Below are 54,694 nucleotides of genomic sequence, written 5' to 3' on the forward strand. Positions count from 1 at the left end.
AGCGAATGGCGCCGCTGATGGCGGACATGCACGCCTGGTTGGAAACGACCTGCAGCCGCATCTCCGGCCGCAGCGACATGGCCGCGGCGATCCGCTACAGCCTGAAACGCTGGGACGCGTTGATGCTGGTCCTGCGCGATGGCCGCGCCTGCATCGACAACTCGGCTGCCGAGCGTGCCATGCGCCCGATCGCCCTCGGCAGGCGCAATTGGAGCTTTGCCGGATCGGGCGCCGGCGGCGAGCGCGCAGCGGCGATTTACAGCCTGCTCGTGACTGCCAAGGTGAACGGCCTCGATCCCGAAGCCTATCTGCGCCATGTCATCGAGCGCGTCGCCGATCATCCCGTCAACCGCATCGCAGAACGGCTGCCCTGGAACGTCGACGGGATCCGCGCAAGGCTGGACCAGCGGCTCGCTGCCTAGCTGACGTCATGCAATATGCCCGCGCCTTAGGCGGACGCTTACCAACAATCTCCGACCTCAAGGGAACAGCCAACAGGAGCGCAGCCATGAAGCAATATGTCGGCTTGGACGTGTCGCAGAAGGAGACCTCGGTGTGCGTCGTGGACCAGAACGGGAAGGTCCTGTTCGAGGGCAAGGTCGCATCGGACCCGGGTGCGCTGGCCGGGGTGATGCACAAGCGGGCGCCCGCTGCGGAGCGCATCGGCTTTGAGACGGGCGCGATGGCGAGTTGGCTCTGGCACGAGCTGAAGCGCATCGGCCTGCCTGTCGTCTGCGTCGACGCACGCCATGCCCATGCTGCGCTATCGGTGCGGATGAACAAGAGTGACCCCAACGACGCCCGCGGACTGGCAGAGCTGATCCGGGCCGGCTGGTATCGTGAGGCCCGAGTGAAGAGCGACGACAGCCAGGCGACGCGCTCGCTGCTCATTGCCCGCTCCCGACTGGTCTGCATCCGCCGCGACCTGGAAAACCAGGTCCGCAGCCTGCTCAAGGAGATCGGCTTGCTGTTCCCGCGAGCGATCGGCGGACCGTTCCGCACCCACGTGCTCCGGCTCCTCGACGACAAGCACGTGCTGCGCTCGATCGTCGAAGGGCTGCTGGCCGTGCACCAGCAGGTCGAGGAGCAGCAAGCCGTGCTCGACAAGCGTGTTCGCATGGAGGCCAAGTCCGACGAGACAATACAGCGGCTGATGAGCGTGCCGGGCGTCGGCGTTGTGACCGCCTTGGCCTTCCGCCACACCATCGACGATCCCACGCGTTTTCGATCGGCGCAGACGGTGGGCGCCTATCTTGGTCTTACGCCACGGCGAAAGCAGTCGGGCGAGCAGGACTATAATGGCCGCATCTCGAAATGGGGCGACCGGCTGCTGCGGACCTACCTGTTCGAGGCCGCCAGCGTCTTGCTGCACCGAACCCAGCGCTGGTCGATCCTGAAAGCCTGGGGCACCCGGCTGATGAAGCGTGTCGGCGCCAAAAAGGCCAAGGTCGCGGTCGCCCGCAAGATTGCCGTCATCCTGCACTGCATCTGGACCGACGGCACCAGCTTCGAGTGGGGGACAGAGACGAAGATGGCGTAACCCACACTCAGCATTCCGGCCCTGCGGTTTAGGCAGCGCCGGTTGCTGTCCCTGCCGGGACGGTGGTGTCGGTGACCTCGTTGTTTCGGCTGAAGGCAGCTTGCTTGCACTTCGGTCCACACGTTGAGGCACCCGCCCCGGACACAATCATGAGGCTCAGACCTCGGAAAGGACCCTGACCCCGGCATGGCCATTAACATCGGAGTTGACAAACACCCGCGATTAAAGGGCCGAAACACAGTGAAGACCACGGAGAGCGGCGGTCCTCATGGATACGACGCCGGCAAGAAGGTCAAAGGCCGCAAGCGCCATATCGTCACCGACACTGCGGGGCATCTGGTCGGACTGATCGTGCATATCGCCAGCATCCAGGATCGTGATGGTGCGGTTGCCGTGTTGGCGTCCATTCGCCGGCTCTATCCCTGGCTGCGACATATCTTCGCTGACGCTGGCTATGCCGGCGACAAGCTGCGCAATGCCCTGGCCGCGCTGGGACGCTGGACGGTGCAGATCATCAAACGCTCCGACACCGCGCAGGGCTTCGAGGTTTTGCCCCGACGCTGGGTCGTGGAGCGAACCTTCGCCTGACTCGGCAGATGCCGCAGGCTCGCAAAGGACTTCGAGACGACAATCGAAAGTTCAACGGCATGGACGCTCGTCGCCCACGTCCGACGGCTCACGCGCGCACTCGCAAGAGCTTGATACTCAATGCGCCATTCTGAGTCGGACACTCAAGGTTCAGAGCCTCCGGCAAACCCGGCGCGGTTCAGCAAGCTGTCGCGCCACAACGACGTGACCAAGGCGATGGACTACATGCTCAAGCGCTGGCACGCGTTCAGCCGCTTCCTTGCCGATGGACGCATCTGCCTCAGCAATAACACCGCCGAGCGGGCGCTGCGTGGCGTCGCCCTGGACAGAAAGTCATGGCTGTTCGCCGGGTCCGATCGCGGGGGCGAACGCGCCGCAGCGATGTATTCGCCGATCGTCACTGCCAGGCTCAACGACGTCGACCCGCGCGCATGGCTGGCCGACGTGCTCGCCCGGATCGGCGATCAGCCTGCCTCCAGATTGAACGACCTGCTACCGTGGCATTGGAAACTTCGCGAAAGGTTCGCGGCATGATCCCACAAAACCTGCTGGACCTCGCACCCGAACTCGTGTCGGAGCTTCAGCAGCTGCTTTCTCGCGAAGGCGAGCAAGTCCTAGCAAACCAGGTCGCTCGCCTCGCTATCGCTGACCGCTGCCGGTGCGGCGACGACTTTTGTGCCACATTCTATACGGCGCCGCGACCTGCGGGCTCCTACGGACCAAACCATCGTACAATCGCCCTTGTACCAGCCCAAGGCATGCTCAGCGTTGACGTCGTCGGCAACGATATAGTGGCCATCGAGGCTCTCTACCGGGACGACCTGAAGGCTAAAATCCACGTCGCAATGCCGTAGCCCGTCACGCCATGCTTGGCGCGAATTCTGAAAGTCACGGCCACGGTCTTCGCCGGACGGATACGCGCTTACCCGGATGTGGCGCGATGATACAGATTTCCGCTGGTCGGCCGCCGCCTAATCGCGGCAGGCGCAAGTAACGCGCTGGCGACCTGAGCCCCTCCTTGCGGAGGAGGTCCCTGTGGGGACGATGGGAGCGGGCGAGACCGGGGAAACTCAAGCGACGGCGTCAGACGATCGCGCGGCTTAGATGGCTCCGCCCACTCCTTCTGATCCCATCATGAGGCGGCCCTGATCCCGACCTCGGAGAGAAGCAAGAGCTCCGCAGGACCATTCCTTCCGCATCGACGACACATACGAACGGGAGTTGACCTATGAGCCCCGAATAGAGAAGAAGTTTCCCCGCGCAGCCTCTTTCAGGATCAGCTTTTCAACCGTCAGGTCCGGCGCCGCGCGCCAGAGACGAGCGTTCTCCGCCTCCGATTCCTTCAAGCGGCGCACCTGCTCGCCCTTCAAGCCACCATATTCCTGACGCCAGCGGTAATACGTCGCCTCGGTCACGCCGATCACACGGACCGCGTCAGCAGCAGACTTACCCTGCGACTGAAGCATCTCTACCTGCCGCGGCTTCGCAACAATCTCGTCCGCGGCGTGGTGCTTCCTGGCCATCTTCACGTCCTCCATTCGTCTTTTCGCCTTACATCAGGGAGGACCACTTCTCAGGGGGCAGGCCACTATGGTCGCCTGAGTCAAATCAAACAGCCTCCGGCAAGCCCGGCGCGGTTCAGAGTTCACCATGCCGCAGATCGGACGATAAACCCCCCAGAAACTCAATCTCGATGGCCTGCAATTTGCTTGACTCATTCCCGGCTGCACGACCACCGTACCCACTCATCGCTGCACACAGGAGCAACCCGATGCGCATCCGTCTGCCATCCGCCGGTCAGTTCCTCAGCGCGGTCCTCCTCTGCGCTGCCATCGGTCTCACCCCCGCAGCCCGCGCTGAAAGCCTCCTCAACAAGGTCAAGGACAAGGGCGTGATCGTTATCGGCACGTCTAACGACCCCCCGCTCAGCCACATCGATCCCGCCACCAAGCAGGCCGCCGGCGTGCTGCCCGACGTCCTGCGCGAATTCCTTTCCCGTCAGGGCATCAAGGCGCGCATCGAGGTCGTCGCCATGCCCTTTGCCAGCCTCATTCCCGCCGTCCAGAGCAACCGCATCGACCTCATGGGCGACGCGATGTACATCCGCCCGGAACGCCAGAAGGTCATGGACTTCACCGACGTGATCTTCTTCAATCCCGAATCGCTCGACGTTGCGAAGGGTAACCCCCTCAAGCTGCACGCTTTGTCCGATCTCTGCGGCCATTCCGGCGGCAGCTACCAGGGGACTGTCTATATCGACATGCTGAAGAAGGCGAGCGCAGCCTGCCCTGCCGGCAAGCCCATCGACGTCAAGCAGTACCCCACCATCCAGAACGTCTTCGCCGACCTCTCCGCCGGCCGGCTTGACGCCGGCGTCGTCGACGGCACCCTGTCCGCCTACGCGGTGCGGCAGAACCCCTCCCTGAGCTTCGAACTCGTCGCTGACTACAAGCCCGAAGACAAGCTCGACACGGCCTGCGCCTTCGCCGTCAACAAGGAAGACACAAGCTTTATTGCCGCCTTCAACAAAGTCTACGCCCAGATGAGATCCGATGGCACCGCCGCCAAGCTCTTCGAGAAATGGGGCCTATCGCCAAGCGCCTTCTTCCTCAACCCCTAAGCGGTCGAAACCAGCTCACAGGCAGGTCCACGCAGCTTGTTCGAAGACATCCGCGCCTGGACGCCGGACCTCCTGGACGGGCTCCGACTGACGGTAACCCTCACCATCGTCAGCATGGCGCTGGCGATGGTGCTCGGCCTCATTCTCGCACTCGGACGCATCCGCCCCCGGCGCGGCGTGGCCTACTGGGCATCCACAATCTTCGTCGAGCTCATCCGCGGCTCGCCGTTACTTCTGCAACTGTTCTACATTTACTACGTGTTTCCCTTCATCGGCATCCGCATGACACCGATTGCGGCCGGCGTCCTCGGCCTCACCATCAACTACAGCGCCTATCTCAGCGAAGTGTTCCGCGCCGGCATCATTGCCGTCGACAAGGGCCAGTGGGAAGCAGCCGACGCCATCGGCCTGCGCCCATGGCTTATCATGCGCCTCGTCGTGCTGCCCCAGGCCATCCGGATCGTCGTCCCGCCGGTCGGCAACTACTTCGTCTCCTTGTTCAAGGACACCGCCCTGGTCTCGACGATCTCTATCGGCGAACTGATCTTCCGCGGTCAGCTCATCGCCGCCGACACATTCAAATACCTGGAGGTCTACACGATCATCTTCGTCATCTACGTTGCCATCAGCCTCCCCGCGAGCCTGGGCGTGAAGGCGATCGAACGGCGTCTGCAAAGCTCCGCCCCAATGCCGCGCGCGCTGCGCGGCTGAAAGAGAGACGCGACCATGCCCACCCTCATCCCGGCCCGCTACGGCAAAGCGGTCAGACTCAAGGCCGGTGAAGCGCTCAAAATCATCAATACCCACGGCAACCAGGTGCTGGACACCTGGGCGTTCAACGCCAACGATCCGTCCGAATACATGTCCATGGCTCACACCCGCTCGCGCAACAGCCGCATCTTCGTCTCGCGCGATGACGCGCTGGCCAGCAACCACCGACGCACTATCCTGACCATAGAGCAAGACACCTCACCCGGCCGCCACGACATCCTGCTCTGCGCCTGCAACGCATGGATCTACCGCGAACTCGGCATCACCGCCTACCATCGCAGCTGCTCCGACAACCTGCACGAAGCGCTGTCCGAATTCGGCCTGCAGATTCCCTGGACGCCATCGCCGCTCAACCTCTTCATGAACGTCCCTGTCGACCCCGAAGGCCGCCTCGACCGCCTGCCGCCCGAAAGCCGGCCAGGTGACTACGTGGTGCTGCGCACGGCCTGCGACGTGATCGTTGCGATCTCCTCCTGCCCCCAGGACATCACCGCCGTCAATGCTGGCCGGCCGAGCGACGCCGAGTTCGAGGTGATCGCGGCAGGATGATGAAAAGACCAGGGCTCTGCCCCGTAAGGGGTTCTCGTTATGGCTGTGCAGAAAGTGACGCTAAGCAATCGCTCGATATCGCTGGGAGACTTGCCGCTCCTCTAATTTAACTTATTGATTTTGTTTAAGTTGAGGTGGACCCGTTCCGTGGGACAGTTTGGCGACCATCGCGCGCCGCGTGATGTCGTGCTTCTTGGCCAGCCGCGCCGTCCACCAGTCCCGCTCACCCGCCAGCTTGAAGGGCCGGCGGCCGCCAACCGGCGAGGCAGCCGGGCTACCCGCTGCGCGCAAGCGCTGTGACGACCGCACCACTATTGCCACACCGACCGCGAACCGTGGCGGGCTTCACCCGCTTTCGCGGATACTGTTGCGGCCTACACGGCCCCCCACGGACCGCCCGCGGCCGCCTCCAGATTGAACCCATCGGCTATGAACCGGCGCCTCTTGCGGCTCTGCACCATCGACACCTCCCAGGCCTTTCAGCCTATCACGGGTGTCCACCGAAGCGACCTGAGCCCGAACGTGACTGCGCCGATACTCGGTGGGGCTGGTGCCATGACATTGGCACCAGCCTGGAACCGTACTTCGCGATTCATAGCGGTCGGATTTTCTCCGCCGCCGCCCGATGCCGGCGGCGTTCTGGCCAACCGGCCATCTCGTCCTTCAGCCAGAACAGCACCGGGATCAGCGCGAATGTGCCGGCAGCGTAGCCGTAGTAGCCGAGGGCCGTCATCGCGGCGTGAGGGGTGCGCGTGTGCAGCCACCAGGCGGACTCGGTCAAGGCGATGACCAGGAACACCGCAGAGACACACCCGATCAGCCATGCGAGGATCGCGCCGGCCGCCAGCAGTAGCATGGCGAAGAGCCCCAGCACGCCGAACAGAAACACGCCAACCGACTTGACCACGAGGCGCCCAAGCAGACGCATGACCGCCCTGCAGCCCGAAGGCTCCTCCCTCCCTTGGCACTTCATCGGTCGATGCCGATGGAACCTTGGCCCGCTTCACCCTACCGTTCCAGCTCGATCTCCGCGGTCCGTCCTTGGTCAGGGGCCAATGCGATCACTCGGGATTGCCCATGGTCCTGTTCGCGGGCCTGGCCCGCGGCCATCTCGCGGGTCTGCTGCTCCCGCTCGGCGATGGCGATCGCCACCAGGAGCTGCCGGCGCGCGCCGTCCTGGCCCTGGCTCCGGGCCAGGTCATTCCAGTCCGAGCCGGGGTCATTCTCGGCAAAGCTCGGCAGCAGAGTGAAACCCCCGATCGCCGCGGCGGCCTGCTCGGCCTTCTCGCGACCGACATTCGGTTTCCCCTGCGCCGCGCGCCCGTGGTCGTTGTCGCCGGCGATGTAGATGACGCGGTCCGGATACAGCGCCCGATATGTCCTTGCGACATGCACGAGGTTGCCCGCGTTGAACGCGGCGATCGCCGGCATGCCGGACAGCTTGTGCAACGTTGCGGTGGTGGCGTAGCCCTCGGCGATCAGCACCGGCCCCGGCGGCCGCAGGTCGCCGATCACGTAGTGCCCGCCCTCGGCCCGGCCGCCTTCGTAGAACTTCTTGACACCGTCCGGACCGATGCGCTGGACGCTCCACAGCCTGCCGTCGGCGTCCTGCACCGGCACCAGTAGCCTGCCGACCGCATCCTGGCGCAGCCCGTGCGCGGCAACCCCCTTGTCGGCGAGATATGGATGCGCCTGTGCCGGCGTCGCGGTGGTCCAGATCGCCTCCACCTCCTGGGCCGTGCGCTCGTATATCCGCTCCCGCTCAGCCGCCCTCTCCTGGCGCTTCTGGGCGACCTCGGCCGCCATCCGGGCGCGGTCCTGCGCGTCCAGTGCCGCGGCTCGGCTCGGAGCCTTCCAGGTGGTCCTCTGGCCGGTCCGGAAATTCTGGATGTAGCCGGCCGGCCGGCCGTCGAGATGCGCGACATAGACGCCGCTGCGCTCGCGCCCCTTGTCGCCGTCGACAGGAACGCGGTGCATCCGACCGTCCATCTCCGGCGGCCCATCGATGCACAGGCCGCTCTCCCGCAGCGCCAGCGCGAACGCCTCGCGTGGATCGCCGTCCACGGCGATGTGCACCTGGCCGCGCGCCGGCAGCCACGGGGAGAAGGCCTCCAGGTCGACGCCGGCGGGCACGTACCACGCCTTCGCCTGCGGATCCCATTTCGCGCCGAGCGCCTTGGCATCGTCCTTTTCGTCATAGGGCACGGCAAGGTAGGTGCGATCCTCACTGGTCTGCATGGCAGGGTGGTCCTCCCGGATCCGGGTCGGCGCACGCATCTCGGCGACAGCCGGCGCCGCCGTGGCGATGTCGTTGGGACCGGACAGCAAGGCGGATCCGCCTTGCGACGGGAGAGCATTCGGCTCCTGGACCCGGTCGCCCGGCCGTTCCTGTTCGATCTCGAAGGCCCGGATGTGCCGCATGATCCGTTCGGCGTCGGCCGCGGCGCGGAACAGCTCCCGCGGGTCGCTCCCCAGCACGCGAATCCAGCTTGCGACATAGGCGGCGTGCTGGCCCGGGTCGTGACCGATGCCGAGCCGCTCGCCGAGCATGAGCGAGGCGATCTCGGCGCGCAGTTCCTCGCGGGCATAGCCTTCCGAGCCGAACGGATGTGCCATGTCGCGGTTCAGCCGCGACGGGTGGCCGGTCCAGTGGCCGAGCTCGTGCAGGGCCGTCGCGTAGTAGCGGTCGCCGGACCGGAACTGACTGCGCTCCGGCAGGGTGATCGCGTCCTCGGCCAGCCGGTAGAAGGCGCGGTCACCCGGCACGTGGCGGATCGTGGCGCCCGAACGGGTCAGGATCGCATCCGCACGTTTGTGACGTTCCCACTCCGCCGGCACGGGCCGCGCCGGTTCCGGCGGCAGGCCATCGATCTGCGCGGCATTGAACACCACGGCGGCCCAGACGCATGGCCGCTCGTACCGCACCACCCGGCGCACCGGCTCGCCGCTCTCGTCCAGCACCGGCTTGCCGTCCGCGTCGCTGACCGACTCCAGGCCCTGCCATTTCCAGAACTGGATCGCGGTGCCCTTCTCGCCCTTGCGCACCTGGGCGTTCTGATCCTGCGCCTGGCGGTAGGTCATCCAGCGCGCATCGGCGTAACCGTGCGGCTCAGCACGGCTCATCAGCCAGACCGCGTTCATGCCATGGTATTCGTTGCCGGTCGTCGGATTGTAGGGCATGAAGCGCTCGCCCGGCGCCCACGGCTTCTGCCAGGGCGCGGTGCCCTGCTTCAGTTGCTCGACGAGCGCGCCCGCCACCTGCTCGACGTAATCATTGGCCATGGCGGGCCTCGCCCGGCTCGATGTCCGCATTCGCGTCCCACGCATCGGCTTCGCCGAGCGCGGTCTCCTCGAAAGCGCCGAGCGCCTCGGCCTCGCTGGCGTCAAGTTCCACCACCACACCGGCGACCAGCAGGTCGGTGAGGCTGTCGGACAGGACGGCGCCCGACGGCATGGGCGCAACAGTCGGCGCCGTCCCGTGTGGGTCGTTACTCGATCTCGACATGGGCTGTCTCCCGCACAAAGACCCTGGTATCGGCCGTGTAGGGGTTGGGAGGCGGCGGGGTGGGCACGCGCCACGCCGCCGTCACCGATGCGACGCCCCCGTGCTCGCCGCCCGCCAGTGCCGGTATGCCGCCCGGGCGGTAGTACTGGGCCACGTAGCCGTTCGCGAAACCCCGATGGAAATCGCCGGTGTTGTAAGCGCTGAGCGCCGCCTGGAGCGCGGGCTGCCCCGCGCCGCGAGCACGCGCCGCCTCGGCGTAGTCGGTGGTCAGGATTGCGGCGCCGCTACGGATGTTGGTGCAGGGGTCCAAGACCTCCTGCACCGTCAGGCCGAGTGCGGCCAGATTGCGGCTGTTCACCTGCATCAAGCCGAGATCGACGCTGTAGCCTCGCGCGATGTAGCGCGCCGCAAGCTGTGCCGCCTCTCGCGCATCATGCGCCGGCGGCGGCTGCACGCGCAGGCCATTGACGTTGACCGCGAACGGATTGCCGCCACTCTCCACGCTGACAATGGCTTCCAGCGTCGTGGGCGCGACGTTGGACGCGCAGGCGAGCAGTGGGGCGGGGATCATCGCCACACCCAGAGCGGGCGGGCGACGTCCCGCACGTTCGCGATCGGAATGGTGCCGAAATATCGGCTGTCGAAGCTCCGCGGATCGTGCCTGGACAGCAGCCACACCGTGTCTCGCGCGACCCGGTAAAGCCCGGCCGGCACGGGCCGCAGCGCCCGGCCTGCCTCGTCCTGGGCAAGCGGCACACTGCTCGGGACGGGCGCGCCGTTGACGGTGATCCCGTGCGTGGAGACAACGACCAGGTCGCCGCCGATCGCCGCGACCGGCTTCACGAGAGGCTCGCTGCCGCCCGGGCAAGCTCCGGCCGAGACGTAGCCGCGCCGTATCGCCTCACGCACCGCGTCGCCTTCGGGCAGACACACGGTGACCACCTCGCCGCGCGCGGGGAACGGCAGGGACGATTCTATCTTCCAAAGCCCGACCGGCATGGAGGGCGTGACATTCACCCGCACACCGCCCGCGTCCGCGGCTGCGAGCGTTCCCAGCACCGCCGCCACGACGGCGCAGACTGCGACCTCCCCACGCCGCATCATGGGCGGAACACCATCGTCGGCTTCGTCGTCGAACCGCTTGCCGGGGGTTTCACTTTCGCGCGCTCGGAGAACACCGGGTCCTTGAAGTAGAGGATCTGCGTGCCGCGGATCGGTGCCTCGCCGGCGACGAACACCACCATCTCCCCCGGCGCGGTGATCTGGCCCGCCTCGTTCTTTTCCGGCTTACGCAGTTGCATGATCTCGTTCGGCGTCAGCAGCGGCCGGCTGACCTCGTGGTAGGTCCGGCTGACATGCTTCATCGGGCCGTAGCGTGTGCCGCTCTCGGTCACGTCCTCCTTCACGATCGTGGTGTTGCCGACCATCTGCGACACCCACTCCCCGGTCTTCCATTCATTCGGGGCGTAGATGATGCGGATGTGGCAGTTGCCGGTGATCGACTGGTGCTCGCCGTACGAGCGGAACATCTGCTCACGGTCCTGCGTCGCGAGGTAGGCCTTGATGCCGTAACCGGCGCATTTCGGCAGCGCGTCCTCGATCAGGTGCAGCCGGTTCAGCGAAGGGAACTCGTCCAGCATCAGCAGCAGCCGATGGCGGTGCGGCATGAGGGGCTGGCCATCCCTGAAGCGCAGCTCGACGCCCATCAGGCGGCAGGTGATCATGGTCAGCATCAGCCGGACCAGAGGCCGCAGCCTCTCCTTGTCGTCGCCGCGCGTGACCACGTAGAGCGACACCGGCCTCGCGTGGTTCATCAGATCGCGCACGCGAAAGTCACTATGCCCGGTATTGCCCGCAACGAGCGGGTCCTGAAACAGCATCAGGTAGGTCTTGGCGGTGGACAGCACGCTGCCGCGCTCGCGGGCCTCGCGCTCGAGCATGTCGCGGCCGGCCGCCGCCACCACAGGATGCAGCGCATTCCTGACGTGGCGGTTCGCCACCATCTCCGCCCAAAGCTCCTCGGACTTCCGCTTCGGGTTGGACAATGCGTTCGCCACATCCGCCAGGCTGGCGGCGGCACCCCTGGCCTTCGCCAGATAGAGAACGTGCAGGATCAGGCCCGTGAGCAGCGCAAAGCTGGTCCGCTGCCAGTGATCCGCGAGGCCCCTGCCCTCCGGATCACACAACGTGTGGGCGATGTTCTGGGCGTCCGCGACTTCGTGCGGCGTGCCGAGCCGGACCTCATCGAGGAAATTGAACCCGGAACTCCCATTGGCGGCGCCGGAGGACCCTTGGCCGACTCCGCCCGGCTCCCAGCGGATCACCACGTTGTCGGCGCCGGTCGCGCGCCAGCCGGCGGTCAGCGCCCAGAGCTCGCCCTTCTCGTCGTAGACGACACAGCTCGCCGGCCAGGACAGCAATGTCGGCAGCACATTGCCGACGCCCTTGCCGCTGCGGGTGGGCGCGATGACGATGCAATGCTCCGGCCCGTCGTGGCGAAGGTAGTGCGTCGTCCCCTTCGCGTCGGTCCAGCCGCCGATATAGACGCCGGCGTGGGCGGCGCCGTCCCGGCGGGGAAGCAGGCCGCTCCGGCGGATCTCCTGCTCGGTCTGGAAGCGGGCGGTGCCGTGCACCCCTTCGTGTCGCACTGGCCTTCGCCGCCGTGCGGTCGAGGCCGCAACGACACCGAACATGCTCAGCGCGGTGGTGGCAAGCAGGCCCGCATCCACGATCTGGAAGGTCGCCCTGGCATTCGGGGCCCAGGCCGCCTCCTGCCATTCGATCCAGCGCCATGGCGCGTAGAAGTGATCGAACCACGGCGCGCCGATGGCCGGGTGAAAGCCGACACGCCAGGCCACGAACTGCGTGGCGAGGCTGCTCGCCACCATGGCCGCAACCGTGAAGCAGGCCGCGCCCAGCAGCGGGCGACGAGGGTTTGATGCAGCGTTCACCGTGGCATCCACTGCGGGCGGCCTCCGGGCAATACAATATTATCTATGTAATGTATTGCCCGGATCGCGCCCGCGATCAACCACTTTCGACCGCTCGGAGGCAGCAAGCACCCGCAGCACCTCCAGCTTCGGGTCGGCGAAGGTGACGGCAAGGTCCTTCTGTCCGGCGAGCACGGCCACCTGCGCGCGAAACTCGTCCGTGCCCTGCACGGTGAGTGCACGCTGGCCGAAGCGCTCGGATGCCAGCGAGAGCGCGAGGAAGGCGGCGCCGACGGTGACCTGGTTGACGCGCACGACCCGCGCCTCGTCGGACACCACGCCGCCGTCACTCACGCGGTAGATCACGCGGCCATCGCGCCGGATGGTCGGGCGCAGGTGACGACGGATCACGTGACGGGCCTCGTCGGCGTTCTCCGCCGCCAGCAGCTGAGCCTGCACCTGCGCCCGACGGAGCGTCCGGCCGCGGAGCGCAGCCAGTGCCGCCCCATTGCCGCGGGCGGCCTCGGCCTCGAGATAGCCCTGCCAGGTCGGGATCGGGTGACAGACGCGGACTTCCCGGCGCTCCTTGGCCTCCCGCCGGATGCGGGCGGCGCGATCTTCCCGCTGCATGTCGCGCAAATGCCCGAGCGCATCGCGACGGAACGCGCCGCTCAGGCCGCTCGCCCTCTCCTGCCGGAGCCGCTCGCGGTACCAGCGCCGAAGCTCGTCGGCGTAGGCCTGATGTCTGTGGCGCAGTGTGGCCAGCGCCACCGCCCGCGCCTGCATCGCACGCTCCCGCTCGTTGCAGAAGGCGTCGTAGAGGACGCCGGTCCGCTTCGGTGTGCCGGCGTCGTACTGCGTTTCCGCTGCCTCTCGCTGGGCCTGCTCGTCGGGCGCCTGGAACGGGCCAAGGGTCTCGGTCAGCGGCCGTATGGCCAGGACTCGATCCACGTCGCTGGCCTTCACGTGCAGCCGCCGGTCGCCGCGATGGCCGATGACCAGCCCTGCACCACGCGGCTTGATGGCCAGGCCATACCGAGCCGCGGCGCGATGCAGCGCCTGCCAATCCCCTCGTTCGCGCGCCTCCAGCAGTGCCGGCCTGGCCTGCTCGCGAACCCAGCGCAGGAAGGACGCGCCGCCCTGCTGCGCCTCGAAGTCCCCTCCCCTCCCTCCAATGGCCCTGCCGACCGGGTGTCGTCGCTCCGGCGCGGGCGTGTGGCTCGTTCGGGTCAGGCCGTGCCGGATCTCCAGCTCGGCGCAGCATTGCTGGAGCCGATAATGGTCGTACCAGGGCTCGGCATTCCGGAATGTCCGAGGGTGCACCTTGTTGATGGCGACGTGCAGGTGCCAGTTGTCGGTGTTCTGGTGCACCGCCGAGACGCGCTGGTGCTCGGCGAAGCCGATTGCCGCGCAAATCCTGTCCTCGATGTCCTCCAGCTGTGCCCGCGTGGGCTTCTCGCCCTCCGGAAAGCTGACCACCAGATGGTAGTTCTTGTCAGACCGCGACCGGGTGTTCCGGGCCTGGATGGCCAGGATCTCCTTCACCGCCCAGCCCGGATCATCGGACTGGCAGTTGGTGACGCGCGACCAAGCTACCTTCTCGCCGACGTGCCCGGCATCCAGGATGTAGGCATTGAGCCGCGTCCAGCTCGCCGGATCGCCGCCCGTCTTCGCGTTCAGCACGTAGGCGCCGAGCTGGGCGAAGCCGGCGCCGCCCTTCGGGCTCGGGATGCGTTTGGCGATCATACGCGGCCTGCGATCTCGGCCAGGCGCGCCTGCAACTCACCGAGGCGGTCGAGCAGACGGCGGATCTCCGTCTCCGACGCCCCCTGCCCCGCCCGCTCAGCCAGCCACAGCTTCAGCAGCCCGCCAAGCCTGCCTTGGTCCCCGTTCACTGTCGCGAGCTCGCGCACCGCGTCGTGGTCCAGGACGGACCGGAGCGGCTGGTTCAGGCCGGCGGCGCGCAGGAACGCGGAGACGGACAGGCCGGCCATCTCCGCGCGCTGTTCGATCCGCGCACGCTCGGACGCCGAGACAACGACGCGCAGGGTTCGTTGCCGGTCACGCGGTTCACCCTTCATGGCGTTCCAGCCACCTGCCCCGCGTCGAGCCGGAGGCGAGTAAGCCCCGCATTGTTGGCCAACAACGCACATCTTGCCATGAAAGCCCGAGGGAAATTCGTCCCGCCTCGGGCGAACTCATCCCCTGCTGGGTCCAGCACACGAGGGCGGACGTGATCCGACAAGGTCGGACAAGATGGGCTGAGGCGGGACATCATTCTGCTATGCAACCGCGCACACAATATATAATATGTATCTACCATGCCCGACCGCCAATTGCCAGTTTCAGCAGCAGCGCCTGGCGCGCAGAGCAATAAGCCCGCGCCCAAGGAGTGGGGCGTCGGGCGGGTGGCCTTCTTCGCCCGCATCGACGCGATCAGGGCCGAGCTCGCGCAAGGATGGCCGCTGACGGCGATCTATGCCCGTCACCGGGAGTCGCTCGGCATCAGCTACAGCGGCTTCTGCAAGCTCGTGAGCCGGCATGCCGCCGACGCCCGGCCGAGCCGCAGGCAAGCGCCAGAGGCGTCGTCGGGGATTTCGCCGTCGACGTCCGTCCTCACCAGCGGCGGCGGCGGCAACACGTCGATCGCGGCGCTCCCGCCTCACGGCGCTCCCGCCGCGCCATCACCACCCTCCATACTCGAGGAAGGATCAGCCCCGCATGCCAGACAGCAGCCCGCGCGAACCTTCGTCCACGATCCGGTCGAACGGCCCGGCGATTACGAACGACTCTTCGGCGCCCGCAGGCGATGAGACCGCCGGCGCGCGCAAGGTCCATTTCATCCTCCAGGGCAAGGGCGGCGTCGGCAAGACCTTCGTTGCGTCCCTCCTGGCACAGTTCTACCAGGAGAAGGAGGCGCCCCTGGTCTGTCTGGATACCGATCCGGTGAACAGTTCATTCAGCGCCATTCGGACGCTCGGGGCCCGGCACGTCAGCCTGCTCGCCGGCGACGGGATCGACGTGGACGCGCTGGACGAGTTGGTCGAGCGCGTCATGTCGGAGGACGCCCATTTCGTCATCGACAACGGCGCCGCCTCTTTCGTGCCGCTGAGCCGCTACCTGGTCGAGCACGACATCGCCGGCCTGATCGCGGGCGGCGGCAAGCGCGTCGTGGTGCACACGATCCTGACCGGCGGGCCGGCCATGCTGGACACCGGCAAGGCGCTGGCGGCCGTGATGGAGCAATTCCCGCCATCGGTCGAGCTCGTCGTCTGGCTGAATGAGTTCTTCGGGCCGATCGTGACGGATGCCGGCGAGGGTTTCGAACGGACACCCCTCTACCAGCAGAATCGGGCACGTATCTCGGGCCTGGTGCACCTGGAGCAGTTGAACCCGGACACGTTCGGCCGGAACCTCCGGGATATGCTGTCGCGCCAGATCACCTTCGCCGAGGCGGATCAATCACCGGAGTTCCGCATCGTTGCCCGGCAACGGCTGCGCCAGGTGTGGCGGCTGATCCGGGACCAGATCGCGCTCATCGCGTGATGGACCGGGAGCAGCTGGTCGCTGAGCTCGGCAAGGCCTACGGCATCCGCGTTGATCCGGACGATCCCATCCTGGTCGCCGCCCTCCTGAACCGCGGGCTTCTCGATGAAGCCATCGCTGACCTGGCGGTCGCCGTTCGGGCCTCGGCAGATCGCATCACGGCAGCGGCCGCCCAGCAAGTGGACGGCGCCAGGGAGACCGCCGCCTCACTCGTGACGCGCGCCGGTGAATGGTCCGCGGAGCGATTGAAAATGGCCGCCCAGGAGGCGGGCACCGACCTGGTTGACCGCATGCGGGAACAGGCCGATCGGGCCGAGCGCGCCGGGCGAACGGCCCTGTGGGCCGCGTGGATCATCGCCTTGTCCGTGACCCTCGCCGCGGCCGGCGCAATTGGAATCTGGCTGGCAGGGTCTGGGCACGGCTGATCGCGGACAGCCGGGCGCTGCCAGGTCAGCGGTCGAGGTCGCTCAGCAGAACCGGCAGATCACTTGATCCACCGCTTCAATTCCTCGTGCCGCCGTTCGATGCGTTCGAGGTGCAGCATTAGCCTTTGACCTTGGCGAGATTGCCGCCGTCGGTGCGGACCGTAAACACACCTTCCAGATCTCAGGTGCCGTCCTCGTTACGCACGCCAGCGACAATCTGGCCCCCGATCGACTGCATGCTATCGCCACTCTCCAAGGACACGAAGGTCTGGCATTCCGGCTGTCGGGGTGCGATGACGCACGGGCTGAGCGTCGGGATGACGCCCGCGACCTACCGTTGAAGGTCTTGCAGCAGGCCGAGGAACATTCCGGCCGCCAGCCGTGGCGGCCAAGGCTCCCAGGCTTGCATGCCGGGTGGCAGCGGCACCGGGTCCGTCGCCATCGGCTCGATTGTGATTCCGAGGCTGAAGCGGATGTCCGCCGCGGACCATCCGACGACGTGATAGGCCTCGCTCGCCGCGGCCAACCGGTCGGCCCATTTATGGGCGGCATAGCTATCCTGGTCCCAGGGCTGCAGGTCGTACCGGATTTCGATCGCATGTCGCAGCTGGCCGACGACGCAGTGATAGCCTTCGCCGAGATGCGGCTTCAGCGGCGTGATGGCGTCGAAGCCGAGCAGGCCCTCGTCCATGTCGTGCGCGAGTTCGCGCAAACGCTCCGCGGCCGTAAGGACACGACCGGCGTGCAGTTCGCGGATCCGCAGTACGGTGAGGCTGTGCTGGGCGACTGAGAGCGGCAGCTCCCATTTCGAATGGCCGCCCCAGCGGTAGGTGCGGGCCAGACCCGTTGCCAGATCCTCGTCGGTCCAGGCGTACGGGTCGGGTTCCAGGAGGTCGAGACGCTGACCCGATTTGAGCAATACCCAGGCACGATCGGTCATACCCCCCTCCCCTGCTTGATCACGTCGTTCCAATCCACGCCGATCGTGGGCGTTAGACGCGCGAGCGGGATGCCGGCCGCAGCGACGAGTTCGGCGTGGCGCGGCAGTATTGTGGACAGCTCGGCAAACAGGACAACTGCCAGGTCGCGGTCAGCCTGTCGGCGGCGAACGATCACGCCAGCCTACCGATCGCCTATCGCCTGTATCTGCCGCATGAGTGGGCTGATGACCCCGACCGGCGTGCTCAGGCAGGCGTGCCTGACGATGTCGTCTTCCAGACCAAGCCACAGATCGCACTTGACCAGCTTCGGGCCGCGCTTGCGGCCGGGATCGAAGCCGAGGTCGCCTTGACCGACGCGGGATATGGCACCGACACCGCCTTCCGCGACGGCATCACCGAATCCGGCCTGCCCTATGTCGTTGGCATCCAGTCCTCTACGAGCCTGTGGCCGCCCGGCGTGGAACCGCTACCACCGAAGCAATGGAGCGGGCGTGGTCGTCGGACGTCCGCGATCCGTCGCGACATCGAGCATCAGCCGATCTCGGCCAAGCAGCTGGCGCTGGACCTTCCCAAAAAAGCCTGGCGGCGGGTCTCCTGGCGCGAAGGCAGCAACACCAGGCTCGCCTCGCGCTTCGCCGCCGTGCGTGTCCGGCCCGCGCATCGCGATTATCATCGCTCCACGCCCAGACCCGAGGAATGGTGCCTGATCGAATGGCCCGCGGACGAACCCGAGCCGACGAAATACTTTCTGTCCACGCTGCCCGCGAACATCAGCCGCCGTGCCCTGGTAAACACCGCCAAGCTGCGCTGGAGGATCGAGCGGGACTATCAGGATCTCAAGCAGGAACTCGGGCTCGGCCACTACGAGGGGCGAGGGTGGCGCGGCTTTCATCATCACGCCACGCTGTGCATCGCAGCCTACGGATTCCTGATCTCCGAAACGGGAGCGATTCCCCCCTCAGGACAACGCGGCGCCCTTCTCATCGAAGAACATCCCCTTCCCGACGGTTATCGACCCCGCGGATCCCCCGATCCGACCTGAGCGTCACGTCCCAAACTCAATCACATCTGTCCGTGTCGCCATCGCCCGCGCGATCGCGCGCATCATGCCGCGATGCCCATGCTGCCAGCACCAAACACGCCGTCCTACTTTAGGACACAGTAAGATTAGGGCCGCGTCCAATACTCATTCGGGCCGTGCCCCATCGCGTGGTGTAGAAGGCCGCCGACTGACCTGCCGGAGCGACCATCGAAGTCGCACGACCTCGGATCATACGGACTGAAACGGCGTCCTCCGATACTCTATGGCATGAAAGCAGACAGAATCAGGCGCCGAGGTGGGGGATGGGAGGGATTTGGCGATCGTGGGGCTGGTGTCGAGGGGGTGAAGCAGCTTGCCGGAGGCGGTCACGGATCTGCGGAGGACAGCGGTGCCGCGACGTCCTCCAGTGGCCGCCGCTCGGCGCGTTCGCCCAGCCACAAGACCAGTGCGGCCGCCAAGGCCATCAGCACGCAGGCCAGCAGGTAGCCCAGTAGCACGCGGTCGCGCGAGCCGCTCTCGATCAGCACGCCGAACAGCCAGGGTGCGGCGATGCCGCCGAGACCGGTGCCGAGCGCGTAGAACACGGCGATCGCCAGGGCACGCACCTCCAGCGGGAAATTCTCGCCCACCGTGAGGTTGGCGGCGGAGGCGGCGGCGGAGGCGAAGAAGAATGTGGCGCTCCAGCCCATCGTCTGGGTTGTGGCAGTCAGCGCGCCGGCGCGGAACAGCAGCCCGGTTACCAGCAGCAACGCGGCCGAGGCGGCGTAGGTAAAGGCGATCATCGGCCGGCGGCCGATCGTGTCGAACAGCGGACCGAGCAGCAGCGGGCCGAGAACGTTGCCGACCGCGAAGGGCAGCACGTACCAGCCGACATCGCTCGCCTTCACGCCGTAGAAATCGGTCAGCAGTAGCGCATAGGTGAAGAAGATCGCGTTGTAGAAGAATGCCTGCGAAATCATCAGGCCAAGACACAGGACTGTGCGGCGCGGATACAGGCGCAGCAGTGCGTCGATCACGTCCGCGAACGGGGTAAACGCGCGGTCGTGCAGCCGCACGCGGGTGCGTGCGGGCACCAGCGCATGGCCCGCCTGCTTGAACCGTGCCTCGACCTCCTCGACCACCGCCTCGGCCTCGCCGGCGCGGCCATGCAGCATCAGCCAGCGCGGGCTCTCCGGAATGAAACGGCGCAGCGGCAGGATCGGCACGCCGATCGCAGCCCCGATGAAGAACGCCAGCCGCCAGCCAAGCTCCGGATCGATCCGGTGCGGATCGAGCAGCACGAGGGAGCCGGCGCCGGCAATCGCGGCCCCTACCCAGAAGCTGCCGTTGATCGAGATGTCTGTGCGGCCGCGGAAGCGCGGTGGGATCAGCTCCTGGATGGCCGAGTTGATGGCGCTGTATTCGCCGCCGATGCCGGCACCGGTGAGGAAGCGCATCAGGGCGAAGCCCGGCAAGTTCCAGGTGAACGCGGTGCCGGCCGCGGCCAGCAGGTACAGTAGCAGGGTGATGCTGAACAGGCGCTTGCGGCCCAGCCGATCGGTCAGCCAGCCGAAGAGCAATGCCCCCGCCACGGCACCGGTCACATAGGCGCTATTGGCGAGCCCGACATCGGCGGCAGAAAATTGCAGCGTGGGGCTCTGCCGCAGCGTGCCGCCCACCGCTCCCGCCAGCGTCACCTCCAGGCCGTCGAGGATCCAGGTGATGCCGAGGGCAACCACCACGAGCCAGTGGAACCGCCCCCAGGGCAGCCGGTCCAACCGGGCCGGCACGTCGGTCTCGACGGTCGCACCTCGTGCGGCGCTGGCGCGGAACGCTCGCGGCGGAGGTGGCATCCGGCATTTTCCTTTCGGCTCCCTGGGGTGTGGAGTGACTCCCGCGGGGTGGGCAGGCTCAGGATGGATTTTTGATCAGCTGGCGGGCTCAATGTGCCTGCCTGATCGCCAACTGAAAATCTCGGTGGCCGGTACGGGGCGTGTCGGCGTCAGGGGTTTCAACCAACGATCTTCGCCGAGAAGGCGTCGCCTTATGCCGATGCCCCCATCTGATCACCGCTCTGCCCAGAAAGCCGACCTCGATCCTCCGACCGTTTGGTAGCCATCCAGCCTCAGTGTCTCCAGTATCCCTGTCGCTCAGTGGCGTGCAGCCTAAATCCGGATTTGGGTGAGGTCCGGGGCCTGCTCTTGAATAGATATGGCGGCGATCGAGTAGCGTCTTAGTGTCCGACTCAGAATGGCGCATTGAGTATCAAGCTCTTGCGAGTGCGCGCGTGAGCCGTCGGACGTGGGCGACGAGCGTCCCTGCCGTTGAGCTTTCGATTGTCGTCTCGAAGTCCTTTGCGAGCCTGCGGCATCTGCCGAGCCAGGCGAAGGTTCGCTCCACATGCGCTGATCGCGATCCGGCGGTCTAGCCTGCCAAGCTGGATGCGAGGCGAACGGATGACCCGCTCGCAGCAATCCAGGGAGGCGATCATGGCGCACTATGTCGGTCTCGACGTTTCGGACAGGGACACCGCTATTCACGTCATCGACGAGGGCGGCAGGCTGGTCTGGCGCGGCAAGCGGGCCAGCAAGCCGGAGGCGATCGCCGCTGCCCGACGCCGCCACGCTCCGCACCTCGAGCGGGTCGGGCTCGAGACCGGGCAACTGGCACCGTGGCTCTATCATTCGCTCAAGGCGCTTGGTTTTCCGGTTGTCTGCCTCGACGCCCGTCATGCACGTGCGGCGACGGCCCTGCAGCGAAACAAGACCGATGCCCACGACGCCGAGACATTGGCGCAACTGGTCCGAACCGGATGGTATCGGGAGGCGCGGGTCAAGGGATGGGCTGCCCATGCGATGCGGCGTTTGGTCGGTGCCCGATCGCAGCTCGTCGGCATCTCGATCGACTTGTCAAACCAGGTCCGCAGCACGCTCAAGACGTTTGGGCTCCGGGCAACCGGAGGAGGGCATATCTTCGAGGCCAAGGTGCGCGCCGCATTGGAGGGCAGACCAGAAGTTGCCGACGTGATCGAGCCGTTGCTGGCGGCCTGGCGAGCAGTCCGGGACCAGATTGCGGCGCTCGACCGTAGGCTGATGGCCACCGTGAAGGCCGACCCGACGTCCCGCCTGCTGATGACTTGCCCGGGCGTCGGCGTGGTGGTCGCCGCGAGCTTCAGCTCTGCGGTCGAGGCACCGTCGTATTTCCGGCATTCACGCTCGATCGGGGCGTATCTCGGGCTGACCGCAAGACGCAATCAGTCGGCCGAAACTGACCGCAGCGCCGGCGTCTCAAAACGCGGCGACCGACTGTTGCGAAGCTACCTGTTCGAGGCGGCTGCTTCGCTTCTGGTGCGGGTACAGAGCCCATCAGCATTGAAGGCGTGGGGATTGGCCCTTGTGCCGCGCCTCGGCTTCAAACGAGCCGCCGTTGCCGTCGCGCGCAAGATCGGTGCCGTGCTGCACGCCATGTGGAAGGCTGATAAACCATTCGAAGCGTGGCCGAAGGCCGCTACGGTAGCCTGATACTTCTTCGATTGACGGAATCCGCCGAGGCCGGCGGACGCAGGTGTCCTCGCCGGACGCAACGAGGCTACCCCGGGTTGGGTCTTGCGACCGGATCATCCGGACCGCGCGTTCGACATGGTGGGCCTCGCCTTCGAGACGCATGTTGCGGCGACCAGCAAGGTCGACCCCGGAAACAACCACGATCCGGCGATGATGCAACGAGCAGGAAGAAAGGAATTGAAAGGAGCAGTCGCGATCAAACAACCCAGCGTCGGGGCAAAACCCCGAAGCCCTGCGCGGTGTCGGAGCGTTTGATGATCTGCACCGTCCAGCGTCCCAGCGCGGCCAGGGCGTTGCGCAGCTTGTCGCCGGCATAGCCAGCGTCAGCGAAGATATGTCGCAGCCAGGGATAGAGCCGGCGAATGGACGCCAACACGGCAACCGCACCATCACGATCCTGGATGCTGGCGATATGCACGATCAGTCCGACCAGATGCCCCGCAGTGTCGGTGACGATATGGCGCTTGCGGCCTTTGACCTTCTTGCCGGCGTCGTATCCATGAGGGCCGCCGCTCTCCGTGGTCTTCACCGACTGGCTGTCGATCACCCCGGCCGTCGGGCTCGGCTCGCGCCCGGCCTTCTCGCGCGATGCCATTGACAGGTGTCAACTGACGAGCCCAGGACCGCGCCATCAGTGCGGGTGGTGGCGCCTGACAATTCGGCAAAAAGTCGCCGAGCCCCGTATCGCGATGACAGGTCGATGGCACACGTCTCCGCCGGGCGCCACGTTGACAGCTGTCAACGTGGCGCCCGGCAGGGCTGCGCGTTATCCCGATTGTTCGTTGACACGACTCATCGCCGTCGCCAAAGGTTCAACAACGCTCAATCGCCCGATGGACGGAGTTTTCCGTAGATGCCGAGTGCGCCCGTTGCCCCGGAAATAAGAGCTAAATTCGGCTTGGAACGATTGATCGCGCACGACGCACGATTGTTGAGCGGCCAACTGTCCTCGCTCCGCCGGCGTCTGTTCCCGCCCTCTGCGCAAAAGAGCCTCCGCACATTCACCAGCGGAGAAGCCGCCGAGCTGATCGGGATCAGCGACGCCTATCTCCGTCAACTCTCGCTTGCCGGCGAGGCTCCTGAACCCAACAAGACCGCTGGTGGCCGACGTGTCTATACGCTCGAGCAGATCAACGAGTTGCGCCGGTTGCTCTCGCGTTCCCGGGCGAAGACGTATCTTCCCAGCCGCCAGACCGCCGAACACCTCCAGATTATCGCCGTGACCAACTTCAAGGGCGGATCAGGCAAGACGACCACGACCGCGCATCTCGCGCAGTATCTCGTCCTCCACGGCTATCGCGTGCTCGCCATTGATCTTGACCCGCAGGCAAGTCTCTCGGCCCTGTTCGGCTATCAGCCGGAGACCGACGTCGGCGAAAACGAGACGTTGTATGGGGCACTCAGATATGACGGCGAGGCCCGGCCGCTTCGAGAGATCGCCAGGCCCACATACTTCTCTGGCCTCGACCTGGTCCCGGGCAACCTCGAGCTGCAGGAGTTCGAGCACGAGACGCCTCGCGTGCTCGCACACCAGCGCCGCGCCCCCGAAGAGCTGTTCTTCGCCCGTGTCGCCAGCGCCATCAACTCGGTGGAGACGCTGTACGACGTGGTCATCATCGACTGTCCTCCGCAGCTCGGCTTCCTGACCCTGGGCGCCCTTTGCGCGGCCACCAGCGTGCTCATCACCGTGCACCCGCAGATGCTCGATATCGCCTCGATGTCGCAGTTCCTGCTGATGACCTCGGATCTCCTTGACGTCGTGCAGCGGGCTGGCGGGCGGCTGCAACTGGATTTTCTCCGATACCTGATCACGCGCTACGAGCCGCAGGACGGACCGCAAACACAGGTTGTCGGTTTCCTGCGCAACCTGTTCGGCGATCGCGTGCTGACCAATGCCATGCTCAAGAGCACCGCCATTTCCGACGCCGGCCTGACAAAGCAGACGCTATACGAGATCGGCCGACAGGGTATGGGACGCGGCACCTATATCCGCGCACTTGAGGCGCTGAATGGCGTGAACGGTGAGATCGAGGGGTTGATCCGCAGCGCGTGGGGGAGAGCGCCATGAAACGTCGCGACGTCGTCCGGGCTCTGCTGACGCCGGATCACATCGATGAGCCGGATGAAGCCGCCGAGAAGCCTGCCCGTATCGCCTCACCCGCGGTGCGGGCCATGGGGTTGGAAATCGGCCGGCTGACGGACGAGGCGCGTGAGGCGGCGGCGCTGCGTAAGCTGCTGGAGAGCGGTGATGCCGTCGTCGCGCTCGATCCGGCTCTGGTCGATCCGTCCTTCGTCTCGGATCGCCTATCCCGCACCTCCGATGGCGATTATCGGCGGCTGGTCGAAAGCATGCGCGACACCGGCCAGCAAGTGCCGATTCTGGTGCGACCTCACCCGGCTCAAGGCGGGCGGTATCAGATTGCCTATGGCCACCGGCGGCGCGAAGCCGCCGCGGAACTCGGTCTTCAGGTGAAGGCGATCGTTCGCACGCTGTCCGACGCCGAGTTGATCGTGGCGCAGGGGAAGGAAAATGCCGAACGACGCAATCTGTCGTTCATCGAGCGCGCGCTGTTCGCGGCACATCTGCAGGCAAAGGGGTTTGATCGATCCACACTGAATGCGGCGCTCGGCGTCCACACCGCGGAGATGACGCGGTTCCTTGCCGTCGCCGCTGCCGTCCCGGCCGATATTGTCCGCGCTATCGGTCCTGCGCCGAAGGCCGGACGGCCGCGATGGATGCAACTGGCGACTTATCTTGATCGTGCTGAGGTGATCGAGACGGTCGGACGCATGCTTGCGCAACTGTCATTCCGCCAAATGAGCACGGATCGGCGATTTGATGCGGTTATGGCCGCCCTCCGCCAGGCAGCGGAAGGCGGTGATATCGACGTGGTCCGCAACCGCCAGGGGGATCCGGTCATCCACGTGGGACGTTCCAGCAAGACCATCAAGTTCACGGTGGATGAACGGGTGGCGCCGATGCTCGGCCAGTTCATTCTTCAGCATCTTCCTGAACTTGTTCAACGCTTTGAGGACGACGCGGCCCCGTCTTAGCTTGTCTTCATCAGCTATCTGGCAAATCGAGTTCGGAGGCACCGGCATCCGCGGCCTCCGGTGTGCTGCCAATGCCCGTGAGCTGTGGACTCTGGTGAGTGGCGACCCAGTGGCGGCGGCTTGCCAGAGCGGGTGTAATCGGGTGGACTCTGGTGATGCCTTCTTTCCGCGAGCTGCGTTGGAGGTGCTCCTACGCCGAGCGACGACCTTCCCCGTTGTTTCATCCTGATAAGCCTGGTTGCTGACCTGTCGCACGTACTTGATGGGCGGGCATCACGGCTCGACGCGCCCCGATGAGTTGCCTGACATTGCCACCAGCGAGAGCAGGATGCCCTGCGGAAAGCTGAGTCTAGCCGCTGGTACAGGCATTGCCGTGTTCCTAGCGCCCTGGCCGCCAGTCTGAGAGGCTGTCGGCGGCCAAGCTCGGGCCACGGTAATGTGGACTTTGGTGAGCCGCTCGCCAGCGGCGAACAACAATCCGCTGCGCAGGTCCACGCCTAAGTGTGGACTTTGGTGAGCTACAGGACGTGCCCGATCAAAGGCGGCCGTTTGCGGATCAGCGAATCGCGATCACACGTGGTGCGACAGGTGGACGGCTTGGCTTCAAGATGACGCCCGCCTCGACCACTTCGACGTTCGCGGCGGGATACACCGCAAGGGCCAGTTGCAGGGTATCGCGCCATTTGTGCTTGAAGTGGTGCAGTTCCTTGAAGCCCGCCCCGAACTGTCCCTTGAGCGCTTTCCAGGTGATGAGTTTCGGGCTGCTCAATACGTGCAGCCGATAGGCCAGCCACAGATAGGCGTCGAGCGCTGCTGGGTTGTTGTTGATTGCACGGATCGCTGCCTCCTCGAGCGGGACGGGATGGCGTCGGAGCTGCTCAAAGAAGCCTTCGGAGAGTTTGGCTGTTTCGAGTGAGAGGCGACCCTGGGTGTCGTCCGGATCTTCTATGAACAGAGCCCGATCGACGATCGATTGATTGATCAAGCCCGCGGACTTCCCTCCTTGCAAATGGAAGGTGAGACGGCAGCGACTGATCCTTTCGGCCTGCTCTTTCACAAGCTTGCCGGTTCGCCCGCCCACTGATACGCCGATTCGCCGCAGCCAGTCGCGCAGCGAGCGGCCCAGTTCTACCTCGCGCGAGCCCGTCTTGAGGGCTTCGGTCTGCAGATAAAGCAGGATGAGCCTTGCATGGCTGCCAAACGGCACGCCGACCCACTCAAGCGGCCCGTCATCGCTGCTCGGCCGCCTGCCGGGTTCGACGACCAGCCTGACCCGCTCTGCTGCGATTTCCCAAGGTACATCGTCGCCAAGTTTGCGATGGGGCAGCGCGCATTGCGCCCATCCGGAGTAGACGAAATTGAGTGCGCCGTCTTCATCGCCCATATAGAGCGCTGCAGTCTCGACGAGGCTACGGTCATGGCCGGCTTCAAGAGCGCCGCCTTTCCCACGTGCCTCCATGATGTCGTGGATTGTTCCCATCACCGCATTTCCGACTCGTGGCATTGACCACATTCTGTAGTTTGAACTGGTTGCTGTCACCGTGGACTGTGGTGAGGAAGCTATTGGAATAGCTATTTGTGATTCTTTATTAGCTTGTTCACCAGGGTCCACGGGATAAGTCCGGCAAACGCTTGATTTGCCGTCAACGCGCCGCACCAAGGTCCACAGGCGGCGTCACCAGAGTCCACACCGGAGCTCTGGATAAGCGGGCCCTCCGGCTCACCAGAGTCCACGACATCGTTGGCCGACTCGACTCTGGCTGTGAGACGGGTGGAATGCGGTTCGTGGCATGTGTATATTGCACGGGCAAATTGGTGGATACGACCCATGCTTCCCATGCCATTCGACCAGAAGGCGCGCAAACAGACGGTCAGCCTGACGGTGAACAGCGACCTCTACGCCAAGGCCCGAAATGCCGGCATCAACGTGTCTCGCGTCGCCGAGAAGGCGCTGGCCGAGGAGCTCGGGGCCAGGCAGGCCGAAGCGCTGCGCGCCGAGATCAGGCAGGACATGGATGCGCTCGCCCGCTACGTGGCCGAGCATGGTGATCCGGCGGCGGAACTCCGGGAGATGTTTGCCGCTGACCATGCAGCATGACGTGTTCGCGAATCCGGCGCCTCGGAGCCGCGGGCCGTTCCCGTTCATCGCCGTGCTGCAGGCGGACCTGGCCGAGGAAGGCCGGGGACGAATCGTCGCGCCGATGGCGCCGCGTTCGGGCATGCCGACGGCGGCCGGAAGGCTCCTTCCGGTCGTCCAGCACGCGGGAGCGGAGTATCTGCTGGCAGTCGAACTGATGACGTCGATCCCCAAGGCGGAGCTTCGCCGGCCCCTGGGCTCGATCGCCGCGCACCGGGACCAGATTACGCGGGCGCTGGATTGGTTGTTCACCGGGGTTTGAGGCGCTTCGCTTTGGCCGCTCACGGCGCTGCGCGCCCTATGCGTGGGAGCCCGTTCAGCCGTTCTTGTCCCCGTGGGCGCGGAACAGTTTTTCGGTGACGTTGTTGCGCCAGAGCTCGGCGGGACGCAGGTAGCCGAGGGCCACTTCGGTGGATTTGTGCCGGGTCTGGCGCATCAGCTCGGCGAGGCCGGCGCCCTGGTCGGCGGCGGCGGTGGCCAGGCCGGCGCGCAGCGAGTGGCCGGAATACAGGGCCGGGTCGAGCCCGGCGGCTGCGGCGGCCTGCTTGACCAGGCGGGCGACCGCCTTGTCCGAGAGTTTTGCCCCGGTCGGCTTTCCCGCCTTGGTGACGGCGCAGAACAGCGGCCGCTGGGCGCGGGCGGACGGGCTGGCGGTCCAGTCCAGGTCGGCGGCAAGGTGGCGGTGCGCCAGCCAGGCTTCGAGGGCGGCGGAAGGGCAGAATCCCGGCTCGTCCGGGTTGGCGCAGACGGCGACCAGCTGGCCGGCGCCGTGCGGGTCGGTCTTCGAGCGTCGCAGCAGCAGGCGCAGGCCGCGGCCGGGCACGATCTCGACGTCGCCCAGCGCCAGCCCGACCAGTTCCGAGCGCCGCAGCGCCGCGCCGAAGCCGAGCAGCAGCATGGCGCGCTGGCGGGCACCCAGTGCCTCGCGGGCCACGATGGCCTGGCGGGCACCCGGTGCCGCGCCGGCCACGCTGGCCGGACGGGTCAGGCTCGCCTCGCCGGCCACGTTGGCCCCGCCGGAGGCGGCAACGGACAGAAGCATGGGCCGCAACACGGCGGGCACGGCCGGGGCGGCCTGGCGGCGCGGGCGGGTGCCCTTGGCCCGGGTGATGCCGTCGATGACCATGGCCAGCCTGGGGTGGCGCAGGTCGAGCGAGATGCCGGCCAGCAGATGGGCGGTGCGGATCGCCGCCAGGTGCACGCGCAGGGTGCTGACGGCGAGGCCGTCATCGGCGCGGCGGACGGCGTACATGGCGACGGTGTCGGGATCGCCGGCGAGCGGCTCGCGGCCGAGCGACCGGCACCAGGCGGAGAAGGCCTGCCAGGCCGAGCGGTAAGCGCGCCTGGTGCCGTCGCCGCGGGCGCGGCTGGCATAGACGGCGGCGCGCGCGGTTAAGTCGCCGAGTTCCGCCGCCCGGGCGCCGTCCGGGATCTCCAAGGGGCCGAGCAGGTCGGTGTCCAGGCGGTATTTTTCCCGCCCCGTGGCGGCGGCGGCGGCGAGCGAGGCGCCGGGCGCGGGCGGCGGATCGGTTTCCCGAGGGCAAGCCCCGTCCGTCGACACGGGCGGGGGGCGGGGCGGAGCGGGCGAAGGTTCCGGCGGCGTCAGAAGCTGGAAGGCCCGCGGAGGGAGGGGAGGTGCGTCGCCGGTCCCCGCCATCGCCGGCGCGCCGGCCGCGTGCGGCCACGCTTGGCGCGGCGCGGCGTGCGGATCGGGGTCTGGCTCGACGGGGGCGTTCATGCCGCGAGTCTAGCCGGGGGAAATGACGTCCGTAAATGGCGCTTGTCGGACGGAATCTTTCGCCGGCGCCGGACGCGGGGAAAGCGAGCGAGGCAGGCACGGCAAAGACCCACCGGGATACGGACGAAAATTCTTCAGGCTCTTCTGTCTCAGCCGAAAACTTACCAAATCCCAATAGCCTAATGTCTTCACCCAGGCGGGGTCAGCCGGCCCCCCCGCGGTCACAGTGTCTGCCACGGACCCTGTGGCGGCCTCCAAGGGAGAGGGAGCCAGCTAGCCGGGCCCGGTCCCCGGTTCGCGCTGGTCCAGTGGACGGCGCAACCGCCGTTGCCTCGCCAGGGCGATGGTGCCTGGCAGCATAATTGACAAATATTGCCATTTCTTGCCATGGTGGCGGCGGAGGCTCCCATGGCAACGATGAATGTGTCACTGCCGGACCCGATGAAGGAGTGGGTCGAGGCGCAGGCCAGGACCGGCCGTTACAGCAACGCGAGCGACTATGTGCGCGACCTGATCCGGCGCGACCAGGAGCGGGCGGCCAGGCTGGAAGAGCTGCAACGGCTCATCACCGAGGGAATTGAAAGTGGGATTAGCACCCGCTCGATCGGCGACATCCTGAAGGCCGCGCGCGCGCAGGCGACGGACGCCGCGCGCGACCATGACGTATAGGACGACCCGGCAAGCCGACCAGGACATCATCGACATCTATCTTCGGGGCTGTAAATCAGCACCGAACTGGGACCCCACCGCAAACTGCGCACAATACTTTGATATTCCAAGCGAAATTTCGTTCGCTGTGGGATCCCGATCGGCGCCGATCGGGACCCTTTCCTTTTGCTGATTTCGCAAGTCGTTTCAGCGCATTGCGGCAGGTTTGGAGGGGGGCCCCGCTTCGGTGCCGTTTTACACGATTCGGCCCGCGGGACAGCAGTGATGGTCATCCGATCGGCTTCGGGACAAACTCGATCGGCAATCAGCTCATTCGGCACGAGCGCGAGGATGGATTTCAAGGATGACCGACATTGTTTCAGGTGGCGAGGTCATCTCTGTCGACGATTCGCTGAACCAGTACAAGCGAAACTGCACCGAAAGTGCGGAAGAGCCCCTTTTGCAGGCCGATTGACAGTCGGCGAAACCGGCAGCGAATTTCGTGCACCAGCGTCGCACCGATTCGTGGGAGACGACAACGCCGCGTTCCGCCAAGGAGCAGCTCGACTTCCCGCAGGCTGAGGCTGAAGACGTGGTACAGCCAGACGGCGTGGCTGATGACCTTGGCGGGGAACCGATGACGGTAGGACGGGTCGGGTTGCGGCTTCATACCGCCAGTCTCGCCCGGCTCCGCCCACGCTGCCAGACCTGGTTACCGTGACAATGCCCTCTGCCGGTCAGGAAGCAAATCCACCTGAGGCAATGCGTGCTCCTGAACGGTCATAAGGATAGCACCGGGGTGGCGTGAGATGTGCGAGCCATTCTCGCTGTTTGGGTGGCAATACCGCGGGAATTCCGCAGTGCTTCGCCTCACATGCGCTTCGGATGCATCCGGCCAAATCTGCAGCAGGACTATGCTACCCCTCCCTCACAACTTCACATGATTGGTCGCAGAACCGCGCGCCTCACTCCGGCAGCCCCGCCTTCCGCAACCCATCCGCGAAGGTCGCGAGGTCCTCCGGCCGGCGGATCGGGAGCCAATCCGCGAGATTGGAGACGCGCAGCGTGGGGTCGAGCTCGCGCAGATGCTTCATCGCGCGCTGCGCCTCGTCCGGCCGACCCGCGAGCGCATGGCTTGCCGCGATGACACTGACGACCATCAGGAAGCTCGGCAACTCCCGGAAGGCTTTCTCCGCCCACGACGACGCGGCGTCGAAGCGCCCCGCGAACAGATGCGCCGCCGCCAGTCCGGCCTGCATGCGATAGAGCTCGGGGTCGAGTGGGCTCAGCCTCATGGCGCGCGCGAAGTGCTCGATGGCGGCGTCCGGCTCGCCGTTCCAGGTCCGTAGGAATCCGGCGAGGAACGAGGCCGACGCGAGATTGGGATTGAGCACGAGCGCCCGGTCGAGCAAGGCGATGCCGCCGGCTATGTCATCGGTGAGGTGGGCGAGCGCATGCCCGCCGCGGCTGAGCGCGACCGCATCGTCCCGGCCCAGGTCGACGGCCCGGCGCGCCAGGCGGGCGCCCTCGGCGATCTCGCCTGGGCGGTCGGTCATCCAGCCGTTGACCTTGCGCCAGAAATAGCACCACGCCGCCATCGCATAGGCCGACGCGAAATTCGGGTCGCGCATGAGCGCGTGGTTGAACTGGCCGAGCGCCGCGTCGATCGACTCCCTGGATCCCAGATGGAGGTGCGCCATGCCGCGCAGATAGTTGTCGTAGGCATCGAGGCTTTCGGTTGGCTTGCGCTGCGCGCGCTCGATCTCGGCCCGCTCGAGCTGCGGCGCGATCGCGCCGACGACGGCCTCGGTGACCTGATCCTGCAGCTCGAAAATATCGCCGAGCGCGCCTTCGAAGCGCTCGGCCCACAGATGCGCCCCAGTGGTCGCATCGATCAGCTGCCCGGTGATGCGCACCTTGTGCGTCGCCTTGCGCACGCTGCCTTCCAGCACATAGCGCACGCCGAGCTCGCGGCCGACCTGTTTCACGTCGACCGCGCGGCCTTTGTAAGTGAAGCTCGAATTGCGTGCGATCACGAACAGCCAGCGAATGCGCGACAAGGCCGTGATGATGTCCTCTACCACGCCGTCAGTGAAATACTCCTGCTCGATGTCGCCGCTTAGGTTCAGGAACGGGAGCGCGGCGATCGAGGGCCTGTCGGGGAGGGCCGGCGCCTCTGCGATGGTCTTGCCCGGTGCGTCGGGCTCGGTGCTGGCCACGGCGCAGCGACTGGCGATCTCGCTGACGTCGCCGACGAACCGGAACCCCTTGCGGGCGATCGTTCGAAGCAGGCGCTGATTCTGCCCGCTGTCGCCGATGGCCTTGCGCGCCGCGTTGATGTGACTGGTCAGGGTCGATTCAGAGACGATCCGCCCGGCCCACACGGCATCCAGGAGCTCGTCCTTGCTGACGACGTGCTCGCGGCTCCGCACCAGATGGAGCAGCAGGTCGAAGACCTGCGGCCCGACGGCGATCCGCCGGGCGCTGCGCGTGAGCTCCCGCCGGTCCGAGTCGATCACGTAGTCCTCGAACGCGTACCGCACGTCGCCCTCTCATCGCCATGGCCGGCAAGCCATTGATAGCACGGTGATCATCGCCGACGCTCGCGCGGGTTGTCGCGCCGGTAAAGTAAGCGGAAACTGCCGGAACAGCGGGGCGCTTTCTTCGCTCGTTTTGCTCTCTTGTCCCGCTGTCTTGGACGGAAACGCAAGCGAAATTCAATCGCGCCTCAAGGCCGCCACAAGGCTTTCCGGCCGCCGGTCCGGCATCCTTTGCCGCGTCGAATACGACACAACTGACACTCCCTTGCATACCCTTGGAGGGCAAACTCATGAAGATTGTCGTCATCGGAGGCACCGGCCTCATCGGATCAAAGCTCGTCAAGAAACTGCAGGAGAAGGGTCACGAAGCCATCGCGGCCGCGCCCAATACCGGCGTCAACACCATCACGGGCGAGGGACTGAAAGAGGCGCTCTCCGGCGCACAGGTCGTCGTCGATTTGGCGAACGCGCCGGTGTGGGAGGACAAGGCGGTGCTCGAATTCTTCGAGACCTCGGGCCGCAACCTGATGGCCGCGGAGAAGGCCGCCGGCGTGAAGCATCATCTGGTGCTGTCGATCGTCGGCAGCGACCGCAATCCCGACAGTGGCTACCTCCGCGCCAAGGTGGCGCAGGAGAATCTGATCAAGGCGTCCGGCATTCCCTATACGATCCTGCGCTCTACGCAGTTCTTCGAGTTCGTCGGCGGCATCGTCAAATCGGGCGCAGAGGGCGATGTGGTCCGGCTGTCGCCTGCGCTGTTCCAGCCGATTGCCTCGGACGACGTGGTCGCCAACCTGGCCGAGCTGACGCTCGCACCGCCGCTGAACGGCACCGTCGAGGTTGCAGGCCCGGAGGCCTGTCCGATGGACAAGTTCGCGCGCAAATTCCTGGCCGCGAGCGGCGACCCGCGCAAGGTTATCGCTGACGTGCACTGGCGCTACTTCGGAACCGAGCTGAACGACCGCTCGCTGACGCCCGGCGATCGCCCCCGCCTCGGCTCCATCCGCTTTGACGAATGGCTGCGCCGCTCACAGGCGGCGGCTTGATACAAGTTGCCCAGCCGAAGGAGGGCTCGATGAAACGCATCCTCTGTTCGCTGCTCGTCACGGCCGTGCCCTTTGGTGCGGCCTTTGCGCAGACGGCGCCCCAGCCAATTGTAGCCCCCGTCATGCAGAAGGATCTCGCTGACATGCCCGGAAGGGAGATGGTGATGCTCACTGTCGAGTATCCGCCCGGAGCTGTGGAGCACATCCATCGGCACGATGCGTACGCCTTCGTCTATGTGCTGGAAGGGACCATCGTCGAAGGGGTCAGGGGCGGCAAGGAGGTCACACTGATGCCAGGGCAGACTTTTTACGAAGGCCCGAACGATGTGCACACGATCGGGCGTAACGCGAGCATCACGGATCCAGCAAAGTTCGTCGTGGTCTTGGTGAAGAAGAAGGGCGTCGATGCGGTGCTGCCCGCAGAGTAAGTCGTACGCTTCTCGAGCAAGACCCTTCAGCCGTGGCCAGCACGATCTTGGAGAGCATGCCGGCCGAGCTTTTCGCGGTCTTGGTGGTGGACACGAATTAAACGGAACTGACGATCCATTTCGCGAACTGAGGTCTTAGACAGAAGACGAGTCTGGAGGAACACAAATGAACACGATCACAGTCACAGACGGTACGACGATTTATTATAAGGACTGGGGTTCCAAGAACGCGCAGCCCATCGTCTTCCATCATGGCTGGCCACTTAGCGCCGACGACTGGGACACACAGATGCTGTACTTCCTCGAGAAAGGGTATCGCGTCATCGCTCATGACCGGCGCGGACACGGTCGGTCGAGCCAGGTCAGCGATGGTCACGACATGGATCATTACGCTGCGGACGCGGCTGCGGTCGTGGAGCATCTCGATCTGCGCGACGCCATCCACATTGGCCACTCGACCGGCGGCGGCGAAGCTGCGCACTTTGTCGCGCGCCATGGCAAGGGCCGTGTAGCCAAGCTCGTGCTCATCGGTGCCGTGCCGCCGATCATGGTGAAGACGCTGGCCAATCCGGGCGGTTTGCCTATCGACGTATTTGACGAGCTTCGACGACAGCTCGCCGTCAACCGGGCTCAGTTCTATCGAGATTTCGCGAGCGGGCCGTTCTACAGCTTCAACCGGCCAGGCGCGAAGGTGTCCCAGACCGTGATCGATAACTGGTGGCGCCAGGCCATGATGGGCGGTGCAAAAGCGCAGTATGACGGCATCAGGGCCTTTTCGGAGACAGACTTCACCGATGACCTGAAGATCATCGACGTGCCGACGCTCGTCATGCACGGCGACGACGACCAGATCGTCCCGCTCGCCGATTCCGCGCCGCTCTCCGCCAAGCTCCTCAAGAAAAGCCGCCTTAAGGTCTACGAGAAGTTCCCGCATGGCATGTGCACGACCTACGCGGACGTGGTCAATCGCGACCTGCTCGCCTTCATCAAGAGCTGAACCGACAGGCGGCGAGGACCGGATACGCAACGCGATTTAGGCGCGCCTCGAACTAGAAGGCCTGACGCCCGCTTGAGTTCCGTCAGCGCCTGCTCGAGTGGATTCAAAGATCGGACTAAAGAGCCAATTTGACCGTGGATGGGCGATCATGGATGTATATGAGGCAGTTACAAGCCGACGGGCGGTGCGCGGATTCACCGACGAGCCTGTGTCGAGAGAAGTGCTGGAGCGCGTGCTGTCCGCCGCGGCTTGGTCGCCTTCCGGATCGAACCTCCAGCCGTGGAACTCCTACGTGCTGACCGGCGCCCCGTTGGCCGAGCTCAAGACGCGCGCCGTCGAGCGCGTGTCCCACGGTGACCACTGGGACGAGCGGGAGTACGAGATGTACCCGCGCGAGCTGAAGTCCCCGTACGGAGAGCGCCGATCCGCCTTCGGCAAGGAGCGCTACAGCGCACTCGGCATTGCGCGCGAGGACTGGGAGGCGCGCCAGCGGGCGGCCATCGCCAACTGGAACTGTTTCGGCGCGCCCGCCGCCCTGTTCTGCTACATCGACCGCGACCTGGGCCGGCCCCAATGGGCCGACGTCGGGATGTATCTGCAGACCGTCATGCTGCTACTCCGCGACGAAGGGCTGCACAGTTGCACGCAGATGGCGTGGTCGCAGGTTCGCGAGACGGTCGCGGAGTTCCTGTCCCCCCCGGACGGGCTGATCCTCTTCTGCGGCATGTCGATCGGGCACGAGGACCCCAAGGTGAGCTACACCCGCACGGGCCGCGCCCCGCTCAACGAGACGGTCACGTTCGTCGACGGCTAGTTGCCGCTTCCGGGCGGGTGAGGACCATTCCGCCGGAAGGAGTCCGATGATGGAGGAGATGGTGCTAACTGTCGAAGAAGCGATGTGTCGCGTTATTGACTGGTGGGGAGAGCTGCCACCGTCGATGAAAGAAGCGATCGAGCAGTTTCGGACCGAACTTGGGGCGGAGATTGATTCCGTCGAATTTGTCAACAAGGCGCTCGACACACAGGCGCCCGAAACTGACAGCGGGGACGGCCCTGCTTGAAGCTAATTCCGAGTTCGGCGGCGCGTGCCGGCCCACAGGACCGGCGGCGGAGGTGGCCAATACGGCCATGGGTAAGGCGGTCAGCGGGAGACAAACATGAGCTTGGACAACACCTCACGCCCCGATAGGCCGGGGCTCGACGAGCTGGTTCCGTCGCGCTACGCGCTGCGTGTCGGCGAAATTGACGTAATGGTGGTCAGCGATGGGGTGCTATCGCTGCCAGGCGCGATGTTGGGCCACAACGTTGACCCGGCCGTCCGGGCGGCCTGGCTGGAGGACATGTTCCTGCCGCCGGACGTGCTCGAGTGGGCGCTGAACGTGGTCGTGGTGCGCAGCGGCGGCCGAACCATACTCATCGACGCTGGGATGGGGGCGGAGTTCCCGGACTTGCCGCGGGCCGGGCGGACGGTCCAGCGACTGGAGGCCGCCGGCATCGATCTCGCATCCGTGACCGACGTGGTGCTCACCCACATGCACATGGACCACGTTGGCGGGCTGCTCGTCGACGGAGTGAGGGACCGGCTGCGTCCGGACCTGCGCATCCACGTGGCGGCCGCCGAGACCAAGTTCTGGGAGTCGCCCGATTTCTCCCGCGTCTCCATGCCACCGGGGTTCCCGGACGCGCTTCGGCGGACGGCCAAGCGGCTCTTGCACGAGTACCAGAGCCAATTGCGCACGTTCGAGGAGGACCACGAGGTGGCGCCGGGGGTGCTCGTCACACGCACCGGCGGCCACACCCCCGGGCACAGCGTGGTCCGCCTGGCGTCCAGCGGCGACCGGCTGACGTTCGCTGGCGACGCCGTGTTCCAGGTCGGGTTTGAGCACCCCGACTGGTACAACGGCTTCGAACACGACCCCGAGGAGGCGGCCCGCGTCCGGGTCCGTCTTTTGCAGGAGCTGGCGGCGAACCGCGAGTCGCTGGTGGCCACTCACCTGTCATTCCCGTCCGTCTGCCATGTGGCGGTCGACGGCGACGTCTTTCGTTGGGTACCGGGCCCCTGGGAGTACTGACCGCGTGTTAGGTTAGGCCGAACGAGACCACCGCAAGTCGTGGACGGTAGAACGCACATCACCTTCGGCTGATGCGGTGATGCCGTCGACTGTGGGCGAGGCCATCGGCTGACCATGCTGTATGATCGACGCGGGTCTAACCCGGCGAAAGGCAGCAGCTTTTGTCACCCACCAGTCGCCGGACGTCGCTCTAACATAGACAACTCACGAGCTAGCAACAGCTGACATCCTACGATCGGAGAAGCGGCGACATGACCGACCTCCCGGATGCGGTGGCGGCGGCCGCGCACGACCCGCTGGTCATCACCCTGCTTATTTTTGCTCTGGGCGGGCTGCTGACGCATCTCTTGTTTCGCAAGCAGCCGCTCGGCCGGGCGGTGGCGCGGGTGATCTTCCTGATCGCCCTGACGATCGTCCTGCTCCGTGCTGGGGTCGTCCCCTACGAGGCGCGGTATCTGGCGCCGACGTCGTTTCAGGTTGCGGTTCACGGCACCTTGAAGATCGCGTGGTGGCTGTTGGCGGCGTGGTTCCTGGTCGGCGTCTTGCGCGCCTTCGTCGTCACCGAACACCGGCCGCGCGAGGGCAAGTTGGTTCAAGACCTGCTCGCTGGCGTGATTTATCTCGCCGCCGTCTTTGCCATCATCGCCTATGTCTTCGATCTGCCGATCCAGGGCCTCCTCGCAACCTCGGGTGCCATCGCCATCATTCTCGGGCTGGCGCTGCAGAGCACATTGGCGGACGTTTTTTCCGGCATTGTGCTGACTTTCAGCCGCCCCTACCGCCCAGGCGACTGGATCAGCATTGACGGCAGCACCGACGGCCGGGTCATCGAGATGAACTGGCGCGCGACGCATGTGCTGACCGTGAACCGCGATCTGGCGATCGTGCCGAACAGCGCCATCGCCAGGGCGAAGATCCTCAATGCCAGCTCCCCCTCCGGTACCCACGGAATGACGGTGACGATCCAGCTCGATGCCAAGACGCCGCCCGGCGCCGCCGGAGAGATCCTCGAGCGCGCGATGCTGAACTCGCGGCTCATTCTGGCGACGCCGCCCTCTTCGATCATTGTCAAATCAATTACCGCCAGCTCCACCGAATTCGACATAACATTCTTCGTCGAGGAGTTGGCCCAGGCCTCACGCGCTCAGAATGAACTGTTCGATCTGATTTTCCGGCACTTGGCGGCCTCCGGCGTTGAACTTGCCGCGACCCAGAGCCAACCGTATTCGCCCCTGCAGACCGCCGCGTCGCAACGTGCGGCCAACGGTCCCGAACGGGCGCTCAACCTGGTCGAGATCTTCGCCACCTTGACGGCAGAAGAGCGGCAATCGCTGGCCCCAAAGCTGAAGCAAAGGACCTACGATCGCGGCGAGACCCTGGTGGATCCCGGGATGGTGCTGCACTCGCTGTTCATCATTGGGGCAGGTGTGCTGTCGGTAACCAGTGTTGTTTCCGAGGGTGGTATCGAGCTGATGCGCCTCGGCCCGGGCGATCATTTCGGCGAAATCGGGCTGCTGACTGGGGCTGCCGCCACGGCCAAGATATCGGCCCTCGTGCCGACCACTGTCTACGAGCTGACAAAGGACGATTTGGCACCAGTCCTGGAGGCGCGCCCGCCGGTCGCCCAGGAACTGTGCCGCGCCCTTGCTCGGCGTCAAGCGGCAGGCCAGCTGATCCCCTCTCCTGCTATCGACAAGACCATATCGGCAAATCGGGTGGCCAGTTGGTTCGCCGACCGGCTGCACAGGCTGTTCGATCTCACATCTTCCAAGTAAGCGAGCCCCGCACCGGCGAGTCCTCGGCGATCCAAGGGATCACCTCGTCCAGGTTGGCAAGAGCCGTATCCGGTGGCAGATGCAGGCCCAGCCTCTGCTTGAGGCATCGGGCGATGTCCGCCACAAACGCCGGCATGATGTCTCTAGCGAGCAGTTGCTCCGCCACATAGCGGGCGATCAGCGGCTTGTTCTTCCCGGTTCCGATGCCAAGCGCTTGCCGCGCCTCGACGTCCAACCGGTTGTAGAGACCGGCCTCGATGGTCTCCAGGTCGCCCTTCGTCTGCGTTTCCCAGTCGCCGGCCAACACGGCGTGGTTTTCCGTCACCTGTGCCGGCGGCGTGTCCGTCTCGTCGATCCCGAGCAAGCGACAGATGACGCGGTTGGCAGTCGGGTTCTGAGACCGTGCGCCCATGTCGTTGTCGAAGATGACGTAGGTGGGGATTTTGTGTGCACGGTAGACCTGAATGAGCGTGTCGATCGCCGTCTTGCCGTTGGCCGCGACAATCGAAACGCCTTCATCGTCAAAGCGCAAGCCGAGATGCGCGCATAGCAGGGGAAGCGCCTCGCGCTCGGACGGCCCTTCGGCCACGATCACCAGCCGCGCAAAATACGGCTCTGCCATCTCCGCCGTCCGCACGTTGCGCAAGAAGGCGCGCATGGACGCTACGGTCATGGGCTTGTCGGGGTGGAGCTGCTTACGGGCGGCGAGAAGGGCCGCGGCCGTCGTCGTGCGAACCTGGGTGCAAACTTCGTCCTCGTCGTCCGGGCAACATTCGACAACGACGACGCGCTCCGGCCGGGTGATGTCAAGAAACGCCGCGCTGTGGGTCGAGATAAAAAGCTGATTGCCGTCGGCAACCAAGCCTTCGAACTGCGCCATCAGACTGCGTTGCGCGTGCGGGTGCAGAAAAAGTTCCGGCTCCTCAATGCCGAGGATCGCGCCGCCCTTGAACGCGCGCGCGAACGCATGAAACAACGCGAGCACCAGAAGATTGCGGACGCCCGATCCGGCCTCACCCGGGGATTTGGCAGCACCCCGCTCAATCAATGTCGGATAGAGGCTGCGATACAGATTGGTTTCGTCGATCGTGCGGAACTGGAACTGCACGTCATAGCGCGAGGTCCGCAACTGATCGACGAATGCGCCACGCAGCGCCGATTCAAAGCTGGTGTAAAGGTCGGTCTTGAGCAGACTATGTGCCTGATCGAGCAGTGCGCGGAGCTGCGGGAGTCGGTCGCTGCCGGATCGCAGCAGGTCATCATGCAGGAAACGCACAGCCTGGCCGAACAGGCTCCATCGCGAGGCGCCAAATTGCCGGTCGAAGCTGCGGCTGGCATCGACATAGGCGAAGGCAAGTCTCGCGCGCTCGTCGTTGTCAAATCCGCCGCGAACGGCCTGGCCGTGCCGGTCATAAGCCTGGAAGACGTATCGCTCGCGCGAGGTGTCGAAGACCAGCCGCGAATAGGGCGCGTCCTCGAAGTCCGGCTGAATGAAAATTTCCCGCCGGCGGTCGCTGAGATAAAAATCGCTGTCGAGCAAATTACCAGGCATGGGCCAGCGGTCGCCCATCAGGAAGTTGATCGCACTGAGGATGTTGGTCTTGCCGGCGTTGTTGGCCCCGACGAGGATCGTCATGTCGGCCGGCTCGAAGTCCGCGTCTTTGACCGAGCGCCAGTTCCGAATGATGACGCGGGAAATTCTCATAAGATCTTCTCAGTAAGAACGCCTTTCAAAACCCTTGTACTCTGGCGCCGGGTGATTCATGAAGGGGAATGGCCACCCCTCTGCTATCCGACGCGCTTTGGTCGATCATCGAACCGCTGCTGCCGCCGCCTGTGGCAAAGCCAAAGGGCCGCCGCCCGGCGGTGCCGGCGCGTGCGGCACTCACCGGCATCCTGTTTGTCCTGCGCACGGGCATCCCGTGGGAGATGCTGCCTGCGGAGATGGGGTGCGGATCAGGCGTGACGTGCTGGCGGCGGCTGCGCGATTGGCAGGCCGCCGGAGTGTGGGACCGGCTGCATCGTGAGTTGCTGCACAGGCTGCGCGATGCCGAGCGGATCGACTGGAGCCGGGCCTGCATGGACAGTTCGTCCATCGCCGCCAAAAAGGGGGTGACGCGACCTGCCCGAACCCGACCGACCGAGGCAGGCCCGGCACCAAACGCCACCTCGTCACCGACCGCCGCGGCATTCCGCTCGCCTTCGTCCTGACTGGCGCGAACGCCCACGATAGCCTGCCGTTCGAGCAACTGCTCGACGCGATCCCGCCCATCGCCGGCAGGCGCGGTCGGCCACGCCGCAGACCAGACAAGCTCCATGCCGATAAGGCTTATGACCACCGGCGCTGCCGCCGGGCCTGCCACAAACGCCGGATCAAGCCGCGCATCGCCCGGCGCGGCATCGAAACCAGCCAGAAGCTCGGCCGCCACAGATGGGTGATCGAGCGAACCTTCGCCTGGGTCAGCCGCTTCCGCCGCCTCGTTATCCGATACGAGCATAGGCTCGACATCCATCACGCATTCACCTCGATCGCGTGCTCACTCATCTGCTTCAACGCACTGCAAGGAAGGTTTTGAAAGGCGTTCTAAGTCGTAAAGAAAGCGGCGATCTGCTCGGGCGTCAGCTGTGCACCGCGTCAGCACTTGGCGTCGGCGGCGGTCATACCCCTTGTTCCCATATGCGTAGGGAACCGGGACGGAGCTGGTTGGTCATAGGAGATTCCCACGCACGACGGCATTGGGCATGAGTTGTGTTGAGGCGGCCGGACCCGTATCGACGACGTTCCCGACCATGCCGTGAATTTCAACCTTGCCGCCGTTCATCACGGCACCGCTGACGGTGCCTCTAACGATAGCCCGGCCGCCTGGCTCAATCAGCAGGTCGGCGGCGGTGCCGGTGAGCAACAGCGTTGCCCCGGCGGTGACATGCACGGTGCCGGTGGTAAACCCGGCGAATTCCAGCTCGCCTTCGACAAGAAGGCCGCCATCGATCTCATCGTTTCGGGTATGCATGCCTCTTGCCTACCACGACATCAGCACGTGATAAACCGGATTATCACGTGCTATTTCGGGGGTCTCGAACGGCGCTGGTCGAGGCTCGCGCCTGGCCTTCGAGCTAGACTAGCTTCTCTCGGCTTGGAGGTAGGGGTGGGCGTCACGACAGAGTTCCTTGATGCAGCTGCTGTGATCGCCGAGCGATCGACAGCCCCGCTGCTGTTTCATTGGCCTATGCCGGGCAACCTGGGTGGCCTCCTCAAATTCGCGACCTTCGCCGAGTGGCGCGATTTCGTGCTGCAGTTTGGCTTGCGCGACGGCATCCCGGACATTGTGAAGGCAAAATTCGACCGCGCGCACAAGCTGCATGTGCTGGCATGGGTCGATCCCGACCTTCTCAAAGCCGGCGAGCAGGTTGCCCTCACGACGCTCGAACTCGCCCTGAAAGATCGCTACGGCCACAAGGTGAGAGACAAGCGCGGAAACATCCGGTTCGCGAACGCGCTCCGCTATATGGTCGAGAGTGACGGCCTGACAGACGACCAGGTGCCGATGAATCGTCGCTGCGGGCCGCCATCTACAGTCGTGGGCCGTCTCACCGGCGACGTGAGGCCAAGCCTCGCTGATATGCGAAACGACCTCGCGCATGGCTACCCGTTCGATGGCCTTCCACACTCAGGTCTCTTGGAATTGGTGCGCGACCTGATCGAATACGCTTACCGCGACATGATCGGCGCGGCGGTGGGCCTCATTCCGCATCAGAATTCCGCATCAGAACTGCCGAGTGAATCCGCCGACTCCGAGCCGATGCGGGAATTTTGAGTTTTGCGTGGAATGGCATTGCCCGCCGGCCTTGGTTCCGTAGTCAATGCCTCGCTATGGTGTCATATCGAACCGAAATGACGATGGAGGGCGCCTTGGTGACCGAGGGCAGTACGGAGCCGGAGCGACTTGCGATCTATATCAAATCCCTCCCGGGATTCGAAAAATACACTCAGATCGATGGCAACTATGGCCACGTCGGTGCGGCCCTGGCTGACGCGGTCTTGCAGTCAAACAACGACTATGAACGGAATGTCCGGCACCGCATCGCGCGCATCCGGAAAATGTATGCCCGCGAGACGAGTCTCCAGGACCTCAAGCAGCTGCTCCAGCGGATCACGGCCGCGGAGTTCCTCGACTGGAACGGAACGCGGAAGCCCGCAACCTTCTTGGATTTGGTTGGCCTACTCGGGCGGGAAGGCGTGAATACCGAAGACGACTTGCGTAAGTGGCTCCCGGGGGAGGAAAGCAGCACGAAGTTGCGCGAAATACACTTTATCGGTCCGAAAACTGTGGATTATTTGAGAATTCTGGTCGGCTTGCCTTTTGCGGCCATGGACCGCCACCTACTCGGGTTCCTCGAATGCGCCGGGATAGGGAAGTTCAACTATGCCCGCAGCCAGGAAATCGTCCACCGGGCCGCGGATTTGCTGGGACTGGATCGGGCGCACCTGGATCACAGCATCTGGCGCTACATGAAGGGTGGGAAGGCAGCGGTTCCAGGCGGAACTCGGCTGCATCTCGGCTGCGCCAGATCTGCTGACCGACGTAAATCGCACAGCGCGAAACTCTTCAGATGATAGGGCACTCCGCGCCGCGCGGTAGCCCTGTGGACTACCGGCGCAAGCCCCATCCCGGGGGTCAATTTTGGGCTCCGATCTGGAGTGCGCTCCTGGGGGTGGACGGATCGGCCCTTTCACCTACGCGGTTCCGGTTGATATGCGACTTGCTCAACGGCTTTCGTTGCGTCCGGCCGGCCTTGATATCTGCCGATCAGACGCCCGGCGGCGTCCTCCAGCGATTGCACGCGCCGTAATTCGAGCTTCTTGTCTGGTGCACGCGTGAGGCGATAGGTCCGACCATTGACCCGACAGTAAAGATCGGAAGACGTCTCGATCCGGATCCATTTGCTGTCAGATCCTGACAGAAATGCCAGCTCAGCAGCCTCCTTTATCTCTGCTCGCCGTCGAGCGCGTTCCTCCCAGTCCTGCTTGAAGCGCCGGCCGATTTCCTCCCCCACCCGGTCATTCATCAGCTCGACGATTGCGGCCAGTTCAGTGCCGGCTGTCTTTTCTTTGACATATAAGGCCTCGCAGCCGGTCCTGTAGGTCTCCTCAGGTCGGTCAAGACCCTCCTCCCAGAGCGCCAGGAGGCGCCCGGTTACGTCTGACTTGGTCAAAGGCGGCCCTGGTAGTTCGGCGAGCGCCGCGTGGATATCCTCAATCGGAATCCAACACCCCGAAGCCTTCCGGATCAGCGTATCTCGCGCCGAAGGCCATTTGCGCCAAGGATCTCGCGCGCCATCCAAAGTCTTCAGGATCTTTGTGGCGACCTTCGAGAGCTGACCGGGATCACGGATATGCCGCAGTGAGGGGCTGGCGACGTGCTCCCTCAGAAGGGTAAAAACCGCATGCAATCGTTGGTCGTCGGACATGGGAACTTAGCTGCCCGGTTGTGAGGCCTCCTTGGCGGCTTCAGCCGTTCATTGTGGCCGGAAGGCACGTTCTCACGCCATCCGGCATTTCGGGTCTCCTACCTGTCCTCGTATGTCACAGAAGCCGGCCCGCAGGCACTGCGGCGCCCGCTGCGGCATCCTCTTTCGCCCCCTGCGCCACGATCCGCAGCGTCCCGTCCGGCAGCGGTCGTTGCAGCTTCAGCGCGTCCACCGCCGGCGCGGCCATCCACGTGATCATCTCCTCGGGTGTCCGCAGGATCACCGGCATGGCCTTCGGATGAATGGCGCCCACCTCCGCGTTCGGGTTGATCGTCAGGAAAGCGAAGATGTCGTTGGTGGTCTCGCCCTCCCGCACCTTCCGCACGGAAGTCCACCGCGTCCATATGCCAGCGAAGCAAGCGAGCGGCCGGCTTTCGTCGAAAGCGAACCATACCGGCGCTCGCCCGCCGAACGAGCCGTTGTCCGGCTCGGCGAAGCTATTGAACGGCACCAGGCAGCGGCTTTCGACGCTGAGCCAGCGCCGCCAGTGCGGCGACGTGGCGTTGCGAACGTTGGTGACGCCAGGATCGGACTTCTTGCCCTCAAGGAACTTGGGCGGCGTCGGCATGCCCCATCGCGCCATGGCTAGCTCGCGCCCCGCGGGGGAGTTGCGCACGATCGGGGCCGCATAGTCGGGATATACGCCCGGCATCGGCGGCAGATTGCCGGTGTTGTCCACGTTGACGCGGAACAGGCGCCGGATCGCCTCCTGGTTCGTTGTCATGGAATAAAGATTGCACACGGGCGGAATTCCCTCGTTATGCCGGTGGCCACGCCGACCTTCTCCCCTGGACCGGCCTGAGCACAAGCATGTCGCCGGCAGGTGGACGCAGAAGGGTCACGGGATCGCCCGGCGTCTCGCCCAGCCACACCGGCCAGTCCGGTTCATCGAGCACGAGCGGCATGCGATCGTGAATTTCGGCGATAGCGCCGGTGGCCTGCACCGTGACGATACAGTAGGTGCGCACGACCTCGCCGTCCGGCCGCCGGAAAGCCTCCCACAGCCCCGCGATTGCCATTGGCTGGCCGTCCCGGCGGGAGATGGCATACCGCTGTCCCGGCGCGCCGATGGTCCGCTGCTGGTAATATTCGGTGGCCGGCACGAGCGCCCGACGATGCCAAAACGCGTCGGCGAACACGGGAAGCTCGGCAACGATCTCCGCACGCGCATGGATAGGCCGGGGCGCCCTGTCGGGGTCCTCTGTCGCATATGGCAACAGGCCCCAGGTCAGCCAGTCGAGGTGCCGCTGCCCCGTCCGTGGGTGCAACCGGATAACCTGTCCCGGCCGGCCAGGACCGGCTCCCGCTCCGAAATCGAGGCTACCGGGATCCCCGCCGAATAAGTCGCCCGTGGCTGTCGCCATCGCTCGCCATCCTGTCCGCTGGGACTGGCCGTCACGCCTCCGGCGGCGTGGCTATCGCTGTCTCGACGTGTCCACGACCAGTATCTCGCGTAGCTTCCGCGTGGTCTTTCCATAGCTCGCGACCCTCACCAGGATCACCCGCTTCGGCGTCCCCCGGCATCGTTCCCGGCCTCGGAACCCGTCGCAGTGCAAGCGCCTGATGACGTCGGCAACGTGCGTCCGTGCGCCGAGGCACTCGGCCAGATTGCTGAGCGGCAGCACGACGTGTCGCCAACATCGCCCGCACTGGATATGGAGCTGCCACTCCTTCATGTCGCCAAGCAGCGTTGCCGGCACCGGGTCGGCATTGAAGGGCAGCTCGGGCACGGGTCACTGGCCGCGCCCGACGGGCGCACGCACGACCTCCAACCCGGCGCCGCGCAGCGCTTCGACCAGATACTCCGCGCACACGCCGCAGAGAAGCATGTCAGCCGACCGCGGCAAGCGTCCGCCGCGCGCGATCGCGGCCCGCAATGTCTCGACCACCTCTTCATCCGGGACAATGGGTTGAGGCTCGGGAAACAGGCTGCCGTGAGTCATGAGCACGAACATAAAGAGAACATTCGACCGGAGTCGAGTCGGATAACGCCGAAGCCGGTGATCCTAGCCGGTGATGCCCGCGACACCTGGCTGGAAGCTGGTCCGCCCACCGCGCTCAAACTGCAACAACCCTGGCCGGCCGATCGCCTGCCCATCATCGCTGCCGCCCGGACCGCGGCTTGGCAGCCCCGCGGGTCTTCCCGTCTGCGACAACGGTTTCCGCTGTCTGTGACAGGGATTTCCTTTCGCTATGGGAGGCAATGCGGGGTTTCGCCGCGGTCTTGCGTTCAGCCGCGGGTCCACGGCGCGGAAGACCGCCCCTCCGGCTGGTACGACCCCACCACGACCGCCGGGATCGAGAAGCGGTCCTCGCCCACCTTCCACATGCGGCCGTCGTTCGGCCAGGGACAGGCGATCGGCTGCTGATGGTCGGGATGGGTCGATCGCGGCCACAGCCACGCCTTGCCGCCCGCCACCTCGAGCTCGCGCACCATCACCTCCACATGGCCGTCGCGAATGCGCTGGACAATCAGGCGCCGGCCTGTGGCTGGCGGCTCGTCGCAGTGCAGGAACGGCAGGCAGGCCAGGACGGTGCCTTCCGGATAGAGGAGCTCGGCGCCCGGCCGCCCGACCGCCACTCCGAACACGCCGGCGGCGAGCATGCCGGCGTCGACCGGCATGGCGGCTTCCGACTGGTGGTCCAGCGGCAGATCGAAGGACGGGTTCAGCCTGCCGGCGCAGGCCTCGGCGCGCACCGGGATGCCCCGGGCACCCGAGGGCCCGGCGCCGCCGGTCAGCGAGTCGAGGGTCTCGCCGGGCATGACCCTGGCCAGCTTCTCGTAGGTCTTCTGCGACAACGCCCGGCTGCGTCCGTTCAGGAAGTTGTAGATCGTATTGGCATTGCTGAGCCCCGTCTGGCGGGCGAGCTCCGCCGGCTTCAGGCCGTGCCTGTCCATGGCCCGATGCAAGGCCTCGCGGCGCAGCTCGGCTTTGGCCTCTTCTTCCCTCGAACTCGAACCGCCTTTCGACATCTGTGAGCCCCGATTCTCCGGTCTGGTAACAACGAGAACCCCTCCTCAACAGGACGAGGGGTCCATGCCCTGGATGATAACCACATTATGTGATTTTTATTCAATCCAATTCGTTTATGGCATGTGCCGCTGTGCCCGGCGAACAACGTCGCATGGACGGTGTTGGCAATCGGCTGCGCGCCCGCGGGCGCGAATTGGGACTCTCCGACGTCGAAGTCGCGCGACGGCTTGGTTTCAGCCAGTCGCGCTACGCGAACTACATCAACGACGAGCGGGAGCCGGACTTGGCCACCTTCGTCCGCATCTGCCGCCTGCTCGAAACCAACCCCGACGAGATCCTCGGCTACGACGATCCGCCGCCGCCTGCCGCCGAGGAAGACCGGCTGCGACAGCGCATCGCCGCGGCAAGCCGCGCCATGGATTTGGAAACCCTCAGGACCGCCGCGATCGTCATGGACGCCCTCTGCGCCGCCCGAAGTCCCGGCTGACGAGGCCGGCCGCGCCCGTCCTCCTGGGAACCGGCAACCCGAGCAACCAACCGGCCGCGGCGGCGCCAGCCCCGCCTGAATGCCGGCCTGGTGTCAGCCCATCATGACGTCAGTCCACCATGACGCCATGACACCGGGATGGTGCCGTATGGCCGACGTCTCACATTTGGATGTCAAAGGGCCGGCCTCCGGCCAAGCACGCCACGCGGAAGATCGGGCTGTTCACCGGCCGGCTTCCAAGTGGTGCGGTTCCCCGGGATGGAACACCTCTCTCCGCCGCGGCCGGCACGGCAACCAAACGGCAGCGTAGAGGTCCGCGGGGTCCGGCCGCTCACGGCCATAAGGACCTGACAGCGGCCTGGTGCAGGCGGCGCCATTCCTCCGAATAAATCGCTTTCCATGGGTTTGCCGTAGCCGCGGAAACCAAGACTGCTTCCTGGAGGCGCCTCGTTCAGCACGAAGAGGCATCCCCGAATGGTTTTCCCAGAGATCACCTCCGGCCGCCGCTGGCGGAAGGATTCCACTTTCGGAGTCGGCCCACGGATGCCGCTGAACCGGGAGAAGCGGGCGCGCGTGCTGTTCTGCGCCCGGCTGCACCGCAAGGCCGGACGGCTATCGGCCTGTGGCCTGGACGTGGTCGAGGTGCTGGTCAAGGCGCTAGGCACGGACGGGCGGCTGGACCTGTCGCATGCGACGATCGCGGAACGCGCCTGCTGCCATGTGGCAACAGTGGTGCGGGCGCTGGCCCAGCTGCGGGCGCTGGGGCTGGTGGACTGGACCCGGCGGATGGTGCGCCGGGCCGCGACCAGCTGGCAGGCGGAGCAGATCAGCAACGCCTACGTGCTGCGGCCCGAGGCGGCCACGCCGCCCGCCGCAAGGCCACGATCCACCTGCGACACGCAAGGCGCGCGAGCAGAAAGGAATAGAGTGATTAAGAGGGCGGTTTTGAACCCGCAGATCGAGGACGAGCGGGGGCGGCACCAGGCGGCGGCGCAGTTCCGGGCGCTCGGCCTGCCCGTTCCGGCGCATCTGGAGGGCTGAATCGACAAGCACTGACAGGCAAGCGTGCTCGGGAGGCGGAGGGGCGGCGGGAGCCTTGCGTCCCAGCGGTGACGGCCGGATGGGATCGCCTGTGAAAATTAATTCATCCCATCATATAAATAACCAAAACGCTTGCGCCTCCTGAATGGATCGACTATTACGCTCCTATCACAACGGCAGGCGAGAGGAACGGCGATGGATCTGAACCGGACACGGCATGGCGAACAGCAGCATCAGCGGCGAGCGACGCTCGGCCTGTTCGAGATGCTCATCCTCGATCACGGCACCCGCGTGCGCAGCCATGGCGCCGACATCGTCTTCCTCGACAAGGCCGCGAAGAAGCGGATCCGCAAGGAAGTCGGCGGCGACCGCGGCATGCGGGTCTTCGACCGCTGGCTGAACTCCTACCTCGTCGTCGCCGACGACGGCTCGATCATCACCACCGCCCGGCGCACACGCCGGGTGAAGCGGTCGTGACCGCGACTCTCCGAACCCAACCCGACAAGGACTCTCCAGCCGCAATGGCAAACCTCGGCACCATCGACCTCGACCGTTTCGCCACCGTCGCCCGTAACGCGGGCATCGGGAATCTCAGCGACAGCCCCGCCCTCACCCTTGCACAGGAGGGCCGCGTGTCCGTGCAATGGGCCCCCTTCGACCATGCGCCGCCGACCGCGCGCCTGGTCCTGGTCGGCATCACGCCCGGCCGCGAGCAGGCCGAGAACGGGCTGCGCGCGTTCCGGCAGGCACTCGTCGCGGACGCGCCGCTCGTCGAAGCGCTGCGGCGCGCCAAGCTCGCCGGCAGCTTCAGCGGCTCGCAGATGCGCACCAACATCGTCGACATGCTCGACAGCGTCGGCGTGAACCGTGCCCTCGGCGTACCGGGCTGCGCGGCGCTGTTCGAGCCGGCGCATGAGTTGGTGCACTTCACCTCGGCCCTGCGCTACCCGGCCTTCGTCGACTGCGCCAACTACAACGGCACGCCGGACATGCTGCGCACGCCCCTGCTGCGGCAGATGGTCGAGACCTTCCTGGCGGCCGAGGCGCGGGCCCTGCCCGGCGCGCTGTGGCTGCCGCTTGGCCCGAAGCCGGCGGCGGCGCTGCGCCACCTCGTCTCCCGCGGCGTCCTGCCGGCGGGCCATGTCCTTAAAGGCATGCCGCATCCGAGCGGCGCGAACTCGGAGCGGATCAAGTTCTTCCTGGGCCTGAAGCCGCGCTCCGCGCTGTCCGCGAAGACTCCGCCCGAGCCGATCGAGAGGGCCCGCGAGGCGCTGCTGGCCCAGGTCGCGCAGCTGCGGGTGGCCTGACAATGGCAATGGTCAGCATCACCCGCCGCAACCCGCGCACCGGCCATATCGAGCGGCCGTGGCGCAACCGCGACGGCTTGTTCGTCCTGGGCGACCCCGCGCACGGGGCGCAGAAGCATCACGACAAGTTCGCGGTCAAGGTCGGCACGCTGGCGGAGGCGGCGGCGCTCGTCCGGCGCGGCTTCTCGCTGCGCATGACCGACGGCGAAAGCCCCCCCTCGCTCATCTCGCCCGACTCCCTCACCCTGGAGGAGGTCGAGGGCGAGGATGAGGCGGCGCTGTGGGCGGAGACGGCCCCCAAGCCGCTTTTCGGCAAGGAGGAGATGTTCGCCGAGCTGAAGCGCATCCTGCTCGTCTACGCCAACCAGATCGCGCATGCCGGCTCGCCGCAGGCGGCGCTGGCGTTCATCGGCTTCGATACCGGATCCTTCTTCCCCTACTGCGACGATGATCCGGAAAAGGTGGAGCTGCACCGGTTCAGCGCGACCAGCTACCTCGACCAGGCCTACGACTACGCGTTCCAGGTCGGGAACCACTGGAAGTTCGACAACGACATGGCCACGGACGTGAGCGAGTTTCTGGCCGGCGCCCCACGGCAGGCGAGCGACGGCATGCCTTCGCCGATCACCCATCCGGATGGATTGTGCCGCCACGCCGCAGAGATGGCCTTCGCGCGCTGGAAGCTCGGCGACGGTCAGGATCTGACCGTCCGGGAGCTGGCGCTGCTGGCCGACATGAAGGAGGCCGCCGTCCGGAACTCCCTGAGCAAGGAAAGGATCGCCCTCGAGGACGGGAAGGTCGACACCGCGACCGCCCGGCAATGGCTGAACGGCCGGCGTGACTTCATCCCGACCCGCACGGAGGAGGCGATAAGCCAGAGCTGGGCTGTCCGGTCGCGCTTCCTTCTCGACCACGAGCCGTTCGCGGAGGCGTTCGGGCGCATCCTGAAAGGCTTCGATATCACGGCCGCGGAGCTCGCCGCCAGGGCGGAGGTCGGCGAGGAGTTCGTGCACGAGCTTCTGGAAGGACGGCCCCGGACGGACTTGCAGGCGCTCGAGCGCATCGGCCGCGCGCTCGATCTGGACGCGCCGCATTTCGTCGGCGCCGCGGTGCAGGCCGCCCTGCGCGGTGGGCGCTGAGCATGGGGCGCCGGACCTGGCTTCCACTGGCCCCGAAGCGCCGCCGGGATCCCGGCGGGACCGGACCAGCGGCACGCGCGATGGAGGCCGTGCGATGAGCGAAAGTGAACGCGCCGCGGCGAAGCAAGCCTTCTGCGAAAAGGTCTCGGGGCTCATCGAGAGAAGCGGCATGACCCAGATCGAGATCGCCCGGGCGCTCGGCTATGAGAACGCCAACATCATTACGATGTTCAAAAAGGGATCGACCCGGGTTCCGCCGGAGAAAGTGGTTCCCCTGGCCCATGTGCTCGGGCAGCATCCGGGCACGATGCTGCGAGAGTGGTTCGTGGCCTACATGCCGGAGGTCCTGTCGGACATCGAAGCGCATCTGGCATGACGGCCGTGCCGTGGATTTTCATCCTTTTCCTAGAGGAGAGGCGGACATGGCGCAGCTGCTGCTGGTTCAGGCAGTGCTCGCGGGATGCGTTCTGGCGGTCGCCTTGGGCATGGACGGCGTCATCGCCGTTCCGCTCGAGAAAATCGCGCGATTTCCGTTCCGGAATCTGCCCGCGACCAACGGGGTCTTGCTCGGGTCCACCCTTGCCGCGTGCCTGTGGTTGATCGCCTGGGCTTCCGCCCCTGGGGGCCTCCGGTGAGTGGTATCGAGGTCGAGCGCCCGCTGCAGACGATCTATGACGAGATCAGGCGTTTCCGCCGCGAAGTGATGGCACGCATGGATCGGCTGGAAGCCACGCTTGAAGATTGCCTGCCTGCCGACGCCGGTGCGCACCGGGCCTAATTGGCGGCCGGGCATGGCACGGACGAAGCACTAATGACGTCCGACATCATCCGGGTCATGCAACGGCAGATCGCGGATCTCGAGCGTGAGGTGCGCAAGCCGAAGGGCGAGCCCTCGTGACGCGGAAGGCGAACCGGCGCCGGCACGCTCGCGGGGCGCCCCACGAGCGTTCATGCGTCCCTCCCCTCCCGCGGAGAGCAGGGCTGTGAATGTGCCGAGCCAGGCAGGGCACTCTCGCTCACGATCCGGATCGGCGGCATTGAGCCGCTGACGGCGACTCCACCAGCCAATCCGTTCTACTGCTCGGCCGACCGGGCCGTCGTGGTTCGGGGAGACTATGTCGGGCCAGCGATCCTCGCCCACCGCCTCGAGGCCTGGCTGCCTGCCGGCCTTGCGGTGTGGACAATCCTGGTGCCGGCGGCCCCGTGCGCTCGGGGAACGGCCCGATGCTCGGTGACATGGAGAACCGGCCCCCCGACGTCATGAAGGCCTGACGGAAGGCATGATGGATGTCCGTCAGGCCTTCATGACGTCAGGGGGGACGGCGCGCGCGCGATCCGCTGCCGACCAGAAAAATCTCTTGCCATGGGTTTGCCGTAGACGCGGGAACCAAGACGGCTTCCCTGAAGACCCCTGTTCCAACCGAAGGAGAAGGGGTCCCATGACCTTCCACGAGATCATCCCGGGCCGCCGCGGGCGTCCGGCAGCGGCCGCTGCCATGCCGGCCAAACCGTCCCACCCTGCCACCCCGCCCAGCGGGGCCACCGTGTTCACCGGGGACGCCATCGCCGCCGCGCGCGCGGGCGACGGCCAGGCGACGGGGCCTGCGCCATTGCCGCAGCTGCTCTCGCTCGCCGAGGTCGGCGCGCTGTTCAACCGCCGCCCGCGCACCATCCGCGGCTGGATCAAGGCCGGCCGGCTGCCCGTTGTCGCGGTCGGCGGCGCCCACTTCGTTCGGCGCGACCAGCTGGAGGCAATGCTGGAGCCGTCCTGTGACGGTCCATGGGACAATGACGACAAGTAGTTAGCAAGCAATAGCGAGCGCATCACCAACCTAATTTGGTAAGTTAACTATGGTAATGCTCTCGCGAATCGCCGCCTTCTGCCGCCTTTCGCCACTCACCGTAAGGACGTCTCCATGTTCATCGATAACTATACTTCATCAGAGACCGAGGAACAGGGCCATGCGGCGCCGTCCGCCGCCGGGAGCGCCGCGCTGATCGCGACCTGGACCGACCTGACGCCCACGCGCCGCCGCAACCTCGCCAGCGCGCTGTCGGTGGTCACCGACATCTGCAAGCCGGAAGCGGTGGCGATGGACTGCGCCTTCTTCAACCGGCGCCTGTTCCGACGCCCGCCGATGGCCTTCGGCCTGCAGGCCAAGCGCTTCACCAGCATCGTCAGCGACCTGCGCTGCATCCTGCGCCGCCTCGGTCGCCACGCGCCCGACCACCGCGGCGCCGACGCCTTGCCGCCGGCCTGGAGGGCCCTGCACGACGCGCTGCCGACCAAGTTCCGCCGCCTCGCCCTGATCGGCTTCATGCGCTTCTGCGGCCTCACGGGGATCGCCCCCGAGGCCGTCACCATGGCCACTCTCGCGGCCTTCGAAGCCTGGTGCGACGGGGAGATCATCTGTCCCGACGCGGCCTCGCGCGCGCGGCGGACGGCGTCGAACTGGAACTGGGCGGGCCAACACGTCCCGGGCTGGCCGGCGGCCCGGCTGAGCCGGCCCAGGATGCGCGACCAGTACACCCTGCCCCTCGACCGCTACCCGGCGTCCTTCCAGGCCGACGTGCAGCGCTTCGCCGACAGCCTCGCCGACGACAACGACGACGACTTCTTCGCCGAAGACGCCTTCGCCGAGGAGGGCGCCCGCACCTGGCGCTCGCACCGCGGCCTGCGGCCGCGCAGCATCACCACCCGGCGATTCCAGATCCGCCAGGCCGCCGCGGCGCTGGTGATCGGCGGCCATGCCCCCGGGACGATCACCTCGCTGCGCGACCTAGTGGACCCGATCGAGCGGCCCCGGCAGATCATCGCCTTCTACCGCGAGCGCGCGGGCCGCCGGCCGACGACGCAGCTGGCGGGCATCGCCGAGGTGCTGCGCCAGATCGCCCGCTTCCACTGCCGCCTGCCCTTGGAGGCGGTCGCGCAGATCACCGGCTGGGCGCGCAAGGTCACGCCGACGCAGCAGGTCACCATGAGCGAGAAGAACGCCCGGCGCCTGCGCGCGCTGATGCAGCCGCGGACCCGCGCGATGCTGCTGCACTTCCCCGGCGAACTGATGCGCCGGGCCGCCGGGCCGGAGCTGAAGCCGCAGGCGGCGGCCCGACTCGCGCTGTATGCGGTCGCCCTCGAGATCCTGCTCATCTGCCCAATGCGCCGCGGCAACCTGGCGGAGCTGCGTCTCGACCGGCATCTCCACCGGCCCGGGCGCACGGGTCCGGTCACCGACATCTTCGTGTCCACGGGCGAGGTGAAGAACCGCGAGCCCATCCAGTGGCCGATTCCGGCCGAGAGTGGACGGCTGATCGAGACCTATCTGACGCGGCACCGGCCGCACCTGACCCAGCCCGGCAACCCCTTCCTCTTCCCCGGCGCCGGCGACGGCGTGCGCTCGGCCCACGAGCTCGCCGTCACCTTGTCGGAGATGGTCCACCGGGAGATCGGGGCGGAGTTCAACCTGCACATCGTCCGCCATTTCGCCGTGTGCAATTTCCTGACCCGGCATCCCGGGCAGTATGACGTGGTCCGCCGCGTCCTGGGGCACCGAAAGGTCCAGACCACCATCGCCTTCTATGCCGGACTGGAGGCGGATGCCGCCGCCCGGCACTTCGACGCCGCGGTGCGGGATGACCGCCGCGAGACCCGGCTCCTGGCCGCAGAGGCCTTCCGCCGCGACCGTGGCCGCGCACGGGCAGCCAGGGGAGGCAAATGACATGGCGAACCGCCAACCCCCCTCCCGCAACCAGCAGCACCTGGTCCTGCGGCCGGAGGCCTGGCC

56 protein-coding genes and 7 pseudogenes (1 of these 63 cut by a window edge) are annotated in these 54,694 nt (G+C 65.9%); 39 read left to right on the forward strand and 24 right to left on the reverse strand.

Going from position 1 to position 54,694, the window contains the following annotated elements; translation table 11 throughout:
* From OL599_RS16755 to OL599_RS16775, 5 genes and pseudogenes are all read left to right on the forward strand, one after another.
* Positions 1-422: IS66 family transposase (locus tag OL599_RS16755; RefSeq protein WP_264714995.1), on the forward strand; the 422-nt coding region annotated here is incomplete at its 5' end.
* 86 nt (positions 423-508) lie between these two features.
* Positions 509-1,540 (forward strand): IS110 family RNA-guided transposase, encoded by a 1,032-nt coding sequence (locus tag OL599_RS16760; RefSeq protein ID WP_264714997.1) that lies wholly within the window; start codon positions 509-511, stop codon positions 1,538-1,540.
* A gap of 237 nt (positions 1,541-1,777) precedes the next feature.
* Positions 1,778-2,242: pseudogene (locus OL599_RS16765) on the forward strand (IS5 family transposase); the annotation flags it as partial.
* Between the two features lie 72 nt (positions 2,243-2,314).
* A pseudogene (locus tag OL599_RS16770) lies at positions 2,315-2,662 on the forward strand (IS66 family transposase); the annotation flags it as partial.
* A complete protein-coding gene (locus tag OL599_RS16775) occupies positions 2,659-2,982 on the forward strand; it encodes a hypothetical protein (RefSeq protein ID WP_264714998.1) in 324 nt (107 codons plus the stop codon). The pseudogene OL599_RS16770 and the gene OL599_RS16775, both read left to right, overlap by 4 nt.
* 387 nt (positions 2,983-3,369) lie before the next feature.
* Here OL599_RS16775 and OL599_RS16780 read toward each other — a convergent pair.
* A pseudogene (locus tag OL599_RS16780) lies at positions 3,370-3,651 on the reverse strand (transposase); the annotation flags it as partial.
* 248 nt (positions 3,652-3,899) lie between these two features.
* Between OL599_RS16780 and OL599_RS16785 the strand changes: the two are divergent.
* The 3 genes from OL599_RS16785 to OL599_RS16795 are packed head-to-tail and all read left to right on the forward strand — an operon-like array spanning position 3,900 to position 6,068.
* Positions 3,900-4,748 (forward strand): substrate-binding periplasmic protein, encoded by an 849-nt coding sequence (locus tag OL599_RS16785; protein WP_264714999.1) that lies wholly within the window; start codon positions 3,900-3,902, stop codon positions 4,746-4,748.
* A 36-nt stretch (positions 4,749-4,784) separates the two neighbouring features.
* Complete coding sequence (locus tag OL599_RS16790; RefSeq protein WP_264715000.1) at positions 4,785-5,459, forward strand: amino acid ABC transporter permease; 675 nt, start codon at positions 4,785-4,787, stop codon at positions 5,457-5,459.
* A 15-nt stretch (positions 5,460-5,474) separates the two neighbouring features.
* Positions 5,475-6,068, forward strand: a complete 594-nt coding sequence (locus OL599_RS16795) for an urea carboxylase-associated family protein (protein WP_264715001.1) — start codon at positions 5,475-5,477, stop codon at positions 6,066-6,068.
* A 592-nt stretch (positions 6,069-6,660) separates the two neighbouring features.
* On the opposite strand, the gene OL599_RS16800 is transcribed toward OL599_RS16795, so the two are convergent.
* The 8 genes from OL599_RS16800 to OL599_RS16835 form a co-directional block, all read right to left on the reverse strand.
* On the reverse strand, positions 6,661-6,996 hold the full coding sequence (locus OL599_RS16800) for a hypothetical protein (protein ID WP_264715002.1): 336 nt from the start codon (positions 6,994-6,996) through the stop codon (positions 6,661-6,663).
* An 80-nt stretch (positions 6,997-7,076) separates the two neighbouring features.
* Positions 7,077-9,350 carry a zincin-like metallopeptidase domain-containing protein gene (locus tag OL599_RS16805; protein ID WP_264715003.1) on the reverse strand — a complete coding sequence of 758 codons (2,274 nt, stop codon included), beginning with the start codon at positions 9,348-9,350 and terminating at the stop codon, positions 7,077-7,079.
* A complete protein-coding gene (locus OL599_RS16810; protein WP_264715004.1) occupies positions 9,340-9,522 on the reverse strand; it encodes a hypothetical protein in 183 nt (60 codons plus the stop codon). The genes OL599_RS16805 and OL599_RS16810 overlap by 11 nt, the downstream gene beginning before the upstream one ends.
* Positions 9,523-9,556: 34 nt before the next feature.
* Positions 9,557-10,144, reverse strand: a complete 588-nt coding sequence (locus tag OL599_RS16815) for a lytic transglycosylase domain-containing protein (RefSeq protein ID WP_264715005.1) — start codon at positions 10,142-10,144, stop codon at positions 9,557-9,559.
* Complete coding sequence (gene traF, locus OL599_RS16820) at positions 10,141-10,677, reverse strand: conjugative transfer signal peptidase TraF (RefSeq protein WP_347403215.1); 537 nt, start codon at positions 10,675-10,677, stop codon at positions 10,141-10,143. Before traF ends, OL599_RS16815 begins: the two co-directional genes overlap by 4 nt.
* Positions 10,674-12,524 (reverse strand): type IV secretory system conjugative DNA transfer family protein, encoded by a 1,851-nt coding sequence (locus OL599_RS16825; protein WP_264715006.1) that lies wholly within the window; start codon positions 12,522-12,524, stop codon positions 10,674-10,676. The genes traF and OL599_RS16825 overlap by 4 nt, the downstream gene beginning before the upstream one ends.
* A 39-nt stretch (positions 12,525-12,563) precedes the next feature.
* Entirely contained in the window at positions 12,564-14,249 is a 1,686-nt protein-coding gene (gene traI, locus OL599_RS16830; RefSeq protein ID WP_264715008.1) for a TraI/MobA(P) family conjugative relaxase, read from the reverse strand.
* On the reverse strand, positions 14,246-14,584 hold the full coding sequence (locus OL599_RS16835) for a plasmid mobilization protein (protein WP_264715009.1): 339 nt from the start codon (positions 14,582-14,584) through the stop codon (positions 14,246-14,248). Before OL599_RS16835 ends, traI begins: the two co-directional genes overlap by 4 nt.
* A gap of 240 nt (positions 14,585-14,824) precedes the next feature.
* On the opposite strand from OL599_RS16835, the gene OL599_RS16840 reads away from it, so the two are divergent.
* Genes OL599_RS16840 through OL599_RS16850 form a run of 3 tightly spaced genes read left to right on the forward strand, consistent with a single transcriptional unit; the run spans position 14,825 to position 16,474 of the window.
* Entirely contained in the window at positions 14,825-15,316 is a 492-nt protein-coding gene (locus tag OL599_RS16840) for a TraK family protein (protein ID WP_264715010.1), read from the forward strand.
* Positions 15,225-16,049 carry a nucleotide-binding protein gene (locus OL599_RS16845; RefSeq protein ID WP_264715011.1) on the forward strand — a complete coding sequence of 275 codons (825 nt, stop codon included), beginning with the start codon at positions 15,225-15,227 and terminating at the stop codon, positions 16,047-16,049. Before OL599_RS16840 ends, OL599_RS16845 begins: the two co-directional genes overlap by 92 nt.
* Entirely contained in the window at positions 16,049-16,474 is a 426-nt protein-coding gene (locus tag OL599_RS16850) for a hypothetical protein (protein WP_264715012.1), read from the forward strand. The genes OL599_RS16845 and OL599_RS16850 overlap by 1 nt, the downstream gene beginning before the upstream one ends.
* A gap of 331 nt (positions 16,475-16,805) precedes the next feature.
* Here OL599_RS16850 and OL599_RS16855 read toward each other — a convergent pair whose 3' ends face one another.
* Complete coding sequence (locus OL599_RS16855; RefSeq protein ID WP_264715013.1) at positions 16,806-17,414, reverse strand: hypothetical protein; 609 nt, start codon at positions 17,412-17,414, stop codon at positions 16,806-16,808.
* A 92-nt stretch (positions 17,415-17,506) separates the two neighbouring features.
* On the opposite strand from OL599_RS16855, the pseudogene OL599_RS16860 reads away from it, so the two are divergent.
* A pseudogene (locus tag OL599_RS16860) lies at positions 17,507-18,457 on the forward strand (IS701 family transposase); the annotation flags it as partial.
* Between the two features lie 365 nt (positions 18,458-18,822).
* On the opposite strand, the gene OL599_RS16865 reads toward OL599_RS16860, so the two are convergent.
* Positions 18,823-20,289, reverse strand: coding sequence for an MFS transporter (locus tag OL599_RS16865; RefSeq protein WP_264715014.1), 1,467 nt, complete (start codon positions 20,287-20,289; stop codon positions 18,823-18,825).
* 412 nt (positions 20,290-20,701) lie between these two features.
* Positions 20,702-20,836 (reverse strand): annotated as a pseudogene (locus OL599_RS16870) (IS5/IS1182 family transposase); the annotation flags it as partial.
* Positions 20,837-20,925: 89 nt separating this feature from the next.
* Between OL599_RS16870 and OL599_RS16875 the strand changes: the two are divergent.
* On the forward strand, positions 20,926-21,957 hold the full coding sequence (locus OL599_RS16875) for an IS110 family RNA-guided transposase (protein ID WP_264715093.1): 1,032 nt from the start codon (positions 20,926-20,928) through the stop codon (positions 21,955-21,957).
* A gap of 241 nt (positions 21,958-22,198) precedes the next feature.
* Here OL599_RS16875 and OL599_RS16880 read toward each other — a convergent pair.
* Positions 22,199-22,600: pseudogene (locus tag OL599_RS16880) on the reverse strand (transposase); the annotation flags it as partial.
* 252 nt (positions 22,601-22,852) lie between these two features.
* Here OL599_RS16880 and repA point away from each other — a divergent pair.
* The gene (gene repA, locus OL599_RS16885) at positions 22,853-24,067 is read left to right on the forward strand and encodes a plasmid partitioning protein RepA (protein WP_264715015.1); all 1,215 of its coding nucleotides are present in this window, start codon (positions 22,853-22,855) and stop codon (positions 24,065-24,067) included.
* Positions 24,064-25,053 (forward strand): plasmid partitioning protein RepB, encoded by a 990-nt coding sequence (gene repB, locus OL599_RS16890; protein ID WP_264715016.1) that lies wholly within the window; start codon positions 24,064-24,066, stop codon positions 25,051-25,053. The genes repA and repB overlap by 4 nt, the downstream gene beginning before the upstream one ends.
* 556 nt (positions 25,054-25,609) lie before the next feature.
* Here repB and OL599_RS16895 read toward each other — a convergent pair.
* Positions 25,610-26,533, reverse strand: coding sequence for a replication protein RepA (locus OL599_RS16895; RefSeq protein ID WP_264715017.1), 924 nt, complete (start codon positions 26,531-26,533; stop codon positions 25,610-25,612).
* A gap of 357 nt (positions 26,534-26,890) precedes the next feature.
* Here OL599_RS16895 and OL599_RS16900 point away from each other — a divergent pair, with 357 nt between their 5' ends.
* On the forward strand, positions 26,891-27,151 hold the full coding sequence (locus OL599_RS16900; protein ID WP_264715018.1) for a type II toxin-antitoxin system CcdA family antitoxin: 261 nt from the start codon (positions 26,891-26,893) through the stop codon (positions 27,149-27,151).
* Positions 27,141-27,452 carry a CcdB family protein gene (locus tag OL599_RS16905; protein ID WP_264715019.1) on the forward strand — a complete coding sequence of 104 codons (312 nt, stop codon included), beginning with the start codon at positions 27,141-27,143 and terminating at the stop codon, positions 27,450-27,452. Before OL599_RS16900 ends, OL599_RS16905 begins: the two co-directional genes overlap by 11 nt.
* Before the next feature lie 54 nt (positions 27,453-27,506).
* On the opposite strand, the gene OL599_RS26070 is transcribed toward OL599_RS16905, so the two are convergent.
* On the reverse strand, positions 27,507-28,751 hold the full coding sequence (locus OL599_RS26070) for a tyrosine-type recombinase/integrase (RefSeq protein WP_264715020.1): 1,245 nt from the start codon (positions 28,749-28,751) through the stop codon (positions 27,507-27,509).
* A gap of 585 nt (positions 28,752-29,336) precedes the next feature.
* Here OL599_RS26070 and OL599_RS16915 point away from each other — a divergent pair.
* Positions 29,337-29,597, forward strand: coding sequence for a type II toxin-antitoxin system ParD family antitoxin (locus OL599_RS16915; protein ID WP_264715021.1), 261 nt, complete (start codon positions 29,337-29,339; stop codon positions 29,595-29,597).
* 474 nt (positions 29,598-30,071) lie between these two features.
* On the opposite strand, the pseudogene OL599_RS16920 reads toward OL599_RS16915, so the two are convergent.
* Together OL599_RS16920 and OL599_RS16925 are read right to left on the reverse strand one after the other, a co-directional pair.
* Positions 30,072-30,246, reverse strand: a pseudogene (locus tag OL599_RS16920) (IS6 family transposase); the annotation flags it as partial.
* A 295-nt stretch (positions 30,247-30,541) separates the two neighbouring features.
* Positions 30,542-32,119, reverse strand: coding sequence for a winged helix-turn-helix domain-containing protein (locus tag OL599_RS16925; RefSeq protein ID WP_264715022.1), 1,578 nt, complete (start codon positions 32,117-32,119; stop codon positions 30,542-30,544).
* 287 nt (positions 32,120-32,406) lie between these two features.
* Here OL599_RS16925 and OL599_RS16930 point away from each other — a divergent pair, with 287 nt between their 5' ends.
* From OL599_RS16930 to OL599_RS16960, 7 genes are all read left to right on the forward strand, one after another.
* The gene (locus OL599_RS16930; protein WP_264715023.1) at positions 32,407-33,162 is read left to right on the forward strand and encodes an SDR family oxidoreductase; all 756 of its coding nucleotides are present in this window, start codon (positions 32,407-32,409) and stop codon (positions 33,160-33,162) included.
* A gap of 29 nt (positions 33,163-33,191) precedes the next feature.
* Positions 33,192-33,590 (forward strand): cupin domain-containing protein, encoded by a 399-nt coding sequence (locus OL599_RS16935; RefSeq protein WP_264715024.1) that lies wholly within the window; start codon positions 33,192-33,194, stop codon positions 33,588-33,590.
* A gap of 166 nt (positions 33,591-33,756) precedes the next feature.
* Positions 33,757-34,587, forward strand: coding sequence for an alpha/beta fold hydrolase (locus OL599_RS16940; RefSeq protein ID WP_264715025.1), 831 nt, complete (start codon positions 33,757-33,759; stop codon positions 34,585-34,587).
* Positions 34,588-34,735: 148 nt separating this feature from the next.
* Positions 34,736-35,401 (forward strand): nitroreductase, encoded by a 666-nt coding sequence (locus OL599_RS16945; protein WP_264715026.1) that lies wholly within the window; start codon positions 34,736-34,738, stop codon positions 35,399-35,401.
* 49 nt (positions 35,402-35,450) lie between these two features.
* On the forward strand, positions 35,451-35,648 hold the full coding sequence (locus tag OL599_RS16950; protein ID WP_264715027.1) for a hypothetical protein: 198 nt from the start codon (positions 35,451-35,453) through the stop codon (positions 35,646-35,648).
* A gap of 96 nt (positions 35,649-35,744) precedes the next feature.
* Positions 35,745-36,659: an MBL fold metallo-hydrolase gene (locus tag OL599_RS16955; RefSeq protein ID WP_264715029.1), complete on the forward strand. Its 915-nt coding sequence runs from the start codon at positions 35,745-35,747 to the stop codon at positions 36,657-36,659.
* Between the two features lie 251 nt (positions 36,660-36,910).
* Positions 36,911-38,434, forward strand: coding sequence for a mechanosensitive ion channel family protein (locus OL599_RS16960; protein ID WP_264715030.1), 1,524 nt, complete (start codon positions 36,911-36,913; stop codon positions 38,432-38,434).
* On the opposite strand, the gene OL599_RS16965 is transcribed toward OL599_RS16960, so the two are convergent.
* Entirely contained in the window at positions 38,418-40,139 is a 1,722-nt protein-coding gene (locus OL599_RS16965) for an ATP-dependent nuclease (protein WP_264715031.1), read from the reverse strand. The genes OL599_RS16960 and OL599_RS16965 overlap by 17 nt on opposite strands.
* 68 nt (positions 40,140-40,207) lie before the next feature.
* On the opposite strand from OL599_RS16965, the gene OL599_RS16970 reads away from it, so the two are divergent.
* A protein-coding gene (locus tag OL599_RS16970) for an IS5 family transposase (protein WP_264715032.1) occupies positions 40,208-41,010 on the forward strand; the annotation gives its coding sequence in 2 pieces (ribosomal slippage) (positions 40,208-40,538 and positions 40,538-41,010; 804 coding nt in all).
* Positions 41,011-41,142: 132 nt separating this feature from the next.
* Here the strand turns inward: OL599_RS16970 and OL599_RS16975 are convergent.
* Complete coding sequence (locus OL599_RS16975; RefSeq protein WP_264715033.1) at positions 41,143-41,445, reverse strand: G8 domain-containing protein; 303 nt, start codon at positions 41,443-41,445, stop codon at positions 41,143-41,145.
* Positions 41,446-41,580: 135 nt separating this feature from the next.
* Here OL599_RS16975 and OL599_RS16980 point away from each other — a divergent pair, with 135 nt between their 5' ends.
* Positions 41,581-42,249: a hypothetical protein gene (locus OL599_RS16980; RefSeq protein WP_264715034.1), complete on the forward strand. Its 669-nt coding sequence runs from the start codon at positions 41,581-41,583 to the stop codon at positions 42,247-42,249.
* Positions 42,250-42,347: 98 nt separating this feature from the next.
* Entirely contained in the window at positions 42,348-43,049 is a 702-nt protein-coding gene (locus OL599_RS16985) for a hypothetical protein (RefSeq protein WP_264715035.1), read from the forward strand.
* 116 nt (positions 43,050-43,165) lie between these two features.
* Here the strand turns inward: OL599_RS16985 and OL599_RS16990 are convergent, their stop codons facing one another.
* From OL599_RS16990 to OL599_RS17010, 5 genes are all read right to left on the reverse strand, one after another.
* Complete coding sequence (locus tag OL599_RS16990; RefSeq protein ID WP_264715036.1) at positions 43,166-43,903, reverse strand: hypothetical protein; 738 nt, start codon at positions 43,901-43,903, stop codon at positions 43,166-43,168.
* Positions 43,904-44,018: 115 nt separating this feature from the next.
* Positions 44,019-44,705, reverse strand: coding sequence for an SOS response-associated peptidase (locus tag OL599_RS16995; RefSeq protein ID WP_264715037.1), 687 nt, complete (start codon positions 44,703-44,705; stop codon positions 44,019-44,021).
* A gap of 16 nt (positions 44,706-44,721) precedes the next feature.
* Positions 44,722-45,327 (reverse strand): SOS response-associated peptidase, encoded by a 606-nt coding sequence (locus OL599_RS17000; RefSeq protein ID WP_264715038.1) that lies wholly within the window; start codon positions 45,325-45,327, stop codon positions 44,722-44,724.
* Positions 45,328-45,696: 369 nt separating this feature from the next.
* A complete protein-coding gene (locus tag OL599_RS17005) occupies positions 45,697-45,918 on the reverse strand; it encodes a hypothetical protein (protein WP_264715039.1) in 222 nt (73 codons plus the stop codon).
* Between the two features lie 275 nt (positions 45,919-46,193).
* Positions 46,194-46,862 (reverse strand): helix-turn-helix domain-containing protein, encoded by a 669-nt coding sequence (locus tag OL599_RS17010; protein WP_264715040.1) that lies wholly within the window; start codon positions 46,860-46,862, stop codon positions 46,194-46,196.
* A gap of 227 nt (positions 46,863-47,089) precedes the next feature.
* On the opposite strand from OL599_RS17010, the gene OL599_RS17015 reads away from it, so the two are divergent.
* The 11 genes from OL599_RS17015 to OL599_RS17065 all read left to right on the forward strand — a co-directional run.
* A complete protein-coding gene (locus OL599_RS17015; RefSeq protein WP_264715041.1) occupies positions 47,090-47,425 on the forward strand; it encodes a helix-turn-helix domain-containing protein in 336 nt (111 codons plus the stop codon).
* Positions 47,426-47,968: 543 nt separating this feature from the next.
* On the forward strand, positions 47,969-48,466 hold the full coding sequence (locus tag OL599_RS17020) for a helix-turn-helix domain-containing protein (RefSeq protein ID WP_264715042.1): 498 nt from the start codon (positions 47,969-47,971) through the stop codon (positions 48,464-48,466).
* A gap of 195 nt (positions 48,467-48,661) precedes the next feature.
* The gene (locus OL599_RS17025; protein ID WP_264715043.1) at positions 48,662-48,943 is read left to right on the forward strand and encodes a hypothetical protein; all 282 of its coding nucleotides are present in this window, start codon (positions 48,662-48,664) and stop codon (positions 48,941-48,943) included.
* A 44-nt stretch (positions 48,944-48,987) separates the two neighbouring features.
* Positions 48,988-49,773, forward strand: coding sequence for a hypothetical protein (locus OL599_RS17030; protein WP_264715044.1), 786 nt, complete (start codon positions 48,988-48,990; stop codon positions 49,771-49,773).
* A 2-nt stretch (positions 49,774-49,775) separates the two neighbouring features.
* Entirely contained in the window at positions 49,776-50,912 is a 1,137-nt protein-coding gene (locus OL599_RS17035; RefSeq protein WP_264715045.1) for a helix-turn-helix domain-containing protein, read from the forward strand.
* Between the two features lie 94 nt (positions 50,913-51,006).
* A complete protein-coding gene (locus tag OL599_RS17040) occupies positions 51,007-51,288 on the forward strand; it encodes a helix-turn-helix domain-containing protein (protein ID WP_264715046.1) in 282 nt (93 codons plus the stop codon).
* 46 nt (positions 51,289-51,334) lie between these two features.
* On the forward strand, positions 51,335-51,547 hold the full coding sequence (locus OL599_RS17045; RefSeq protein WP_264715047.1) for a hypothetical protein: 213 nt from the start codon (positions 51,335-51,337) through the stop codon (positions 51,545-51,547).
* The gene (locus tag OL599_RS17050) at positions 51,544-51,690 is read left to right on the forward strand and encodes a hypothetical protein (protein ID WP_264715048.1); all 147 of its coding nucleotides are present in this window, start codon (positions 51,544-51,546) and stop codon (positions 51,688-51,690) included. Before OL599_RS17045 ends, OL599_RS17050 begins: the two co-directional genes overlap by 4 nt.
* Positions 51,691-52,351: 661 nt before the next feature.
* On the forward strand, positions 52,352-52,714 hold the full coding sequence (locus OL599_RS17055) for a helix-turn-helix domain-containing protein (RefSeq protein WP_264715049.1): 363 nt from the start codon (positions 52,352-52,354) through the stop codon (positions 52,712-52,714).
* 114 nt (positions 52,715-52,828) lie between these two features.
* Positions 52,829-54,628, forward strand: coding sequence for a site-specific integrase (locus OL599_RS17060; protein ID WP_264715050.1), 1,800 nt, complete (start codon positions 52,829-52,831; stop codon positions 54,626-54,628).
* Between the two features lies 1 nt (position 54,629).
* Positions 54,630-54,694: the 5' portion of a hypothetical protein gene (locus OL599_RS17065; protein WP_264715051.1), read on the forward strand. It continues 715 nt past the right edge of the window; the window shows 65 of its 780 coding nt (coding positions 1-65); it begins with the start codon at positions 54,630-54,632; its stop codon lies beyond the right edge, outside the window.

This window comes from Limobrevibacterium gyesilva, assembly GCF_025989185.1.
GTDB lineage: Bacteria > Pseudomonadota > Alphaproteobacteria > Acetobacterales > Acetobacteraceae > Limobrevibacterium > Limobrevibacterium gyesilva.

Excerpts from the sequence above, each read along its gene's own strand:
- OL599_RS16760 (WP_264714997.1), top strand. The coding sequence starts at position 509 with ATGAAGCAATATGTCGGCTTGGACGTGTCGCAGAAGGAGACCTCGGTG.
- OL599_RS16775 (WP_264714998.1), top strand. The coding sequence starts at position 2,659 with ATGATCCCACAAAACCTGCTGGACCTCGCACCCGAACTCGTGTCGGAG.
- OL599_RS16785 (WP_264714999.1), top strand. The coding sequence starts at position 3,900 with ATGCGCATCCGTCTGCCATCCGCCGGTCAGTTCCTCAGCGCGGTCCTC.
- OL599_RS16795 (WP_264715001.1), top strand. The coding sequence starts at position 5,475 with ATGCCCACCCTCATCCCGGCCCGCTACGGCAAAGCGGTCAGACTCAAG.
- OL599_RS16800 (WP_264715002.1), bottom strand. The coding sequence starts at position 6,996 with ATGCGTCTGCTTGGGCGCCTCGTGGTCAAGTCGGTTGGCGTGTTTCTG.
- OL599_RS16805 (WP_264715003.1), bottom strand. The coding sequence starts at position 9,350 with ATGGCCAATGATTACGTCGAGCAGGTGGCGGGCGCGCTCGTCGAGCAA.
- OL599_RS16810 (WP_264715004.1), bottom strand. The coding sequence starts at position 9,522 with ATGCCGTCGGGCGCCGTCCTGTCCGACAGCCTCACCGACCTGCTGGTC.
- OL599_RS16815 (WP_264715005.1), bottom strand. The coding sequence starts at position 10,144 with ATGATCCCCGCCCCACTGCTCGCCTGCGCGTCCAACGTCGCGCCCACG.
- traF (WP_347403215.1), bottom strand. The coding sequence starts at position 10,677 with ATGATGCGGCGTGGGGAGGTCGCAGTCTGCGCCGTCGTGGCGGCGGTG.
- traI (WP_264715008.1), bottom strand. The coding sequence starts at position 14,249 with ATGATCGCCAAACGCATCCCGAGCCCGAAGGGCGGCGCCGGCTTCGCC.
- OL599_RS16835 (WP_264715009.1), bottom strand. The coding sequence starts at position 14,584 with ATGAAGGGTGAACCGCGTGACCGGCAACGAACCCTGCGCGTCGTTGTC.
- OL599_RS16840 (WP_264715010.1), top strand. The coding sequence starts at position 14,825 with ATGCCCGACCGCCAATTGCCAGTTTCAGCAGCAGCGCCTGGCGCGCAG.
- OL599_RS16845 (WP_264715011.1), top strand. The coding sequence starts at position 15,225 with ATGCCAGACAGCAGCCCGCGCGAACCTTCGTCCACGATCCGGTCGAAC.
- OL599_RS16850 (WP_264715012.1), top strand. The coding sequence starts at position 16,049 with ATGGACCGGGAGCAGCTGGTCGCTGAGCTCGGCAAGGCCTACGGCATC.
- OL599_RS16855 (WP_264715013.1), bottom strand. The coding sequence starts at position 17,414 with ATGACCGATCGTGCCTGGGTATTGCTCAAATCGGGTCAGCGTCTCGAC.
- OL599_RS16865 (WP_264715014.1), bottom strand. The coding sequence starts at position 20,289 with ATGCCACCTCCGCCGCGAGCGTTCCGCGCCAGCGCCGCACGAGGTGCG.
- OL599_RS16875 (WP_264715093.1), top strand. The coding sequence starts at position 20,926 with ATGGCGCACTATGTCGGTCTCGACGTTTCGGACAGGGACACCGCTATT.
- repA (WP_264715015.1), top strand. The coding sequence starts at position 22,853 with ATGCCGAGTGCGCCCGTTGCCCCGGAAATAAGAGCTAAATTCGGCTTG.
- repB (WP_264715016.1), top strand. The coding sequence starts at position 24,064 with ATGAAACGTCGCGACGTCGTCCGGGCTCTGCTGACGCCGGATCACATC.
- OL599_RS16895 (WP_264715017.1), bottom strand. The coding sequence starts at position 26,533 with ATGGGAACAATCCACGACATCATGGAGGCACGTGGGAAAGGCGGCGCT.
- OL599_RS16900 (WP_264715018.1), top strand. The coding sequence starts at position 26,891 with ATGCCATTCGACCAGAAGGCGCGCAAACAGACGGTCAGCCTGACGGTG.
- OL599_RS16905 (WP_264715019.1), top strand. The coding sequence starts at position 27,141 with ATGCAGCATGACGTGTTCGCGAATCCGGCGCCTCGGAGCCGCGGGCCG.
- OL599_RS16915 (WP_264715021.1), top strand. The coding sequence starts at position 29,337 with ATGGCAACGATGAATGTGTCACTGCCGGACCCGATGAAGGAGTGGGTC.
- OL599_RS16930 (WP_264715023.1), top strand. The coding sequence starts at position 32,407 with ATGAAGATTGTCGTCATCGGAGGCACCGGCCTCATCGGATCAAAGCTC.
- OL599_RS16935 (WP_264715024.1), top strand. The coding sequence starts at position 33,192 with ATGAAACGCATCCTCTGTTCGCTGCTCGTCACGGCCGTGCCCTTTGGT.
- OL599_RS16940 (WP_264715025.1), top strand. The coding sequence starts at position 33,757 with ATGAACACGATCACAGTCACAGACGGTACGACGATTTATTATAAGGAC.
- OL599_RS16945 (WP_264715026.1), top strand. The coding sequence starts at position 34,736 with ATGGATGTATATGAGGCAGTTACAAGCCGACGGGCGGTGCGCGGATTC.
- OL599_RS16950 (WP_264715027.1), top strand. The coding sequence starts at position 35,451 with ATGGAGGAGATGGTGCTAACTGTCGAAGAAGCGATGTGTCGCGTTATT.
- OL599_RS16955 (WP_264715029.1), top strand. The coding sequence starts at position 35,745 with ATGAGCTTGGACAACACCTCACGCCCCGATAGGCCGGGGCTCGACGAG.
- OL599_RS16960 (WP_264715030.1), top strand. The coding sequence starts at position 36,911 with ATGACCGACCTCCCGGATGCGGTGGCGGCGGCCGCGCACGACCCGCTG.
- OL599_RS16965 (WP_264715031.1), bottom strand. The coding sequence starts at position 40,139 with ATGAGAATTTCCCGCGTCATCATTCGGAACTGGCGCTCGGTCAAAGAC.
- OL599_RS16975 (WP_264715033.1), bottom strand. The coding sequence starts at position 41,445 with ATGCATACCCGAAACGATGAGATCGATGGCGGCCTTCTTGTCGAAGGC.
- OL599_RS16990 (WP_264715036.1), bottom strand. The coding sequence starts at position 43,903 with ATGTCCGACGACCAACGATTGCATGCGGTTTTTACCCTTCTGAGGGAG.
- OL599_RS17000 (WP_264715038.1), bottom strand. The coding sequence starts at position 45,327 with ATGGCGACAGCCACGGGCGACTTATTCGGCGGGGATCCCGGTAGCCTC.
- OL599_RS17005 (WP_264715039.1), bottom strand. The coding sequence starts at position 45,918 with ATGTTCGTGCTCATGACTCACGGCAGCCTGTTTCCCGAGCCTCAACCC.
- OL599_RS17010 (WP_264715040.1), bottom strand. The coding sequence starts at position 46,862 with ATGGACAGGCACGGCCTGAAGCCGGCGGAGCTCGCCCGCCAGACGGGG.
- OL599_RS17015 (WP_264715041.1), top strand. The coding sequence starts at position 47,090 with ATGGACGGTGTTGGCAATCGGCTGCGCGCCCGCGGGCGCGAATTGGGA.
- OL599_RS17020 (WP_264715042.1), top strand. The coding sequence starts at position 47,969 with ATGCCGCTGAACCGGGAGAAGCGGGCGCGCGTGCTGTTCTGCGCCCGG.
- OL599_RS17025 (WP_264715043.1), top strand. The coding sequence starts at position 48,662 with ATGGATCTGAACCGGACACGGCATGGCGAACAGCAGCATCAGCGGCGA.
- OL599_RS17030 (WP_264715044.1), top strand. The coding sequence starts at position 48,988 with ATGGCAAACCTCGGCACCATCGACCTCGACCGTTTCGCCACCGTCGCC.
- OL599_RS17035 (WP_264715045.1), top strand. The coding sequence starts at position 49,776 with ATGGCAATGGTCAGCATCACCCGCCGCAACCCGCGCACCGGCCATATC.
- OL599_RS17040 (WP_264715046.1), top strand. The coding sequence starts at position 51,007 with ATGAGCGAAAGTGAACGCGCCGCGGCGAAGCAAGCCTTCTGCGAAAAG.
- OL599_RS17045 (WP_264715047.1), top strand. The coding sequence starts at position 51,335 with ATGGCGCAGCTGCTGCTGGTTCAGGCAGTGCTCGCGGGATGCGTTCTG.
- OL599_RS17055 (WP_264715049.1), top strand. The coding sequence starts at position 52,352 with ATGACCTTCCACGAGATCATCCCGGGCCGCCGCGGGCGTCCGGCAGCG.
- OL599_RS17060 (WP_264715050.1), top strand. The coding sequence starts at position 52,829 with ATGTTCATCGATAACTATACTTCATCAGAGACCGAGGAACAGGGCCAT.